The organism is Methylobacterium gossipiicola (genome assembly GCF_900113485.1).
Lineage (GTDB): Bacteria > Pseudomonadota > Alphaproteobacteria > Rhizobiales > Beijerinckiaceae > Methylobacterium > Methylobacterium gossipiicola.
Genome location: NZ_FOPM01000026.1, coordinates 1 through 49,485 on the forward strand (window position 1 = coordinate 1; position 49,485 = coordinate 49,485).

Below are 49,485 nucleotides of genomic sequence, written 5' to 3' on the forward strand. Positions count from 1 at the left end.
CCCGCCACCACGGACCCAGTTCCTCCGGGATCGCCCGCCATTTGGCGCCGTTCCGATGCCGCCACAGGATCGCCGAGAGCGTGCGTTGCAGGTCCTGCGGCGGCGTCTTGGCCTTGGGCCGGCACGCCTCGACCAGAGGCTCCAGTTCAGACCATTGCGCGTCGCTCAGCATCGTCCCTCCCGCAATCAGAGAGACGAAAACGCAAAACGCGCCAATCCGTTCAAGCGACGACAGGCCCTAGGCGAAGCATACACAGAGAACGACCTCGATTTAATACCCAGACTGAAACCATTGAGAGCGGACTACATAACAGATTCTTACTGCAGAGAGATGCACAAGCGCGACCTGTTTCAATGCAGAATAGTCAAGATAAGACCTTGCTATGCGCAGGCAATGGTTAGACTGGTAGCATGCGAAAATGGTCATCCTATCCCACCGCTCAATTATTAGGGTATGACATGATAATCGCATCAAGGATTTTAAAATTTCAAAACAGAGAATCTGAAATCGATGTACAAATCGATATCCATATGCCGCAACTCGATGAATCAGATTGGATCTGCCATTATGAAATTCATTGGCCCGACGGGAAACAGGCGAATTTCGCGAAGGGCTTCGACTCCGTCCAGGCACTACACTTAGGCATGCAGCGAATTTGCCTGGATTTATACATGAGCAAATACCATACAACCGGCAATCTCTATTGGGACAAGCCCGGAAGTGGCTACGGATTCCCCATCACGCCGAACGGTCGCAGCTTCCTGGTCGGCGATGACAAGATCTTCGAAGGCTGAAGACATTGCCTGATTGTCATCGGTTGGAGGCGCGCCCTCAATGCGCCTCCTCCCAATTCAAAGCCGCCCGCGCCTCCACCACCAGCGGCACCTTCAGGGTCAGCGCAGGCGCCGGCGCCTCGACCATGATCCGCGTGATGACCGGCAGAGCCTTGTCGACCTCGTCCTCCGGCGCCTCGAACACCAGTTCGTCGTGCACCTGCAGCAGCATCCGCACGTTGAGGCGTTCGGCCGCGAGGGCGTCCTCCATGCGGATCATCGCCCGGCGGATGATGTCGGCGGCCGAGCCCTGGATCGGGGCGTTGATGGCCTGACGCTCGACGGATGCCCGCTCGTTCGGGTTGTTGGAGCGGATCTGGGGATAGTGGCACACCCGCCCGAACAGGGTGGTGACGTAGCCGAGGTCGCGGCATAGGCGCTTGGTGGTGTCGATGTAGTCGCGGATGCCGGGGAAGCGCTCGAAATACTGCTTGATGAAGGCGGACGCTTCCTCGCGGCCGATGCCGAGGCGATCCGCCAAGCCGAAGGCCGAGATGCCGTAGATGATGCCGAAATTGATGGTCTTGGCGCGCCGCCGGAGATCGGGCGTCATCTCGGCGAGCGGCACGCCGAACATGGCGCTGGCGGTGGCCGCGTGGATGTCGATGCCGTCGGCGAAGGCTTGCCGCAGCTGCGGGATGTCGGCGATGTGGGCCAGCAACCGCAATTCGATCTGGCTGTAATCGGCCGAGATCAGGCGGTTGCCTTCCGCCGCCACGAAGGCGCGGCGGATGCGCCTTCCCTCCTCCGTGCGGATCGGGATGTTCTGCAGGTTCGGGTCCGACGAGGACAGGCGGCCCGTGGTGGTGGCAGCCAGCGAGAACGAGGTGTGGACGCGGTCGGTCTCGCGGTCGGCATGCTGCTGCAGCGAATCCGTGTAGGTAGATTTGAGCTTGGCGAGCTGGCGCCATTCGAGAATCTTCTTGGGTAGTTCGTGCCCGGCTTGAGCCAACTCTTCGAGCAGGGTGGCGGGCGTCGCCCACTGGCCCGAGGGGGTCTTCTTGGCGCCGGGCAGGCCCATCTTGCCGAACAGGATGTCGCCGATCTGCTTTGGCGACGACACCTGGAATTTTTCGCCCGCGTCTTCCTGAATCTCCTCTTCGAGACGCACGAGAACTTGCGAGAAATCTCCCGACAGGCGGCTCAGCATGTTGCGGTCGACGCGAATCCCCTGCGCCTCCATGCGGGCCACCACCGGCACCAGGGGGCGCTCCAGGGTCTCGTAGACGGTGACCCGTTTCTCCGCGACGAGGCGCGGCTTCATCATCCGCCACAGGCGCAAGGTGACGTCGGCATCCTCGGCCGCGTAGGCCGTGGCCCGGTCCAGGGGCACCCGGTCGAAGGTGATCTTGGCCTTGCCCGTGCCGGTCACCTCCGTGAAGGTGATGGGCTGGTGGCCGAGATGGCGCCGCGCGAGTTCGTCCATGCCGTGCCCGCCCTTGCCGGCATCGAGCACGTAGGAGATCAGCATGGTGTCGTCGAACGGCGCCACGTCGATGCCGTAGCGGGTGAGCACGGCCATGTCGTATTTGAGGTTCTGGCCGACCTTGAGCACGCCCGGATTTTCCAGAAGCGGCTTCAGGCGGGCGATGGCCACATCGAAGTCGATCTGGCCGGCGGCGGGCTCGAACACGTCGGTGGCCGCCTTGGCGTCGCCGAACAGGTCGTCCGCGCTCGCCTGGACGGGGGCGAGGTGACGTAAGGGAATGTAGGCCGCCCGCCCCGGCGCGACGCAGAGGGAGACGCCGACGAGGTTGGCGTTGATGGCGTCGAGGGCGTCGGTCTCCGTATCGACGGCGACGATGCCCGCCGCCTCGGCCTCGGCGATCCAGGCGTCGAGCTGGTCCACGAGGCCGATGGTTTCGTAGGCCGCCGTGTCGAACGGCTTGACGGATTCGGCGGCGCGGGCCGCCACGAGGTCGGCGGGGGTCGCCTCGGCGGAGCGGCGGGGTTTGGGCGCGGCATCGGGCAGGCCGAGATCCGCGAAGGGATCGACCTCGGCGGCGCCGCCCGGCGGCAGCGGCACGGGATCGCCCAGGGCCTCGGCCGCGAAGGGGGCGTCCTCGGCCTCGACCCGCTGCGGCAGCAGGGCCGGATCGGGCTGCACCGCCTCCGGATCGACGTGGAGCATCTGCGCGATGCGCCGCGTCAAGGTGTTGAACTCCATGGCCTTGAGGAAGCCGACGAGCTTCTGCGGATCGGGTTTGGGGAGCCTCAGATCGTCGAGGGGCACGGGCACGGGCACGTTCTCTTCGAGCGCCACGAGCTTTCGCGAGAGCCGGGCCTGATCGATGCTCGCGAGCAGGGTCTCGCGGCGCTTGGGCTGCTTGATCTCGCCCGCCCGCTCCAACAGCTGTTCGAGGCTGCCGTATTCCTTGATGAGGGCGGCGGCCGTCTTGAGGCCGATGCCCGGCACGCCCGGCACGTTGTCGGAGGTGTCGCCGATGAGGGCCAGGGCGTCGCCGATCTGCTCGGGCGCCAGCCCCTCCCACTTGGCGATGATGGCGTCGCGGTCGAGGTTGCGCTCGGGCCGGTGGCCGGCCTTGCCCTTCGAGCCCGATTCGAAATCGTAGAACCGCACCAGGGGGCCGACGAGCTGCATCAGGTCCTTGTCGGACGAGACGATGATGACACCCGCCCCCCGCGCCTCGGCCTGGCGCGAATAGGTGGCGATGAGGTCGTCGGCCTCGTAGCGGATGAGCTCGATGGGCTGGAGGCCGAAGGCGCGCACGGCGTCGCGCATGAGCGGCATCTGGCGCTTGAGGTCGTCGGGCGCGTCCGGCCGGTGGCCCTTGTAGTCGGGGAACAGTTCCTTGCGGAACGAGCCCTCGGACTTGTCGAACACGATGGCGAGATGCGTCGGCATCACGCCCGCCGCCCCCTCCTGCACGAACTGGGCGATCTTGGTGCAGAACAGCCGCACGGCCCCCGTGGGCAGACCGTCCGAGGGCCGGGTGTTGTACTTCTGATCCTGATTGATCGACTGAAAGTAGGCCCGGAAGATGAACGACGAGCCGTCGACCAGGATGATCTGATCGCCGGGGCCGACGGGGGCGGAAGCGGAGGTCGTCTCGGCGGTCATGCGGGCGATCAGGGGTGAACTGGCGGGTGGCCTCTGTCTAGTGCGAGCACAGGCTCAACGCTACGCCCCCACGGTATCGGCCATCCGCGCATCACGCGTCCCCAGGGGCTGCTCGGCCCCGACGGTGGTGTCGACTTCGGTCTGGTGCTCCATCTCGGCGTTGATCTCGGCGCCGATGAGCACGATGGTGGTGGAGATCCAGATCCAGGTCATGAAGCCGATGGCGGCGCCGAGGGAGCCGTAGGTCTCGTTGTACTTGCCGAAATTCGCGACGTACCACGAGAAGCCCAGCGAGGTGGCGAGCCAGGCGAGGCCCGCCAGCGCACTGCCCCAGGTGACCCAGCGCCAGCGCGGAGCGTCGCGGCTCGGGCCGTAGCGGTAGAGCACGGCAAGGCCGCCCAGCACCGCCAAGAGCAGGACGGGCCAGCGCAGGAGCGCGATGTACCAAGCCTCGGCGCTCAACCCCACGACGCCGATCACCGCCGGCACCACGACGATCCCGACCAGCGCCAGGATCACGAACAGCAGGGCGCCGGCCGTGAAGGCCAGGGAGCGCAGGTTCAACCAGACGAAATTGCGGCGCTCGCGCTCCTCGTAGACGACGTTGAGGGCGGAGAAGACCGCCTTCATCCCGCCATTGGCGCTCCAGAGGGAGAGGAGGAGGCCGGTGAAGAAGGCGAGGCCGAGGGTGGTGTCGCCCTTCTGGGTGATGCGCTTTACCTGATCGCCGACGATCTCGAGGGCGCCGGACGGCACGATGCCCTGCAGGCTCTGGAGGTGGTCGTTGATGGTCGCGACATCGGCGAACAGGCCGTAGCAGGAGACGAGGGCCGCCACCGCCGGGAAGATCGCGAGGAGCACGTAGAAGGTCACGCCCGCCGCCACCGAGACGATGTTGTTCTCGGAGACATCGTGGAACACCCGCAGGGCGATATCCTTCCAGCCCTGGGCGGGGATCTCGGACGGGGTACGGGCGCCGCGACCCCGCTCCGGTTCGTTTGCCGCCACCCGGCGCGCCGCGGTGCCGGTATGCGACGGCGACGGCTCACGGGTCGGGTTCTTCGCGGCGTCCCGCCGGGAGGCGGTCGTCACCGGCCGCCGGGGCAACGCGATGAGCCCGAGGAGCGCCGTTCCGAGGGCGACGGTCCAGAGCGCGGAATGTCTCGCTTCGGCTGAACCGTACGAAGTCAAACGCTCACGCGGTGATGTCATGGATCGCTTGTCCCGGCCGGTGAAACGTCGTCGCAAGAAAAGGCACAGATGTTCCGCGATCTCACGTCTTGGTTCGACAACGAAGCGTCGCGGCTGCGGGTTTCATGACCGATCACGGATTTGCGAGCCCACGCACGCCATGATTTAGTCCCGAGGTGCGGCCTCCGGCGGCGGATGCCGTGCGCCCCGGCACAAGCAGAGCGATGGGGGGCGGATTTTTGCGCCCGGCACGGACGTGGGGGGAGATCGCGGCTTGCCCTCGGCGACGGCAGGCGGCACGCCTCTCGTATCGGTGTCCGGCGTGGCCTGCGCCCACGGACGCCGTGCCCCCTCGATATTCCGACCCGGAGAATCCCCGCCCGTGCCGCACGCGACCGAGCTCATCGCCATCATCGCCCTGGGCCTCGTGCTTGCTTTCATCTGCGGAATGCTGGCGCAGCGCCTGCGCCTGCCGCCCCTGGTCGGCTATCTCCTGGCCGGTGTCCTCGTCGGCCCCTACACGCCCGGCTTCGTCGGCAACAGTCAACTCGCCGGCCAGCTCGCCGAGATCGGCGTGATCCTGCTGATGTTCGGCGTCGGCCTGCACTTCTCCCTCAAAGACCTCATGGCGGTCCGCACCATCGCGCTGCCGGGGGCCATCGTGCAGATCGGCGCCGCCACCGCCATGGGCGGCGGATTGGCCCTGGCCTGGGGCTGGGGGCTCGGGGCCGGCCTCGTCTTCGGCCTCGCCTTGTCGGTGGCGAGCACCGTGGTGCTCTTGCGCGCCCTCGAGGAACGCCGGCTCCTCGACAGCGACAAGGGCCGCATCGCGGTCGGCTGGCTCATCGTCGAGGATCTGGCCATGGTCCTCGCCCTGGTGCTGCTGCCGGCCCTGGCCCCGTCGCTCGGCGGGGTGGGGGACGGGGTGGCGCACCACGCGGGCGACGGCAACATCTGGCTCACCCTCGGCCTGACGCTGGCCAAGGTCGCGGTCTTCGCCGTGGTGATGCTGGTGGGCGGGCGCCGGGTGGTGCCGTGGCTCCTCGATCAGGCCGCGCGCACGGGCTCGCGCGAATTGTTCACCCTGGCGGTCCTGGCCCTGGCGCTGGGCATCGCCTTCGGCTCGGCGGAACTGTTCGGCGTCTCCTTCGCGCTCGGCGCCTTCTTCGCCGGCATGGTGCTCGCCGAATCCGACCTCAGCCATCAGGCGGCGGCCGATTCCCTGCCCCTGCAGGACGCCTTCGCGGTCTTGTTCTTCGTCTCCGTCGGCATGCTGTTCGATCCCGGCATCCTCGTGCGCGAGCCCCTGTCGGTTTTGGCTGTGCTGGGTGTGATCCTCGTCGGCAAGTCGGTGGCGGCGGTGGCCATCGTCCTGGCGTTCAAGCATCCCCTGGGCACGGCGCTCACCATCGCGGCGAGTCTGGCCCAGATCGGCGAGTTCTCCTTCATCCTCGTCAGCCTCGGCCTATCGCTCAAACTCCTGCCGACGGAGGGGCGCGATCTCATCCTCGGCGGCGCCATCCTCTCCATCACCCTCAATCCGCTGTTCTTCGCCCTGACCGATTGGGTCGGGCGCGCGGTGGCGGCCCGGCCGACATGGGCGGCCCGTTTCGAGCGGCGGGGGGCGGCCGACCTCGCGGCGCGGGTCGAGGCCCCCCCGAAGCGCGGCCATGCCATCGTGGTCGGCTACGGCCGCGTCGGCAGCACCATCGGCAAGGCGCTCGGCGCCTGGGATCTGCCCTACATCGTCGTCGACCGCGACCGCCGCCGGGTCCTCGACCTGCGGCGAGACGGCATCGAGGCGGTGTTCGGCGATGCCACGGCCCCCGGCATCCTGCACGCGGCCGATATCGAGGCGGCCCGGATCATCATCGTGGCGACGCCCGAGCCGCACACGGCCCGGCGTCTCGTGGAACTCGCCCGCGAGCTGAACCCCGGCATCGACACCCTGGTGCGCACCCACAACGACGCCGAGCGCCGTCATTTCGAGGAGCAGGGGGTCGGCCTCGTGCTCATGGCCGAGCGCGAACTCGCCTTCGGCATGACCCTCTACGCCCTGCGCAGCCTCGGTCTGAAGGAGGGCGAGGCCCGCATCTTCGTGGACAGCACCCGCGTCGAGAGCCGTTCGGCCCCCATCGAGGCCGGGATCGAGCAGGGCGTGCCGGAACTGCGTCCGCACAAGGAGGAGGCCGCCGAGGGGTGAGTCTGCCGCCGGTCGGTCGCGTCGAATTCAATGGAAGCGCGGGTCCGCTCTCTGCCTTGCAGGAGAGGGGACCCGCGCGTCCCGAAATCGCATTTTTTACAGTCGAAACCTACGGAGAGAGGCCACTTCGGCATCAAAGTCCCGGACCGCCCGCGAGCCCCGCAAGGGTGAACAGATCCACGGACAGCTTGGCGCCGACCACGAAGGCGTCGGGAATGGCCTTCGGCCGGAACGGGAACCGGGTCTGGTCGGGGTTGAGGATATACTGGAGGTTCGGCGTCACGCGGATCGCGGGCGTGACCTGGATGCCGTAGTTCAGCTCCATCATCACCTGCTGGGTCGGCACGTCGCCGCTGCCGAGGCCCTGGGCGGCGCGGGCGAGGCGGATGTTGGCGAGGCCGAGCGACGAGAACTTCTGGGTGTTGATGACGAAGCCGACGGTGTCGTAGGGCCGGCCCGCGAAGGTGCCGGTCTGCACGGCGCCAAGTTCGAGGAAGTAATCCTCGATCTGGCGACCCGAGGTGCCCTTCATGGCGACACCGAACACGCTCAGACCCTGCGGCGCCGTGGGGTCGGGCCGCCACACCATCTGGTCGAAACGGGCATAGACCCCTGAGCGGCCGAAGCGCGTCGCCGCCCCGGCGCCCGTGAAGAGTGCGGCGCGGCCCGTGGCGTCGAGGACGGGGTCGGCGTAATCCGAGCGGTCGACATAGCCGCCGATGCCGTAATTGCGCGGCAGCACGTCGTTGGTGAAGGTGGTGGAATAGCCGAGCTCGAACGGCATGATGGCACCCGTGGCGCCCTTCGTCGCGAAGTCGAGGCCGTTGTCGCCCGGCTGCTGGTGGCGGGGGTTCACCTCGTAGATTCCGGCATGGAAGAACACCCGGTCGGTGAGCCAGGCTTTCGCGTGCGCGCCCCAGCTCGACACCGGCCAGAAGGTGAAGTTCGAGGTCTTGAACACGAAGGTCGGGTTGCCGCAGGCGGAGTTCGACTGAAAATTGCAGTAGAGCGGCGAATTGAGGAAGGCGATGTTGGCGACCAGCCGCCCGACCTCGATGTCGACCCGATCGTCGAACAGCTTCTGCTGGTAGGACAGCAGCGTCAGGCGGGTGGTCTGCCCGCCGCCGAAGATCTCCTGCACGGAGGTGTTGTTGCCGATGCGGTCGTCGGCGAGGTTGCGGCCGTGGCGGTTCGTCACCGCCACGTGGAACGAGCCGCCCTGGAGCCCGGCGATGCGGTTCAAGTCGCCGTCGAGGCCGAAGAACAGCTGGCCGGCATAGGCCGAGCCCTGGCGGATGCCGCCCACCGGGTTGGCCGCCGCCTGGCCGGTGTAGTTCATGAGCAGGCTCAACCCGTTGCCGAGGTCGTAGACGCCCGCCGCCACGGTGGGGGGCGTCGCCGTCTGTCCGAGGGTGTCGGCGGCCTGGGCCGCGCTGTCGGCCCCACCGAACCCCGGGGCGGCGGGCCGGCGGACGGGCCGGCGGGCGACGCTCCGGCGCAGCACCGCGCGGCGCAGGGCCGGGCGCTGGACGGTGGCCGGCACGGCGATCCCGGCTGCCCTGGCGGGGTCCGGCGGCGTATCTTGCGCCTGCGCGGTGCCGAGCCCGAGCGCGAGCCCCGCCATGCCGATCCATCCAGCTTTCATGTCGTCCCCCCGGTGGTTGTCGATGGTGTTTCGCGTCCGGTCTTGGCGCCGGATGGGAGCCCCCTCCCCGCTCGGGGCCCCGGAGGCGGCGGATGGCTTCAGGCCGTCCGCGTCTTCTTCAAGAGCCCCACCGCCAGGGCGGTGACGAGGGTGCCGGCGATGAGCGCGATCACCGCGCCGGGCAGATTCGTCACGGCGTTGGGGATCGGCAGTACGAACAGGCCGCCATGGGGCACCTTGAGGGTCACGCCCTGGGTCAACGCGAGGGCGCCGGCGACGCTCGAGCCGGCCACCATGGCGGGGATCACCCGCAGCGGATCGGCGGCGGCGAAGGGAATCGCGCCTTCGGTGATGAAGGCCGCGCCCAGAACCGCCGCGGCACCACCGGCCTCGCGCTCCGGCGCCGTGAACCGGCGGGGAAACAGGCGGGTGGCCAACGCGATGCCGAGGGGCGGCGTCATTCCGCCGAGCATCACCGCCGCCATGGGGGCATCGACGCCGGACGATAGGAGGGCGGCGGCCGAGGCGTAGGCGGCCTTGTTGATGGGCCCACCCATATCGACGGCCATCATGCCGCCGAGCACGAGGCCGAGCACCAGGGCGCTCGCCCCCTGCATCCCCTTGAGCCAGCCCGTGAGCCCAGCCAGCACCGCCGCCACGGGGACGCCGACGACGTAGATCATCGCCAGACCCGTCACGAGGGTGGCCAGCAGCGGCAGGATCAGGACGGGTTTCAGCCCCTCCAGATTGCGGTGCAGGCGGATGTGTTTGTTCAAGAACCGCGCCGTGTAGCCCGCGATGAATCCCGCCGCGATGCCGCCGAGGAATCCGGCCTGGAGGTTGGTGGCGAGCATGCCGCCGATCATGCCGGGCGCGATGCCGGGCCGGTCGGCCACCGAATAGGCGATGTAACCGGCGAGCGCCGGAACGATGAGCAGGAACGCCGCCTTGGCTCCGATCTCGCCGAGGGCATAGGCCAGGGTCCCGGCGTTGCCGGGTGCCATGGCGTCGATGCCGCCGAGCGCGAAGGACAGGGCGATGAGCAGGCCGCCCGCCACCACGAAGGGCAGCATGAACGACACGCCGGTCATGAGATGCTTGTAGGCGCCGGCCTGTTTTTCCGCCGCCGCCGGGCGGGCGGGTTCGTCGGAGACGGCGGCGACACCGGCGGCCGGCTGAAGCTGGGCTTCGGCGAGGGCCGTGGCGAGCAGGCCCTTGCCGTCGCGGATCGCCGCCTTGGTGGTGGTGGCGTAGAGCCGTTTGCCGGCAAAGCGCGCCCGGTCGACCCCGGTATCGGCCGCGATGAGAACGATGTCGGCCGCCGCGATCTCGGCCTCCGTCAGGGCGTCGCGCGCGCCCACCGAGCCTTGGGTCTCGACCCGAATGTCGTAGCCGAGCGCCTTGCCGGCCGTCTGGATGCCCTCCGCCGCCATGAAGGTGTGGGCGATGCCCGTGGGGCAGGAGGTGATGGCGACGATCCGCTTGGGTGAGCCCGTCCCGGCCGCCGGGGCAGCGCCAGACAACGCCCGGTCGAGCACCGCCTGCACGTCGGTGAGCACGTCCTCGATGGCGACCTTGGCGCGCTTCAAAGTCGAGAAGCGCCCCTCGCCAAGATCGCCAGAGCCCACGAGGAGCACGGTCTCGGCCCCCGCGATGGCGGCCTCCGACAGGGGATGGCCGCCGGGGCGGACTTCGAACGCGATGGGCTGGTTGCGCCCGAGCGCCGCCTTGCGCAGGGCCTCCACCGCCAGGACCGCATGGGTGGAGAGGTCGCCCCCGCCCACCACCGCCAACAGTTGCGCCATGGTCGTGCCTCGTGTGTCGTCGGATGGGGGTTACGGGCGGGTGAGGCGAACGGCGCCGGCGAGGCGCTCCACCTCGGCGCGGGCGGGCAGGTTGGCCCCCGCCAGGGTGAGCTTGCCGGCCGCGAAGCCCAGCGCCAGACGAGCCGTGTCGTCGAGCCCGGCCCCTTCGTGCAGCGCGGCGACGAGGCCCGCCACCAGGGCGTCCCCCGCCCCCACCGTGCTGGCGACGGCGATGGCCGGCGGATGGGCGTGGATCGCGCCCGCGTCGGCCAGGAACAGCGCGCCCTCTTCCCCGAGGGACACCACCACCCGGGGGATGCCGCGCGCCCGAAGATCGCGGGCCGCCGCATGAACCTCGGGAAGCGACGGCAGCGGCCGGCCGGCCCACTCCTCGAGCTCGTGCCGGTTGGGCTTGACCACCTCCGGCAGGGCATCGGGCTCCGCCGCCAGGGCGGCCGCGAGGGCCGGACCGGAGGCGTCGAGGACCACGCGGGCGCCGCGCACCTTCAGGCGGCGGGTGAGGTCGACATAGGTGTCCGGGGCCAGCCCGCCCGGCAGGCTGCCGGCGAGGATTACGAGGCTCCCCGGCCCGGCGGCATCGAGGAGGCGCGCGCGTGCCGCCTCGAACACCCCCGCCGTCACGGTAAGGCCGGGCAGGTTCACATCGGTGGTGTCGCCCGAATGCTGGTCCAGGAGCTTCAGGTTGGTTCGGGTCTGGCCGGCGACGCGGATGAAGTGGTCGGCGATGCCCTTGGCCGCGAAAACCGCCGCGAACGGCGCGGCGTTGTCGGCGCCGAGAACCCCCGTGACGGTGACGGGCAGGCCCCAATCGGCGAGGCAGCCGGCGACGTTGACGCCCTTGCCGCCGGCATCGGAGCGCGAGGCCAGGGCCCGGTGGACCGCGCCGGGGGCGAGGTGCTCCAGGGTCACGGTCTGGTCGATGGCCGGGTTGAGGGTGAGGGTGACGAGGGGGGCGCTCACGATTGCGCTCCGTCGAGGGCGCGCACGCCCGCCGCATCCTCCTCGGCGCAGGCCCGCGCCGCCAGGGTGCGGAGGTCGGCCATGTTGGAGGCGCGCAGACGGGCCTTCACGGCGGGCAGGTCGCGCGGGGTCATGGAGAGTTCGTCGATGCCGAGGCCGGCGAGCAGACTCGCCCCGAACGGGTCCCCGGCGATGCCGCCGCAGACCCCGACGAAGCGGCCGTGCCGGGCCGCGCCCTCGCAGGTCATGCGGATGAGGCGCAGCACTGCCGGGTGGAGGCTGTCGGCCTCCGGCGCCAGTTCGGTGTTCTGCCGGTCGATGGCCAGCGCATATTGCGTCAGGTCGTTGGTGCCGATGGAGAAGAAGTCGCAATGGCGGGCGAGGGCATCGGCCTGGATCGCGGCGGCCGGCACCTCGATCATGATGCCGAGCGGCACCGGCGGCGCATCGATCTCGCCCCGGATACGCTCGCAGACGGCGCGCAAAGCCAGGACTTCCGGCACCGAGGTAATCATCGGCATCATGATGGAGAGCGGCGCGTCCTTGCCCGTGGGGGCACCGGCCGGCACGTGGTCCTTCGCCGCCCGGTAGAGGGCGCGCAGCTGCGGCTCCATGAGGTCGGGCCGGCGCAGGAGCAAACGGGCGCCGCGCACGCCGAGGAACGGGTTCTCCTCGCGGGGGAGATGCAGATGCGCCACCTGCTTGTCGCCGCCGATATCGAGGGTGCGGACGATCAGGGGGCGCCCGCCAAGGGCGGCAAGCATGGCCGAATAGGTGGCGTACTGGTCGCCCTCCGACGGGGTGTCGCCGCGCTCCAAGAACAGGAATTCCGTGCGCATGAGGCCGACCCCCTCGGCGCCGTGGTCGAGGGCCAGGGGCACCTGCTCGGGATTGTTGACGTTGGCGCCGATGGCGACGGCGTGGCCGTCGCGGGTCCGGGCGGGCAGCGCCCGCTCGCGGGCCTCGGCGGCCTGGGTTTCGGCCTGCGCCGCCTGCCACGCCCGGGCCGAGGCGAGGTCGGCTTCGGAGGGATCGAGGTAGAGCCGCCCCGTGGTGCCGTCGAGGATCGCGGTCGTATGGTTGGGGATCGCCAGGAGGCCGGCGCCGCCCGCGACCACGGCGGGGATGCCGAGGGTGCGGGCGAGGATCGCCGTGTGCGAGGTCGGGCCGCCCTGGGCCGTGGCGAGGCCGATGACGCGGGCGGGATCGAGGCCAGCGGTGTCCGACGGAGCGAGATCGGGCGCAACGAGGATGCAGGGCACGTCGGGCAGGTCGTGGCCGCTCTTCAGGGAGGGGTCGATCTGGGCGAGCACCCGGCGGCCGACATCGCGCAGGTCCGCCGCGCGGGCGGCGAGCACGGGATTGCCCAGCGCCGAGAGCCGCCCGGCCATCCGCTCCACGGCCCGGTTCCACGCGAAGGCGACGCCGTGGCCCTCGACCATGAGCTGGCAGGCAAGGGTGATGAGGTCGGTGTCGGCGATGAGGTCGCCCTGCGCCTTGAAGATCCCCGCATCGGCCTTGCCGAGGCGGCGCTCGGTGTCGTCGGCGAGCGCCTTCAACTGGCCGGCGGTGGCCCGCAACGCCGCGTGGAGGCGGTCGCCGCCGCTGGTGAGGGGTTCGGGCGCGTCGGGAACGGCGATCTCGGCCGAGGCCAGGACGTGGATCGGCCCGATGGCGATGCCGGGGCTGGCGCCGATGGCCGGGATCACCCGGGGGGCGTCGGCGGGGTTCCAGCCGGCGACGGGCGCCGTGGCCTTGGCCGCAGCCTCGGCCGCCGCTTTCGCCGCCGCCTTCTCGCCGGCGCTGAGCGACGTCACCGCCGCGCAGATCCGGGCAAGTGCCCCGGCCTCGTCGTCGCCCTCGGCCGAGATGGTGACGGCGTCGCCGCAGCGCAGGCCGAGTTGCAGCAGGGCGATGAGGTTCTTGGCATCCGCCACCTCGGCGCCGTGCCGCACCTGAATGCGGGCCGGACAGGCGCGGGCGACCTCGACCCAATGCGATGCCGGGCGGGCGTGGAGACCCGTGGGGTAATCCACCGTCCACTCGAAGCGCTGGCGCAGATCCGTAGCGGGCCCGGCGGCGCCGGGGGCGGCCGTGTCCTCCGTGAGCGCGGCGGCGATGTCCTCCGGCCGGTCGGTGGTGCGAAGGATCGCGAGGCGGGCCTCGTCCTGGATCAGCCGGGTGAGGCGGCGCAGGACCGTGATGTGGGTATCGGACTGGGCCGCGATGGCGACGACGAGATGCGCCGTCTGACCGTCGTGCCATGCGATGCCGGCGGGCACCTGCAGCACGGCGATGCCGCTCTCCCGCACCATGTGACGGTCGTCGACCATGCCGTGGGGGATCACCACGCCATGCCCTAGGAAGGTGTTCGCCACACCCTCGCGGCGCAGCATGCTGCCCTCGTAAGCCGGGTCGATGCAGCCGGCGGCGATGAGGAGTTGCGCAGCCTCCCGGATGGCGGCGGCCTTGTCGGCCGGTGCGGCGGCGGTGCGCACGAGGAGGCGCGGCGTCGGCTGGGGGCTCGGTGCGAGCATGGCGTGCTCCTCCCGTCATCGTTGTGTTACAAGTGTTGAAAACGTTTTCATAATTCATGTCAACGCGCTCCGGCGCAAAATCGTGAAATTTCTTGCCGAACCCGGCCTCGCCTGCCAGAACGAGCGGCATGAGAATGCAAACGTTTTCCTCCTCCAAGGGTTGGGTGACGCCATGACGGTGGGGATCCGGGATGTCGCCCGGGCGGCCGGGGTCTCGACCGCGACGGTGTCGCGGGCGCTCGGCAAGGGGCCTGTGAGCGAGGCTTTGCGGGCTCAGGTGGATGCCGCCGTGCGGGCGACGGGCTACCGCCCCAACCTGTCGGCCCGGCGCCTGCGCTCGCAGGCGACGCAGACCGTGGGCCTCATCGTCGCCGATATCCGCAACCCGTTCTTCACCGCCGTCAGCCGGGCGGTGGAGGATGCGGCCTACGATGCCGGGATGCGGGTCATCCTGTGCAACACCGACGAGGATTCCGCCCGCGAGGCGATGTATCTGCGCCTCATGGAGGAGGAGCGCGTCTCGGGCGTGATCTTCGCGCCGACCCGGGCCACGGCCGAGGCGCTGGGGCCGGGCGACCTACCCTTCCCCACGGTGTTCATCGACCGGGCCGGACCGCCGGGGCTGCACGACAGCGTCGTCCTCGACAATGCCGGGGCGAGCGCGGCCCTGGTCGATCACCTCGTGGCGAAGGGGTTTGCCCGCATTGGCGGTCTGTTCGGCTCGACGAGTTCGACGGCGCAGGAGCGCCGGGACGGCTACGCGGCGGCCATGGCCCGCCACGGGCTCGATGCGTGCGTCCGGTCCGTCCTGCCCCAGGCGGACGCGGCCGAGGCGGCGGCGTCCGCTTGGCTCGAAGAGCCCGGGCGGCCCGAGGCCCTGGTGCTCTCCAACGGCCAGATCCTCATGGGGGCGTTCCGGGCCGCGCGTCGACGGGGCCTGCGGATTCCGAACGACCTGGCGCTCGCCGGCTTCGACAACGAGCCGTGGACGGACCTCGTCGATCCCGGCCTCACGGTCATCGAACAGCCCGTGGCCGAGATCGGTGCCCAGGCCATGCGCCTGCTGTTCGAGCGCATCGCCACCCCCGATCAGCCCGTCCGCAAGGTAACCTTGAGCGGGCGGGCGATCCTGCGGGGCTCGACGGGGGCCGCCTGATCAGGCCCCGTTGGCGGGATCGCCATCTCGGCCCAGCCGACGCCATCGCGGCCGATGCGTGGGCCTGCGACCGTCAGGGGCGCTTGCGATCCGACTGCCCATCGGATGAGCCGCCGACGGGAACGGGATTGCGGCCGGGTTCGGCTTCCCCCGCCTTCCAGGCGGCATTGCGCTGCGCATCCGTCAGGCCGCCGGGGGTCAGGTCGGTGACGGCCGATTGATCGGCGGTGTGGCCGCCGCCGGCCACGGCCGGCGCCCCGGGGGTGCCGACATCGTCATCGGGTTTGCGGGTCGCGGCGTCCGTCGGATTGGCGTAGTCGGCCATGGTTCACGCCTCCTCATCGGTGCCGACGGGCGCGGTCGCCCGATCGATGGCCTCGGCGGCGGCGCCCTGGGGCGCGGAGACCTGAGCGGCGTCGCCGATGCGGCGGAGGTTCTCCGGCGGCGTCTCGGCTTCCGTGGCGTCGGTGGCGTCCGATCCCGGCGTGCCGGAGGCGATGCGGGCGGTCTCGGCCTGTCCCGAGGGATCGCCCTTGAGATCGCCCTGGGTGCGGGCGGGGATGCCGACGTCGCGGGCGCTGTCCTGGCCGAGGTCCTGACCGTTGCGGTCGGCGTAGGCGTCGAAATCCTTCAGCGAGGGGCGCTCGCGCGATGCGTCGGTCATGGATGTCCTCCTGGGTTGCGAGGACAACGGACCTCGGAGGCGCCGGTTGCTTCGTCCGCGTTCACGAAAGAACGCCTGCCCGAGAGCGGCGGCGCCCCTCGATGCTCAGGCCGGGCGGCCGAGGGCCTCGCGAGCCGTCCGCAGGACGGCGCGATCGGCCGCGATGGACAGCGCCGCCTCCGCCCGTTCGAGGGCGAGATCGGCATGATGCCGCGCCGCGCGGGCGAACTCCACGTCACCGATGTCGTGCAGGGCGGCGAGCGCCTTCTGCAGGCGCAAGCCCACCATCACCGAACCCGCCCCGTCGCGGGCGATGGGAGAGAACGCATCCTCAAACAACTCTTCCGTGGTGATGCCGGGAACCCGCAGGCGGCGGTACCGAGGCTCGTCGGGGGCCAGGGACCGGCGCTCGCTCCAGAGGGCGAGGACCCGGACCAGGGTTCCGATCACGTCAACGACGGTGCCCGGGTCGTTGATGGCGGTGGAGAGGCCGCGCGAGGCCACCTCCGCGAGGACGATGACGCCGAAGCGCGGATCGTCGTCGAAGCTGCGGCGGTCCCCGATGACGAAGGCTGCGGCGAGGCGCTTGCCGAGCGCTTCGTCCACCGGACCGTCGATCTCGGCGAGCAGGCGCCCCGTATGGACGAAACGCCCCGGCAGGGCGGCGACGTGGACGGTGAGATCGGCCTCGTCCGCGAGGGCCTGGAGGCCGGCGGCGTTGACATGCTGGATGTAGCCCGTACGCGGCGCCACGATCCGGATCGCGCCGGCGGGGGCCGGGCACCAGGGCAGACCGCCGAGATAGGGCGCGTCCGCCCGCCGCCGGATGGCGGCGCTCGCCGCCTTCTCGATGGCGTCGATGGTTTCGCCGACGCGGCCGAGATGCGACAGGGTGTCGATCCAGCGCACCAGGGTCCCCACCACCAGGGCGAGGACCAGGAGGGTGAGGCCGAACAGGATGACGCGGCCCTGCTCGCCGTAGATATGCGCCTTGAGGGCGATCAGGCCGACGACGCTGTAGACGAAGGCCCCGAGGAAACTGCCCACCGCCGTCTGGGCGCGGGTGTCCTCCATCAGCAGGGTCACGGCGCGGGGCGTCGCCGTGTTGGTGGCGCCGCCATAGGCCTGGACCATGGTGGCGACGGAGAAGGTCGCCACGGGCAGCATGCTGGTGGCGAGGAGCGACAGAATCTGATCGACGGCGCCCGCGCCGATGGAGCTTCCGAGATCGGGCGGGATCAGGGGGGCGAGGAAGGCGGAAGCAAGGGCCGCGCCCACGCCCCCGACGCTGAACAGGGCGACCCGGACCCATGGGCGACGGGCGCCGCGCCGAAGATGATAGAACGCCGTTGAGGCCAAGACATCACGCGGATTGGATCGAGGGGCGACGAGCCCGAACGCACGGTCACGAGCGGAGGGAGGCCGGACGCGCCGGCCTCCCTCCACGGTTTCAGATGCCCTCGAACAGGGCCGAGGAGATGTAGCGCTCGGCGAACGAGCAGGCGACGGTGACGATCCGCTTTCCCTTGAACTCGGGCCGGGCGGCAAGTTCGAGGGCGGCGGCGACGTTGCCGCCCGTCGAGATGCCGCCGGGAATACCCTCGAGCTTCGCGAGCAGGCGGGAGGTATCGAACGCGGTCTGGTTCGAGACGGTGATGACCTCGTCGATGATGGAGCGGTCGAGGTTGTCCGGGATGAACCCCGCGCCGATGCCCTGGATCTTGTGGGGGCCGGGCTGGCCGCCGGAGATGACGGGCGAATCCGTCGGCTCCACGGCCACCACCTTGAGGCCCGGCAAGCGGGGCTTCAGCACCGAACCGACGCCCGTGATGGTGCCGCCGGTGCCGACGCCCGCCACGAAGGCATCGAGCTGGCCCTGGGTGTCGTTCCAGATCTCCTCGGCCGTGGTCTTGCGGTGGATCTCGGGGTTGGCGGGATTCGAGAATTGCTGGGGCATGATGGCGCCCGGAATCTCGTTGATGAGTTCCTCGGCCTTGCTGATCGCCCCCTTCATGCCCTGCGGGCCGGGGGTCAGGGCGAGCTCGGCCCCGAGGAAGGCCAGCATCTTGCGGCGCTCCAGGGACATGGTCTCGGGCATGACCAGGATGAGGCGGTAGCCCCGCGCCGCCGCCACGAAGGCCAGGGCGATGCCGGTGTTGCCCGAGGTCGGCTCCACCAGGGTGCCGCCGGGCTTGAGCCGGCCGGACGCCTCGAGGGCGTCGATCATGTTGACGCCGATCCGGTCCTTCACGCTGGCGATGGGATTGAAGAACTCGAGCTTGAGCAGGATTTCGGCGTCGATGCCGCGCTCCTTCGTGAGGCGGTTCAGGCGCACCAGGGGCGTGTTGCCGATGGTTTCGGTGATGGACCCGAAGATGTGGCCGTGACCGGGCGTGCGGGTGGGGCTCTGCGTGGACTCGGCCATGGTGATCTCCTGTCGCGGACGTTGCGATACCGGAGCGGGAGATATCGCGTCGTTTGAGGCGGCGCAATCGCCAACAGTCTGGACGCAAAGGGAAATCTTCTCCCTTCACGGGGCATTTTCACAGGTCGAGAAGCTTTTTATGGCGAAAGCCGGATAGCGTGGAAGCTTCTTCCTCAAAGCCTGACTCAGGAAGCGGTTCCCGGGATGGCGCCGGCGTCCGCCCAAGCATCGAGGAAGCGCCGCGCCATCGCGGCGACGCCGAACTCGGCCTCAATGCGCGCCCGTGCGGCGAGGCCCGCCGCGCGCCGAACCGGCTCCGGCAGCGCCGCCAGCCCGTTCAATCCCTCAGCCAGCGCGGCGGGGTCGCGCGGGGGCACAAGGCGGCCGAGGGGACCGAGAATCGCGGCGGCATCGCCCACGTCGGTCGCCACCGGCACGAGGCCGGCGGCCATGCCCTCCGCCACGGAATTGGAAAACCCTTCGCCGAAGGCCGAGGACGATACGGCGATGTCGCCGGCGGCGTACAGGTGGGGAAGGTCGTCGCGCCGGCCGAGCGCCAGGGCGTTGGGCGGGAGATCGAGACCGAGGGTGCCCTCCCCGGCCAGGACGAAGCGCAGGCTCGGCAGGCGCGCGGCGGCGGCGAGCAGGCCGGCATGGTCCTTCATCGGATCGAGGCGCGCGGCGTGGACCGCCACCACCGCGTCGTCGGGCAGGCCGAGTTCCCGGCGCAGGGCCGCGCGCGCGGTCGGGTCGGGCCGGAAGCGATCCGTGTCGATGCCGTTGGGAATGATGACGAGGCGGCGCGGGCGGTAGCCCTCCACCCGGTGGAAATCCGCCCCCGCCCGGCTGTTCGAGACGACAAGGCCGGGCCAGCCCGACAGGCGGCGGCCGAGGGCGAGGAGCCGACCGTAGCGGGCGTGGTCGATGTCTGAATTGCGCAGACCCCAGGCGAGGAGCGTGCTCTTTGGGGCTCCGGCGAGGCGATGGGCGCCGGCCGCGAACAGGTCGCCGTGATAGAGCCAACCCTGGACCACCGCCGGGCGCAGGCGCCGGATCAGCCGGGCGAGGCGCAGAACGGCGAGGGCGGAGCCGGCGGCCCCGCGCGGCGCGATGCGGTGGACGGTGACGCCGAGCCGCTCCAGGGCGGCGGCGTTGGGCCCGTCCCCGGTGAGGCTCACCACGTGCTGCGGCAGGCCCCGCGCCCGCAGGGCGCCACACAGGGCGACCAGCATGGTCTCGGCGCCGCCCGTGCGCAGGCCGGAGATCACATGCAGGACGGGGCGCGTGGAATCAGAGGCCATCACGCCCGCCGGTGAGCCTTACCCGCGCAGGAGCGCGGCGCAGAGAACCACGAGGGTCGCGAAGGCGCCGCTCGCCGAGGCGATCACCAGGGCGCTGGAATGCGGCCCGGGAAGGTGGGTGTAGCGCGTTTCCTCGCGGGCGCCGCTGCGCAGCCCACGGCCCGTTGCCGTCAAGTCCAACCGCGTTCCCATGGGGTTCCCCGTGCCTGCCATGGAGGACAGCAGGCGCCGGGGGCGTTGAACGAGGCGTAAATCCGTCGGGCCGAGTCGGGATCGTCCTCAACGGCACCTTAAGACGGAAGGCCGAATCAGAGCGCGCGGTCGAAGCGCAACTCACCCTTCTGGCTCTTGATGACGAGCTGCGAGCCGACGATGTCCCACTGGCCCGCCGTGCGGAGCGCAATGAAGAAATCCTGCTCGCTGGCGCCGAGGCCCTTGTCGCAGGGCTTCTTCGTGAGGGCCAGGGGACCGACGGCGAGGTGCTGGTCCTTCAGGGGGAAGGCGGTCGCCGCGAAGGTGTTGCAGCCGCCGTAGCCACGGGCGCGGTACTGCTTGTCGATGATGAAGCTCGGACGGTCGGCCCCGGTGAACGACTTGCCGTTGAGGCTGACGGCGGTCCAGGTGGAGTCGAGGGGAAACATCTTTTCCTGCGCCTTGAGGCCCGGAACGTACTGCTTCTTCTCGGGCTTTTCGCGAGCGTCCTTACCGAAACCGGTGATGTTGCCGCCCATCTGGGCCCGCACCTCGCTCGCGGTCACGACGGCACTGGCTGCGATGACACCGGCCATTGCGGCGATCAGGATCGCTCTCATCCTCGGGCCCCTCCTTCGGGTTCAGGCGTCCATGCGGTCGACGGCCCCGCATGGCATCGATGGACGATGTTCGCCCGGCGCAACGGAGACGATCGGTGCGGAGCGAGCATGTGCTAGGGCCAATCCGATAAGATTCCAGCGCAAATATGGTCAAGGCCGGATAAACGCCGTTTCCGGGCTATCCCCGCCCCATCGCACCGACTTGTTTGAACGAAGCCGCCGATCCCCCGTTATCGGGGCGGGGCCTAAGGGCCGGAACAGATTTACGAGGCATCACGTGGCGGGATCGGACGAAGGCGGAGCGAGCGGCATGAGCCCCAACACCATGAGCCCCGCGCAATCCCGCGCCGCCCGTGCCCTCCTCGACTGGTCGCCGGGCGATCTCGCCGCCAAGGTCGGTTTGGGCGAGGGGGAGGTGACGGGCTTCGAATCGGGCGGAAGCGACCTCGCCTCGGGACAGGTCGAAGCCCTGCGCAGCGCCCTGATGCGGGCCGGCGCCGTGTTCGCCGAGGACGGCTCGAACGGTGTGCGCCTCAGCGCGCAGGGAGGCGACGAGGGCACCCGCCTCGGCGCCCTCACCACGGAGAACGACCGCTAGTGCTGTGACGCAATCACTTCGTTCCTGCGCCAGAGCACCAGGCTTTTGTTTTGGCATCACTTTTCCCAGACACGGCTGAAGCCTCCGTCTGGATCGATGCACTAGGAGGCGGGCTTCACCGTCCCGTCGCCAGGGCCTTGAGGTCGCGGGCGGGATCGGCGGCTTCGGCCGGGGTGAGGCCGCCTCCTTGCGCGAGGATGCGCCGGGCGGCCATGTGGTCGCCGGGCCGGTCCACGGTCTCGACGGCGCTGAGGCGGTCGTCGCGGAAGCGGAACACGCAAGCCCCCGCCGGGACGGGTCGCGCCACGCTTGCATCCCCCGGGGTCGAAAGCCCGGCGATCTGCAGCTTGTGCGGCCCCTGGTCGCTCCAGAACCACGGCACTGCGTCGAACACCGCCGGTCGTCCGGTAAGGCGGGCCGCGAGGCACCGGCCCTGATCGAGGGCGTTCTGGACGGATTCGATGCGGACCTGGGCGCCGTCGGCGAAGCGGCTCGGGGCACGGGCGCAATCGCCGATGGCCGAGATCGCCGGGTCGTCGGTGGCGAGGAACGTATCGACCCGGATGCCGCCGTCGACGGAAAGACCCGCCGCTTCGGCGAGTTCCTGATTCGGCACCACCCCGATGCCGACGAGGACGAGATCGGCCGCGACCCTGGTGCCGTCGCGCAGGCGCACGGCTTCGGCCTTGCCCTCCCCCTCGATGGCGACGACGCCCGCCCCGAACAGAAACTGGATTCCGGCCTCCCCGTGGGCGCGGGTGAAGAACGCGGCGGTCTCGGCCGAAACCGACCGCGCCATGGGACGCTCGGCCGCCTCGATCACCGTAACGGCGAGGCCGCGCGCGGCGCAGATGCCGGCGAATTCGAGCCCGATGAAGCCGGCGCCGACGATGGCGACGGAGCGCGCCGCGACCAGGGCGGCTTTAAGCCGGTCGGCATCGGCCCGGCCGCGCAGTTGGTACACGCCGGCCAACTCGGCCCCCGGCACCGGCAGCGCCCGGTTGCGCGCCCCCGTGGCGAGGACGAGGTGATCGTAGGCCAGGGCCTCACCGTTCGCGCAGAGGACGCGCCGGCCGGGCCGATCGATCCCCGTGACGCGCATACAGGCGCGATGCGCGATGCGGTATTCCGAGAAGTAGGCGGCCGGGCGCAGTTCGAGGCCGGCGGCGGTGATCTTGTCCGCCAGATAGGCCTTCGACAGGGGCGGACGCTGGTAGGGCAGATCCACCTCGTCGCCGAGGAGCGTGATGGGATCGGCGTAGCCGGCCTCGCGGAGCGATGCCGCGAGTTGGAGGCCGGCCTGACCGGCGCCCACGACGACGACGCCGGCGGTCACGCCTCGAACTCCGCCGTGACCGCCGAGACCCGCGGCACCGAGGCGATCTGGGGCAGCCAGCGCCCGCCATCCTTTACCACGTAGTCCCAGCACGCGGCGGCGGCGGGGCCGAGCACCTTGTCGGCCCGGCGGACGGCGTACCAGTCGCGCCGGATCGGCAGGCCCTGGACGTCGAGGAGGACGAGGCGCCCGCTCGCGAGTTCGGCCGCCACCGTGTGGGAGGAGATGAGGGCGATGCCCAGGCCCGCCATCACCGCCTGCTTGATGGTCTCGTTGGAGCCCGAATCGATCCCGAGGCGGGCGCGCTTGATCATGATGCCGTGCATGAACTCCTCGAACACCGTGCGGGTGCCCGAGCCCTCCTCGCGCACGAGGAACGATTCCTGAGCCAGATCCTCACGGCTGAGGCCGGTGCGACCGGCGAGGGCATGGTGCGGGGCTGCGACGACCACGATGGGGTGCACCCCGAAGGTCTCGGCCTCGATGGCGAAATCGCGCGGCGGCCGGCCCATGATGGCGAAATCGATCTCGTAGTTGCGCAGGGCCTCGACCATGTTGCCCCGGTTGCCCACGGAAAGGTTGATCTCCACGGCCGGGTGACGTTCGACGAAGCCCGAGATGATGCCGGGCGCGAAATATTTCGCCGTGGACACGACCCCCATGGCGACCCGGCCACCGGCCCCGCCCTTGAGCGTCTCGAGGCGGTCGGCGCAGGTTTCCAGGACGGTGTTGATGCTGTCGATGGCCCAGAGCATCTCTCGACCCGCATCCGTGGGCCGCAGGCCCGTGGGCGTGCGGTCGAACAGCAGCAGCCCCGCCTCCTCCTCCAATTGGCGGATGCGCGCGTAGAGGGCGGCCGAAGTGACATTGAGTTCCTGGGCGGCTCGGGTCATCGTGCCCAACCGGGCGACGGCCGCGACGGCCTGGAGCTGCTTCAGGGAAAGGTTGCGCATTCGGCGGTTTTAGTTTTTTTGGAACCGTCCGCAAGTTTTTTCAAATTGCTTGCCGCATCTGTGGAGAGGCGCCGCCCGGCGCACCGGTTTCGTGGCCGCGCGCGCACCGGCGCTCTGGTTGTTACCCTCCCTGTCGTGGCAAGGAAGCGGGAACACGAAGGGGCCGGCTGGTCCGCTTCGGCACAACGATTTTCGAGGGAAGGTGAGCCGATGTCGATGGAGTCTCTGGAAATCGGGTCTCGCCTCGATGCCTGCCTCGCCGCCGCCGTCGCGGCCGATGCGGGCCTGGCCGACGTCGCCAAGGTGGTCGCCGCCTGCGCCGCCGCCGCCATCGAGGTCAGCACCGTGATCGGGCGCGGGGCTCTGGCCGGCGACCTCGCGGCCCAGGGCGAGCAGAACAGCGACGGCGACGTCCAGAAATTCCTCGACGTGTTCGCCCACGAACGCTTCACCGAGGCCCTGCGCGGCGCCCCCGTGGCGGAGGTCGCCTCCGAGGAGGCCGAGGGCGTGATGCTCCTCAACGCCGGTGCGCCGCTCTCCGTCGCCATCGACCCCCTCGACGGCTCGTCGAACATCGGCGTCAACATGGCGGTGGGGTCGATCTTCGGCATCCGGCCGACGGCTTCGAGCCCTGAGAATCCGCTCGGCTCCTTCACGGGTCCCGGCACCCTCCAGCTCGCCGCCGGCTTCGTCACCTACGGCCCGGCGACCTCCTTGGTGCTCACCCTCGGCCAGGGAACGCAGACCTTCACCCTCGACCGGGCGGAGGGGGGATTCCGCCTCACCCACCCGCGCATGGAGGTGGTGGCCTCGGCCAAGGAATACGCCATCAACGCCTCCAACGCCCGCCACTGGGACCCGCCGGTGAAGGCCTATATCGAGGATTGCCTGCGCGGCGCCGAAGGCCCCCTCGACAAGGACTTCAACATGCGCTGGCTCGGCTCCCTCGTGTCGGACGCCCAGCGGGTGCTCCTGCGCGGCGGCGTGTTCCTGTATCCGGGCGACGGCCGCAAGGGCTACGCACAGGGGCGCCTGCGCCTCCTCTACGAGGCCGCCCCCATCGCCTTCCTGATGGAGCAGGCGGGGGCCGGCGCCATCGACGGCGAGCGCCGCATCCTCGACATCTGCGCCACCGGCATCCACGAGCGCGTACCGCTGATCTTCGGCTCGGCCGACGAGGTGGCGTGCGTGGCGAAGTACTATGGCGGCCGCAATCCCGCCGCCGGCCGCTCGCCCCTGTTCGGGCAGCGCGGCCTGATGCGCAGCTGAGGGGCCGGGCCGGTCGGTCGCCGAGCATGTCGTCGCGTCATCCCATCATCTCGGTCACCGGCTCGTCGGGGTCCGGCACCACCTCGGTGCGCAACACCTTCGAGCAGATCTTCCGCCGCGAGGACGTGAGCGCCGTCTATATCGAGGGCGACGCGTTCCACGCCCTCGACCGCATCGCCATGCGCAAAGCCATGGCGGCGGAGCCGACGCTCAGCCATTTCGCCCCCCGCGCGAACCTCCTGCCCGAGCTCGAAGAGGTGTTCCGCACCTACGGCGAATCGGGCACGGGACGGACCCGGCACTACGTCCACGACGCGGCGGCGGCCGAACTCCACGGCACGCCGCCCGGCACCTTCACACCCTGGGAGAACTTCCCGCCGGGTTCGGACCTCCTGTTCTACGAGGGCCTGCACGGCTGCGTCGTCGACGACAACGTCGATCTCGCCCGCTATGCCGACCTCAAGATCGGCGTCGTGCCGGTGATCAACCTCGAATGGATCCAGAAGCTGCACCGGGACCGCTCGACTCGGGGCTACTCGACGGAGGCCGTCACCGACGTGATCCTGCGGCGGATGCCCGACTACGTGCAGACGATCTGCCCGCAATTCACCTGGACGGACATCAACTTCCAGCGGGTGCCGACGGTGGACACATCGAACCCGTTCATCGCCCGGTGGATTCCCACCGCCGACGAATCCCTGGTGGTGATCCGGTTCAAGGACCCCAAGGGCATCGATTTCTCCTACCTCATCTCGATGATCCAGGGATCGTTCATGAGCCGGGCGAATTCCATCGTGATCCCCGGCGGCAAGCTCGACCTCGCCATGCAGCTCATCCTGACCCCGATCATCATGCAGCTCGTCGAGCGCAAGCGCCGCCTCGCCTGACGAGGCGCCCCGTGGCCCGGCCGGCCATGCGAAAGAGGAACCCGACCGTGACCAGCCCGATCATCTCGCCCTCGATCCTCTCGGCGGATTTCGCCCAGCTCGGCGCCGAGGTGCGCGCCGTCTCGGACGCCGGGGCCGACTGGATCCACCTCGATGTCATGGACGGGCATTTCGTGCCCAACATCACCTTCGGCCCCGCGGTGGTGAAGGCCCTGCGGCCCCACAGCACGAAGCCGTTCGACGTCCACCTCATGATCGCACCGGCCGATCCCTACCTCGCGGCCTTCGCCGAGGCCGGGGCCGACACCATCTCGGTCCATGTCGAGGCCGGCCCCCACATCCACCGCTCCCTCCAGACCATCCGGGATCTCGGCAAGCGCGCCGGCATCGCCCTTAACCCCGGCACGCCGGCGAGCGCGGTGGAGCCCCTTCTCGATCTGGTCGACCTCGTCCTGGTGATGACGGTGAACCCCGGCTTCGGCGGCCAGAGCTTCATCCCCTCGACCCTCGAGACCATCGCGCGCATCCGCGCCATGGCGGCGGGCCGTCCCCTCGACATCGAGGTCGATGGCGGCATCACGCCCGACACGGTCGCCCTCGCCGCACGGGCCGGCGCCAACGCGTTCGTGGCCGGCAACGCCGTGTTCAAGGGTGGCCCCGCAGGGTACGCCGACCGCATCGCGGCGATCCGGGCGGGTGCCGGGGGCGATGCCGCGTCATGCTGAAGGCGCTGATCTTCGACGTCGACGGGACCCTGGCCGAGACGGAGGACCTGCATCGGCAGGCCTTCAACCGCGCCTTCGCCGAGATGGGCCTGCCCTGGACCTGGGAGCCGTCCTTCTACGCCGAGTTGCTCACGGTGATGGGTGGTAAGGAGCGCCTCGCCCATTACGTCGAGACCCACCACGGCGCCGATCTGCCCGCCCTGCGCCCGCGCCTCGCCGAGATCCACGATCGCAAGACCCGGATCTACGGCGACCTCGTGGCGAGCGGACGCCTGGGCCTGCGCCCGGGCGTCGCCCGCCTCGTCGCCGAGGCCCGGGCGGCGGGCTTGCGCCTCGCCGTCGCCTCCACCACCAGCCGGCCCAACGTCGAGGCCCTGCTGCGCATCAATTTTCCGGATGGCGACACCCCGTTCGCCGTGATCGCGTGCGGCGACGAGGCTGCCCGCAAGAAGCCGGCGCCCGACGTGTTCGAACTCGCCCTCCTGCGCCTCGGCATCGCCGCCACCGAGGCCATCGCGTTCGAGGATTCGGAAGCCGGCATCCGCTCGGCCCTCGATGCGGGACTCCCCGTCATCGCCACCCGCAGTCAGTACACGGAGAGCCATCGCCTCGACGGGGCGTTCTCGGCCGTGTCGGACCTGGGGGAACCGGAGGCGCCGCACACCCTTCTGTCGGGTCAGCCCTGGCCCGGCGCCGTGGTGACCCTCGCGGGTCTCGAAGCCTGGCAGAACGCCCACGAGACCGCGGCCTGAACGGCCCGTCGTCCGCTCACTCGCGCTCGGGACGGGCCTGCAGGATCGCGGCGCGGATATAAGGGCGCTTGAGGAGCGGCCCGGCCCCGGAGCGGTGGAAGAAATCGTCGGCGCCCGGATGCCGGCGCACGGCCTTGCCGAGGTTGAGGCGATAGCCTTCCTTGAACACGTAAGGCGGGGCCATGGGATCGGCCATGAAGACCGCGACGGCGGCCTCCACCTCGGCATCGGCGATGAGGCCGAGATCGCACAGGGCCTGAACGGTCAGCTTTTCAGTCATGCCGCTGGCTTAAGCCGGAATGGCCGGCGACGGCAACGCATCCGCGTCGAAACAGTGGTGCCGGTTGCGGGACTTGAACTCGCGACCTACCGCTTACAAGGCGGTTGCTCTACCAGCTGAGCTAAACCGGCGTTGCGCGTTGCGCTACCAGCGCGCCCCTTCCCGCGCAAGCCCCCGCGCGGCCCATCCCGCAGCCCCGTGTTCAGCGTTCCGACAGGTTCGCGCGCTTAAGTCTTGGCTACGGTCGAGCTTCCCATACAAGTAATTCTTCCAGCAACAATCCAGAAACAAGCGAGCGAAATCAGCCGATTAAGGTAATATGAACATGTTTTTCAGTACGTATTAAATCGCCCCTCGATAGCACCGCCGTCGACAGGACGGCGGATGAGGTTCCGATTCGCGGAACCTTTGGCGACCACGCTGCGACAGCGGTGTTCGCATCCGCCCTCGGACGATGGGCGAAGATGACCAGATACGCGCGCGATTCGGGCCTTCAGGGCATCCCCGCGACGACGGCACCGCAGGACGAACCGGGGAAACGCACGGCGTCCCCTGCCCCAACCGCGGCCGTATGCGCGGAGAGGGCGGCGCGACCCCGGTCGGAACACGCGTCTCCCCCCCTCGACCGCGAATCGCGCCGACGGATCGGCCGCAACCTGCGCCTGCTCTACGCCGACATCCTGAACCAGCCGCTGCCGGACCGCTTCACCGCCCTCCTCGACAGCCTGTCGTCGTCATCCGATTCGCGGGAGGATTCATGACCTGCCCTCCGATCCAACCCACCGCGCCGGGCGGCGCCGATGCCGAGATGCGCGACCTGCTACTGGCGGCGATTCCCGCCCTGCGGGCCTTCGCCTACTCCCTCACCTACAATCTCGACCGTTCCGACGACCTCGTCCAGGACACCCTGGTGCGGGCCTGGACCAAGGCCGAGAGCTTCCAGCGCGGCACCAACCTCACGGCGTGGCTGTTCACGATCCTGCGCAACCTGTTCTATTCCGAGCAGCGCAAGCGCAAGCGTGAGGTCGAGGATGCCGAGGGCCTTCATGCGGGCCGGCTCACGAGTCTGCCCGAACAGGAGATCCGCGTAGAGATGCGCGAGTTCCAGGCGGCCCTCGACACGCTTCCCTTGAGCCAGCGCGAGGCCCTCGTCCTCGTGGGCGCCCAGAGCTTCACCTACGAGGAGGCGGCGGCCATCTGCGGCGTCGCCGTCGGCACCATGAAGAGCCGGGTGAGCCGGGCCCGGGGGCGCCTCATCGAGACCCTGGGCATGAGCGGAACCGACGACATCGGCGTCGATGCCTTCACCCGCGCCGCCGCGGGCTCGGGCCCGTGACCACGGGACACGGTCGGCCGCGTTTCCTCGACCGACCGTGTCCACGCATGGGGGAAATCCTCTAAGAGGGCGGCACGGCGAGCCTCCGGCTTCGCCCCGTCCGTGCGGTCCCGGCCACACCGGGGCGGTCACCCGAGGAGCCCCGCCATGCGCGCCCTGATCGACCTCGTCCGCGTCCTGCGGCCGCGTGACCGGCGCCGCCTCGCCCTCATCGCCCTCGGGCTCGCCTGCGCCGCCCTGTTCGAGGTGGTGGGCGTCGCCTCCGTGGTGCCGTTCCTGACCCTGGTGGGCGACCCCTCGGCCGCCGGCCGCATTCCCTACCTGGCGGCCATCCGCGACGGCCTCGGGCTGACCGACGACCGCACCTTCCTGATGGTGACGGGGGCCGCGGCGCTCTCCGCCATCCTCACCACCAGCGTGGTGAATGCCGGCCTCACCTTCGCCCAGCTCCGCTTCACCAACCTCACGGGCTACGGCCTCGCCCGGCGCCTGCTCGCCCGCTACATCGACCGCGACCGCCTGTTCTTCGCCCAGGCCAACAGCGCCGAACTCGCCAAGAACGTGCTCAGCGAGACCGACCGCCTCGTCGTCGGCGTCCTCACTCCCACCACGGTCATCGCCTCCCGCAGCGTCTCGGCGCTTGCCGTCGTCACCTTCCTGATCTTCTACGCGCCCCGCCTCGCCCTCATCCTCGGCGGCGGCTTCGGCGGCCTCTACGTGTTGCTCTACCTCGTGATGCGGGTGCGCCTCGCCCGCCTCGGCGCCCGCGCGGTGGCCGACAACGAGCGGCGCTACCGCGTGGTGCAGGAGACCTTCGGGGCGCTCACCGAACTCAAGCTCTACGGCCGGGCCGAAGCCTTCGCGGCCGGCTTCGACGCGCCCGCGCGGGCCTATGCCAAGGCCACGGCCGCGAGCCTGCTCACGGGTCAGCTGCCCCGCTTCGTCATCGAGTCCCTGGCCTTCGGCGGCGTCATCGTGGTGGTGCTGTTCGCCCTGTCGCAGGGCCTCGACACGGCCGGGCTGCTGCCGCTCCTCGGGCTGTTCGCCTTTGCCGGCTACCGCATGCTGCCGGCGTTCCAGAACATCTTCACGTCCCTCGCGCTCCTGCGTTTCTACCTCCCGGCCGTACGCGTGGTGGTGGAGGAACTCGCCGACGAGGGGGTGCCCCGGCCGCGCCCGACCACGCGCCTGCCGTTCGAAAGCGAAATTCGCCTGACGGGGGTCACCTTCGACTATGCGCCGGGGCGCCCGACCCTGCGGGACATCAGCCTGACGATTCCGGCCCACACCACGATCGGCCTCGTCGGCCGCACGGGTTCGGGCAAATCCACCCTCGTGGGCCTCATCCTCGGGCTTCTCACCCCGACGGCGGGCCGCATCACCGTGGACGGCGTGCCCCTCGACGTCGACACCCTGCCGGCTTGGCAGAACCGGGTCGGCTACGTGCCGCAGGACGTGTTCCTCATCGACGCCTCCGTGCGCGAGAACATCGCGCTCGGCATTCCGCCCGAGGCCGTGGACGAAGGGGCGGTGGAACGGGCGGCGCGGCTCGCCGGCTTCCACGCCGTGGCGCTCGGCCTCGAGGGCGGCTACGGGGCCGGTGTCGGGGAGCGCGGCACGCGCCTCAGCGGCGGCCAGCGCCAGCGCCTCGGCATCGCCCGCGCCCTGTACCACGACCCCGACGTGATCGTGTTCGACGAAGCCACCAGTGCCCTCGATGGCGAGACCGAGGCGGCGGTGATGGAGGCCCTCGCCTCCCTCAACGGCACCCGCACCATCATCCTCATCGCCCACCGCCTCACGAGCCTCACGGCGACGGACACGGTGCATGTGCTCGATGCGGGGCGGCTCGTGGCCTCCGGCCCCCTATCCACGGTGATGTCGGCCGCCGCCCGCGTGGAGACCGACGCCGAGGCGTGAGGGGCGGGCATCGACGGGAAAACCTCGAACCTGGCCCGGTCCCTGCGTGTATTCAGCGTGCATGGGGCTCGATCGGCCGTATACCGGAACGTCCTGTATCGGTTATCCTGTTCTCCCAGACAGGGTTTTCTGTCCGGGTCTCGGCCGTTTCGACACGGCTTCGGGAACAGCTTGCATGGTTTGGCATGGTCGACGCTCTCGCTCAGAAAACGCCCCCGCGGATCGATCCCCTGCTCCTCGACAATCAGCTCTGCTACGCCCTGTACGCGGCGGCCCATCGGATGACGAAATCCTATCGCCCGATGCTGGAGCGCCTCGGCGTCACCTACCCACAATACCTCGTGCTCCTCGTCCTGTGGGAGACGGACGGCGTCACCGTTTCGGAGATCGGCCGGCGCCTGCGCCTCGATTCCGGCACCCTGACGCCGGTCCTCAAACGCCTCGAAGCGGGGGGCTTCCTCGTGCGCAACCGGCGGCGGACGGACGAGCGCGAGGTCGAGATCGCCCTGACGCCCCACGGCCAAGGGCTCCGGAAAGAGGCGGTGGCCGTGCGGGAATCGGTGATGTGCCAGCTCAATATGTCCGAGCCCGAGGTCCAGGCGATGCGCGCCGACCTGAACGCGCTCATCGAGAACCTCAGTGCCAACGGCTGATCCGGTTTCGCCCGATCGGAGCGGAAACCGGATCACGAAGACCCACGGCGCGCGCGGACAACCGAACTCCGCCCTTCCGGAGGATTCGAACGGATTTCGGATGACACCTCGACCGCGTAAGGTGCCGATCGGTCGCAAGACATTAGCCGCATAAGCTTCGCGCCGGAGGCGAGCGACGTGTATGCCTCCCTGCCAGGACAGGCCGTCCAGCCCCGGGACTCTCCATGCCGCATTCGGATCGTCAGACGCCCTCTCCTGACTCCGCCCAGCCCTATGGGACGAGGCCGGCCCAACGCCCCCGGATGGCGCGGCGGCTCGGCGAACTGCCAGGGCTCGGGGGCGTTTCCCCCCGATGAATGCGACCCCAACCGAAACGGACCGCGATGCCCGACGTCAGATCGGCGCGCTGCCGTACCGACGCATGCGCGACGGGACCTACACGATCCTGCTCATCACCTCGCGGGAGAGCCGCCGCTGGGTGATTCCCAAAGGATGGCCGATGAAGGGGCGCAAGCCCTTCGAGGCCGCCGCGCGCGAAGCCTACGAGGAGGCCGGGCTCCTCGGCTCCATCGGCAAGCGCCCCCTCGGGTTCTACCTCTACGAAAAGCGCCTGAAGAGCCGCGATTCGGTGCTGTGCCAGGTGAAGGTCTACCCCCTCGAAGTGCGCAAGCAGCTCAAGACCTGGCCGGAGAAGGACGAGCGCGAGGATCGCTGGTTCTCCCCCGCCGAGGCCGCCGACGCCGTGGCCGAGCCGGGGCTGGCCGCCATCATCCGCGCCGCGTGCAAGCGCGACGCCGAGGTGTTGCGCTGAGGCGGGGCCGACACGAAACTTTGCCTTTCGGTGCAATTGAGGCGGCTCAGGTGATTGCCAAGCCCGCACCGATGGGCTAATCCCCCGCTCGTCCAGACGGCGACGCCGACACGGCGAACCAACCGGACGATACGCTGCTGTAGCTCAGTGGTAGAGCACTTCATTGGTAATGAAGAGGTCGACAGTTCAATCCTGTCCAGCAGCACCATCGCTCTCCGAACCTTCTAAAATCTAAGATGACGTTTTCGGCGCGGCGGTGACGGTCAGCGTTCGCGCTGGCGCCCGAAAATGGATCGCGCCTGAACCATCCCCTTCTCACACGTCATCAATCGAAACTTGCCCCGTCTGTGGCTTGGCGCTTCGCCTGCTGCCGGCCGAGCCAAAGGCTGTTGAACAGCCAGGCGAGGGACAGCGGCACCGCCGCCACGGCCACCGCCGTCGCGCCGAGACCGAGGGCGGCGATCCCGGTGAACGACCATGCGCCGATCTGGTCGCCCGTGCGATACACCACGGTGTCGAGGAAGGTCTTCGCCTTATAGCGGTCCTCGCGCGGCACCACCGTGAACAGCACCTCCCGGATCGGCCGGGCGATGGCGAAGTTGCCGGCCCGCCGCAGGACCTGGAACGCCACGATGGCCGTGATGGTGGGCGAGATCGCCAAAGCCGCGAAGCCCAGGATGCTCGCGGCCGGCAACAGGGCGAGGCTCGGGCCGACACCGATGCGCCGGACGATGCGGCCCGTGAGAAAGAACTGAACCCCCAGGGTCAACCCGTTCACGAGAAGATCGACGGTGGCGAAGAAGGCCGTCTGGGCGCCGCGATTCGGAAAACTCGCCTTGGCGATGCCGGCCTGCTCGAAATACAGGAACGTCGAGGTGACGGAGAACAGCAGCAGGAACAACCCGATGTTGAGGAGGTAGGGCGAGCGCAGGGTGCGGGTGATGCCGGCAAACGCACTGCCGCCGATGGCCTCCGACGCGGCGGCGGTGGGCCGCCGGTGCAGGGTGTCCGAGAGACGCGCAAGCCCGCGCATGCTGAACACCGCCACTTCCAGCAGCACGGCGGCGCCGACGAGGAGCGCCCAGGTCGGCACGTCGCGGGCGAGGATGGCGGTGGCGGCCGAGCCCGCGATGGCCCCGAGGGTGGCGCCCGCCGCGATGAAGCCGAACAAGCGCTTGCCCTGCTCCGTCGAGAACACATCCACGATGGTGGCCCAGAACACCGAGACCACGAACAGATTGAAGACCGAGAGCCAGACGAAGAAGGCCCGGCCGATCCAGACGTCGTTCTCCGGGCTCGCGAGGGCGAGACCGCCCGCGAACAGCAGGATGTTGGCGGCAAAGAACCGGTAGGTCAGAGGCACGAACCGGGCGCGCGGCAGGGTCTTCACCAGCCAGGCGAACGGCACGTTGAGGGCCAGCATCCCCACGAGGGTCGCGGTGAACAGCCAGGGCAGGTTCTCGAGACCGCCGGCCACGCCCATCTGATCGCGGATCGGGCGCAGGACGTAGTAGGCGGCGAGAAGCGAAAAGATGTAGGCCCAGGACCACGCGAGCGCCCGTCCCTCCCCGGGCCGGACATCGACGAGGCGCCCGAACCACGACCGGGGCCGGTCGGCGGCGGAACCCGGATCGACGGTCCCGCCGCTCTGGGTCAAGGCGCCACCCCGAGGCGAGCCTTGAGTTCCGGCGCCGTGAGATCGTGGCCGAAGCCCGGCGAGCCTATGGCGAAGCCGTCGGCTTTGGCCAGCGGACCGACCACCACGGGATCGAAGCCCGCATCGCTCACGAGTTTCGCCACGGTCGCGAGGGCCTGCGGATCGTCGCCCGCGAGGGGGATCGCCATGCGGCCGCCGTCGCGATGGGCGTTCTTAGCGAAGATCCTGTAGTTCGCCGCGTTGAAGCCGCGCACGATCCGGGCGCCGCGCAGGTACTTCGCCGAGACCACCGCGATGCCCTGATCCTTCACCTCTCCGTAGACCTCGCCGTCGCGGGCCTGGGTGGCGTTGCCGGCGTCAATGACGGTCTTGCCTTCGAGCGCCGTGCCGTAATCCCGCGCGATCTGCGGATAGGCCTTGTAGGGCACCGCGATGAGCACGACGTCGCCGAAGGCGATGGCCTCGGCGGCCGTGCCTGCGCGGGCCTTGGGGCCGAGGCTCTCGACCAGCCCCTTCAGTTCCTCGGGATGGCGGGAGGACAGCATGACCTCATGGCCGGCCTTCGCCCACAGGCCGCCGAGGGTGCCACCGATGTTGCCGGCCCCGATGATACCGATGCGGGCCGGCTGGGACGCGCCCTGCGCCCAGGCGGGCGGCCCAGCCAACAGGGCGAGACCCACGCCGAGGGCGAGGGCCGCACGGCGGGACGGCGCCTTCCGGCGGGTGGCGGAGCTAGAGCGCATCGACGAAGGCCTCCATTCGGGCACGCTGGACGGCGTCGGGCAGGCGGCCGCGCGCGGCGCCGAGATTGTCCTCGACGTAAGCCACCTTGGCCATGCCGGGGATCGGGCAGGTGACGGCCGGATGGGCGAGGACGTATTTCAGGAAGAATTGCGGCCAGCTGGCGCAGTCGAACTCGGCGGTCCAGGGTGGGAGATCGCGCCCCTGCACCGCCTTGAACAGGCGATCGCGCCCGAACGGCACGTTGACCATCACGGCGATCCCCCGTTCGGCGGCGAGGGGCAGGATGCGCTCGGCCGCGCGGCGATCATCGAGGGCGTAGTTCACCTGCACGAAATCCAGGGTCTCGCGGCGCATCAGGGCTTCGAGATCGGCGAACTGAGTGTCCCGCCACACGGTGACGCCGAGATAGCGGATGCGCTTCTGGCCCTTGAGGTCGCGCAGGGTCGCGAGGTTCGCGGTCGGATCGATGAGATTGTGCACGGCGACGAGGTCGATCACCGCCGTGTTCATGCGCTTGAAGGAGCGTTCGATCTCGGCGAGACCCGCCTCGCGTCCGGGCGTGCCGACCTTGCCGCACAGGAACACTTTTTCCCGCAGGCCCGGCTCGGCCAGGATCAAACCGAGGACGTCCTCGGCCGTGCCGTAGCTCGGGGCCGTGTCGATGACCGATCCGCCCAGAGCCTCGAAGCGCCGCACGGCCTCGCGCAGGGGCGCGATCTTGTCCGGTGTCGGCTCGACCTCGTAGCGGCGCGAGGTACCGATGCCGATGGCCGGCAGGGTCTCGCCGGAGGACGGGATCGGGCGGCGGATGAGCCCCTCCGGCTCGGCCCATGCGGGGGAGACGGCTCCGCCGAGGACTGGCAGCGCGAAGGGAAGCAGGCCGGCGCCGGCCAGGACGGCGCGTCGGGACGGATGCATCGGACCGGGCTCCTCACGCAGGTGGGTCCCCCTCACTTAGGGCACGCCGGCGCCGGGAGGAGGCCGGTCCGTCAGGTGAGCGCGCGCTGCAGGGCCGTGGCGAAGCCGGTGAATTCCACGGTGCGGCGCCGGTAGCATTGGAAAAACCGCACGCGCCCGGAAAGCAGCGCGGCCCTAGGTATCCCGAGTTCGAACCCGCCGCCAAGGGCCTGGGCCGTGCCGAGATGGGCGGCGATGTCCGGCCGGGCGAGGCGTGCCGCGATGCAGGCGCGCGGCCGCCCGGTGGCATCGTCCCACAGGGCGAAGGTGCAGAGCACGTCGCCGAGGCCCCGCGCGAAGCCCCAGCCCCGGCACGTGACGAGTCCGGACGCGGGCGACCGCGTGGCCTGCTCGATGGCCGGCGCCCGTTTCAGGCGCTTGATGAAGCGCCGACGGAAGGCCGCCGGCATCGTCCCGTCGAAGCGATAACGATCCGGTCCGTCGACGATTTCGAGGTGCGCGGGCCCCTCGTCCCGCCCCGAGGGGCCGTCGTCGAGGACGATTGCGTAGCGGCCCGGCTCCAGGCCGGTGAGGGCCGCGACGAGTCGGAAGGTTCCGTCGCCCGCCGCCCCGGGGGTGCCGCGGGCCAGCCATTCCGTGCCGTCCGCCCCCCGCAACCGGAGACTCGGCCCAGCATCGGTGGCGCCTTCGAGCCGGCCCGCGACGGCCCATAAATCCCCCGGCGCGGCCAGGAGCACGCCTCCGGCCTCCGAGAGATTCTGACGGATGTCGCGCAGGGCGGGACCGGCTCCGGCCGAATCGCCACGGATGAAGCGCGCGAGCGCCCCATCCGTGGTGCCAGGGGCGAAGACTCGGCCGAGGCCGAGGGCCACGAGGCCGCCCGCGCGGTCGGTCTGGACGAGATCGAGGGTGTGGGGACCGAAGTCGAGGCCGGCGACATCGACGGTCCCGATGAAGCCGGCCCGCGCCGCGTCGGGGTCGCCGAGGCTGGCGGCCACATCCGCCCGCTCGTCGGGATGCAGCGCCGCGTAGACCGTGCGCGACGGGCCGGTGAAGCGCAGATAGGTCCGCGACGGCGGCGGGGCGTCGAGACGGCGCAGCCATCCCTTCACGGAGAGGTGACGCAGGACGAGGTCGTGGCCGGTTGGATGCGCGATCTCCCGGTCGTCGAGGCGCAGGCCATCGCGGACGAAGGCCAGGGCCGGATGCGTGAGGGGGAGCACGATGGCGGGGGGGCTCGCCTCCGCCTCGGGCAGGGCGTCGAGGAGGGGCACGGCGGGCCGGGCGACCGCGCCCGTTGGTGTCGTGGAATTGGCACCGTCCCACTGGATGTCGCGCAGCACCCAAGAGTGGGCGTTCACCCGCAGGCCCATTTCCGTGAGGGACAGGTCGAAGGTGACGCGCACCCGGTCCGGGACCCGGTCATGTGGGCACGGATGGGCGGCGATGAGCCGTTCGTAGACGTCCCGTACCCCGTCGAGATGCGCCGCCACGGTGGGGAAGCGTTTCGCCCGCACCACCGCCCGCATCCGTTCGAGGCGCTCCGGATCGTGAAAGAGATCGAGGAGTCGCGCCCGCACGGTGCCGGGATCGTGGGGCGGAACCAGGAATCCGTCGACCCCGTCCGTCACCCGCTCGGCCAGCGCCCCCAGGGCGGTGACCACGGGCACGAGGCCGGCTTGCCACGCCTCCGTCAGGGCGATGACGTAGGTCTCGGGCCAGGTGGAGAGGTGGAGCGAGACGTCGCACCCCGCCAGCAGGGCGTGGATGGCGTGCGGTTCGTAAGGGCCCGAGAGGGTGACGCGGTCGGGTGGAAGCCCCCGCAGGCGCCCGGCATGGTGCGCGTCGATCCGGCCGAACACCTTGAAATGGATCGGATACTCCTCGCAGATCCGCATGAGTTCGATGATGTCGTCGCCGCCCTTGTGTCCGGCGAAGTTGCCGAGCACCGCGACGGTGAGCCGGGGCGCATCCTCCAGCGCCAATGGCGTCCGTCGCGCCACCAGGGGGGCGTCGAACGGGGCCAGCATCGGCAGGGTGACGATGCGGTCGGCCTCGATCTCCGGATAGAACGCCCGCAGGTAGGCGCCCGTCCCCGGCGTGCTGGCGACGAAGGCGTCGATGGCGCGCACCACGCGCGACACGAATCCGTCGCGCCGCGCCTTCGCCCCCGGCGGATAGTTGCTCGCGGCGACGAGGCAGGCGTCGCACTGGTCGCGCCCGCGCGCCACCACGTCGCAGAAACGCCCGGCATGGTCGAGGAGCAGCCAGCGCTCGCAGACGAGGTAGTGGTCGTGCAGATGATAGACCACCGGCACGCCGCAGGCCTTCGCCACGAGCGGCAGGCTGAGCGGCAGGTGGAGCAGGTGGTGGATGTGGACGAGGTCCACCCGGTGCTCGAACAGGATGCGCTCGAACACGCCCTCCACGTGGGGATCGGTGAGCTTCGGCAGGCCGATGGCGCCGCACTCCACGGTCTCGCTTACCCCCCGCCCTTCGAGGCGCAGGGACCAGCGCCCATCGTGCAGGAGGGGAAACAGGAACAGCACCTCGTAATCGGGTGCCAAGCCCGCCAGGGCCTCCTGATAGATCTCGACGCCGCCGCCGCCCCGATAGCCCGCGCGGTTGTGGCTGAGCATCAGAACCGTGCGGGCGGTGGCCCGTCGCCGGGGACGCGGCCGGCGCGACAGGGCCGAGGCCGCGTCGAGGATCGCCGCCACACGGTGGTCGTAGAGGTGCTCGGCCCGGGTTCGGGCACGGGCCGCCCGCGCCGCCGCGATCCGCGCCTCCGGCCGCTCCAGCATCGTGGCGATGACCGCCGCGCCCGCCGCGTCGTCGGCGCACAACGCGATCTCGGCCCCGGGCTCGTAATAGTCGCGGATCTCGGGCTCGGGCGAGATGACCACCTGAAACCCGCCGGCCAAGGCCGTCTCGAACAGCCGGGGCGGCGGCGTCGAGCCCTGGGCCTGGCTGGCGTCGGAGGCCGAGAACACCCGCGGCAGGGTGAGGACGACGCGGCTGCGGTTGGCCAGCCGAGCGAAATCCCGGTTGCCGCAGCGCCAATCGGTGACGAGCCCCGGATCGTCCAGGGCGGGCGGGCCGATATAGGGGTTCCACGGCAGGGCGAGCTTGACCTTCAGGTCCGGCGGCAGCGTCGCCAGGATCGCGTTCAAGCTCTCCACCCGGTTCGGCCAGGCGGTGCCGATGAACAGGAGGTCGTAGAGATAGTCCCGGTCGTCGCCGAGCACCGGCAGGTCCTGGAACAGGCTCGCGGCCGCCAGCGGCAGGTGCCGGGCGCGGCCGCCATAGGCCGGAACGCTGGCCCGGTCGTTGGTGAAGACGAGGTCGAACCCCGTCGAGCAGCGCACGTTGTCGGCGCGCTCGTAGGGGTCTTCCGTGGTCCAGAGAATGCTCAAGGGGGCCAGCGCCGCGAGGCGGCCGAGGATCGGCGCGTGCTTGCGGGCGCCCCCGAAGGCGATGAGCGTGTCGTGCCCCTCATCCACCAGGGCCTCGAGGGCATCGGCGTGCCCGGCGAGGCGGACCCGCGCCACCTTCGGGTGTCGCCTCAGGGCGTCCGCGATGGCCAACACGATGTAATGGTTGTGCGTGCCCGGCTCCGTGTCGAGGAGCAGGATCGAGAAACCCGCCATGATGTGTGCGGTCCCGTCAGCGCCCGGCCACGGCGAGACGCGGCCGCTCCGACACCCGTTCCATCGCGGCGGTACTGCGGCACAGGGCGAGGATGCGGGCGGCCCTTTGCGCGTAGGTGTGTTCGCGCAAGGCCCGGGCCTGGGCGCGGGCCGCGACGGCCTGGATCGCGGCCGGATCGTCGAGGGCCTGCTCGATGGCACGGGCGATGTCGGCGACCCCGTCCACGAGCAGGATTTCCCGGCCGGGCTCGAACAGGTCGCAGATCTCGAGACCCGTGGCGAAATAGAGCTGCGCCGAGCCGGCGAGCGCCACCTCGAAGGTGCGCGGCCCTGGGGTGGCCGGCGGCAGGGCGAAGCGGCGGTTGGCGATATCGAGGTCGCGACCGATGTTCAGGGTCAGGCGCGCCCCTGCGGCATGATCCGCCATCTCGGCCGGGCTGAGACGCCGGTTCGCCGCGCAGCGGATGTCGGACGGCCAGTCGGCGCCGAGGATCGCCACGGGATGGCGCGACAGCAGGGCATCGGCGCGGCGAATCAGGGCAACGCGGTTCGGATAGGCGACCCCGCAGAAGAACACCACGTGCTCCCGCTCCGCCACCGGCACGAGGGCGCGGAAGTGGCGAGTCCGCGAGGCGGCCAGCGGCAGGTGGTGGACGTTGCCGTGCCGGTAATGGTGCACGGCCCAGGAATCGTTGGAGAAGATAATGTCGGCGGTCAGTTCGGCCTTGAACGCATAGTCGAACTCGTAGGGATCGTCGGTCAGCCAGAGGGCGAGTTCGGCCCCGACCCCGTCCGCCGCGCGGCGTAGCCCCCGCAGATCGGACGCATCCGGCACGATGCTGCCGACGGCGACCACGAGATCGGGGCGAAACTGGCGGATCGCGCCGGGGGCGAGATCGAGGGGCACCGCCTTCACGGTGTCCGCACCCAGGATTTCGGTGAAACCCTCGGCGAGATTCGGACGGATCACCGCGTTGGTGTTCAACCCATCCTGAAACGTGCTCGTCACGAGCACTTTTTGCCGCCCGACACCTCGACCGCTGTGGAAATTCATTCCGTGGCTCGGACCCAATACCAAAATATGACCGTTTGACTTTACGAATCCCGGAACAATAAATCCGAGCTCTCAGATTGTCCATGTATCCCATACGGACCAGTATTTGGGATGATCCGGCAAAATAGAATATGACAATAAGAAAATGAGCCGGGATAAATCGGCAATTCCGGCGTCGGAGGTCAGAACCGCCGAAGCGTCGGCCTTCGACATCCGCGCGCTCCATCCGTTCCGTACCCATCTCACCGGCTCGATCCGCGTCACAGGCGCCGATCCCGAGACGGTTGCCGCCTTGCGTGAAACCGCCCTCTCGGTGGCGACGGGGGATGCTTCATCCAGCGAAACCGGGTTCGACGCCGTGGTGCTGATCGATCCGTCGGACGAGGCATTCGGCACGGCCTCGGCCGCCCTGAAGCCGGGCGGTCACCTCATCGTGGTGGTGGAGAACGGCCTGAACCTGTCCCGCGCCGTGCACGGAACGGGCGGACCGCTCGGCCTGTTCGCGGAGCGGGATGGCCGAGCGGGCGTGGGGCACCAACCGCCCACCCATCCAGGTCTACGGGACCGTCTCGCCGAACTCGGCCTGACGCGGCAGGACTGGTGGTTCCCGTTTCCGAGCCACCGCCTCGCCCTCAGCCTCGTCTCCGCGCGCGGGCTGGCAGCGGGCGAAGGGGAGTTCGATCCTGGCCTCCTCGCCGCCGACGCCGCGGCGTTCGCGCCTTCGGTTCCCGAGGCCGAGCGGCCGGCGCTGCGACGCGCCTGGGCGGGCGCAGCCCGGGCGGGCCTGTTGAGCGCGTTCGCCCCCGCCTTCGTGGTGGTGGCCTCGTCCGCGCCCCTGCCCCCCGACGACCGTCTCGCCCTGCATTTCGGCCATCGCCGCCGCGCGGCCTTCGACAAGGTCGTGAGCTTCGCGCCCTGCGGCGACGGGATCCGGGTGAGCCGCACCCCCCTCCATCCCGGCCTGCCGCGCACGGTGGAGGGCGTCACCAACCGGTTCCCGGATGAGACCTATATCCCCGGCGTGCCGTGGCAGGCGGCTTTGCGGACGCGGATGGCCGGGGACGGCTGGACCCTCGCGGACCTGATCGCCTGGGCCTCGATCTGGTGGGAGGCCGTGCGGACGCTTCACGCCGGCGGAGCCGAACTCACCCTCGCAACTCTCCTGCCCGGTGGCGCCGTCGATGCGATTCCCCGCAATCTCCTGTACCGGGACGGCGCGGCGGTCTTCATCGATGCCGAATGGGAGATCGAGTGCCTTACGGCCGGTCATCTCCTCGTGCGCGGCCTCGTCAACGCGCTCACCGATGTCGAGGTCTGCGGCGTTCCGGCCTCGGGCCTCGAGCTGTCCCTGCTGCCCCTTGTGCGGGCCACCGCCCAAGGCCTGGGCCTGCCCCTCGACGGTGAAACCCTCGACGCGATCCTCGCCCGCGAGGCCCGGTTCCAGACCCTCGTGAGCGGGCGCCCGACGCGCCGCGACCGCGCCTGGCTCGCCGCCACCCGGCTGCCGGTGCGAACCGCTCTCTCGGCCCCCTTCGCGGAGCGCGACCGCATCATCGCCCGCCTCGAGGGCGAAGTCGCGGCCCTGCGGGCTGAAGCGGAGAGGCGGGTCGCCGCCGTCACGGAAGAGCTGGACGAAGCCCGCCGCCGAACCGACCGGGTCATCCGCTACGCGGCGGAACTCGACCGGGAGCGCGGGCGCCTGACCGCCGCGCTCGACGGCGCACGGGCTCGCGTCGATGCCTTGGAGGCCGATCTTCATAGGCCGCCGGCCCGCAGGCGATACCGGATGCTGTCCGACATGGTCGGCACCGTGCTGCCCACCGGTCTACGCCGAACGCCCAAGCCGGACAGCGGCGCATGACGTTGCCCCCCGGCGCCCATCCGTATGCCGCCCTGCCCGACCGTGCATTCTGGTCGCGCGCCTTCGATGGCCGTGCTCCACGGGATCTCCTGGACCCGAAACACGGGCCGCTGATCCCGGCCGGCGCCCCCATCGTGTCGGTGGGGAGTTGCTTTGCCGGCAACCTCGTGCCGTTCCTCGAACGCGCCGGGCTGCCCTATCTCCGCACCGAGCCCCTGGCCGATTGGCTGAGGATCACGCCGGAGGCCCTGGGCTATGCGCGCTACAGCGCGGCCTACGGCAACGTCTACACCGCCCGGCAGCTGCTCCAACTCCTGCGCCGGGCCTGCGGCACCTTCACACCCGTCGAGGATCGCTGGTGCGAGGCTGACCGCGTGGTCGATCCGTTCCGGCCGGGCCTGCGCTACACCGCCCGCACGGAGCGGGAGTTCACGGCCCTCACCGCCCAGCACCTGCGGTTGACCCGCGAGGCTTTCGCCCGCGCGGGCGTCGTCATCGTCACCCTCGGGCTCAATGAGGCCTGGACCGCCCACGACGGCGCGGTGTTTCCCGCCTGCCCCGGCACCGTGGCGGGGCGGTTCGACCCCGCGCGGCACCGCTTCGTCGAATTCACCTGCGCGGAGGTGACGGCGGATCTCGCCGCCTTCGTCACGGAACTGCGCGCCCTCAACGCGGGGGTCCGCGTCATCCTCACGGTCTCGCCCGTCCCCCTCGTCGCCACGGTGGGCGGGCGCCATGTGCTGGAGGCGACCACCCACGCCAAGGCCGTGCTGCGGGTGGCGGCCGGAGACGTCGCCCGCACCCTGCCCGAGGTGATCTACTTTCCCGCCTACGAGATCGTCACCGGGCCGCAGGCCGCGGACGGATTCTTCGCCCCCGATCGCCGCAGCGTCAGCCCGCAGGGCGTCCGCGCGGTGATGCGGGTGTTCCTCGCCGCCTGCGGTCGCGATCTGCCGGAGGACACCGATGTGATCTCCCCCGCGTCGCTCTCCGAAGCCGCGCGCCTGTCCCACGCCATCACGCAAGCCGAATGCGAGGAGGAGATGGCCGAGCGCCCGGCCGCTGCGCTCCCTTTGCCATCCCACGAGACCGAAACCATGCCGCACGACGCCCCCGATCCCGACACCGCCGCGCGGATGGCCGCGCTCGCCGCCGAGCACGGCCCCCTCCCGGCGGATTTCGACGGCGCCACCTATATCGGCCTGCATCCGGACCTCGCGGCCCTGTTCACGAACGCCTGGCAAGGCGATCTCCACTACCTCGAACATGGCCGGCGCGAGGGCCGGATCTACCCCTCGAACGTGACGCGGGCCGAGACCAAGGTCGCGCAGGCCCGGCGGATCGCCCTCGTGCTGGACGGCCTCGACGGCGCTGGCAAATCCTCCATCGCGCGCCGTGTCGCCGATGCCATCGGCGGTCGCGTGCTCCACCCCTATGACGGCAACGGCCCGCTCCTTGTCTGGCTCGCGCGCACGGGCCAGCACGCGCTAGCCGATTCCATCGCCCATGCGGCCGTCGCCATGGCCATGGACGCGGTGCCAGACGGCGTCCCCATCGTGTTCGACCGCCACTGGTTCACCGCCTCGCAACTGTTGTCGTCGCTCTACCGCCCCGGCTGGGAGCCCCGGCCCTTCACCCTCCTGTGCTGGGCCGACCGCGAGACCACCGTGGCGCGCATGATCGCCCGGGGCGAGGACCGCGACGCCCTGGAGATGACGGAAGACCGGGTCGAGACCTACCGGCGGCTCGCCGCCGAACTCGACGTGCCCCTTCTCGACACCTCGCGCACCACCCCGGAGGAGGCGACAGAGCGCGTCCTCGCCCTCATGACCGCGCGCGGCATCCTGCCGTGGCGGGGCGCGGCGTGAGTCCGATCGTTCTCGCCGGCCACTCGCACCGCAAGGCGCTCGGCGTCGTGCGGGGCGACCGGACGCGAGCCCCCGACCTCCTCCCCCTGGAGCCGGCGGACCCGCGCTTCCTCGGCCTGTCGGGCGGGCCGAAACAGGCCGTCTATTGGGACCGCCTCTGCGCCCTCGCCCCGGGCCGGCGCATCGCCCTGGCCTGGGAAGGCAACCGCTACAACGATGCGTTCCTGCTCCAGGGCGAGCCGGCCTTCGATCTCTTCGTGGCCGAACTGCCGCATCTGCCGGTCCTCCCCGACCGGGTGATCGTGCCCGAACGCGCCGTGCGCGAACGCTTCGCCGAGACGGCTTCCGGCCTCGCCGCCTTCCTCGAACGGCTCAGCGCGCAGGAACCGGCCGGTCTCGTCCTCGTCGGCGCACCGCCGCCGAAAGCCGATACGGCGCGCCTCACCGCCCTCCTGGGCATCGGCGCCTACGACGCCAAGCTCGCCGCCGCGAACGGCCTCGATCCGGACCGCCTCACCCTCACGCCGGCCTCCGTGCGGCTGAAGCTCTGGCACGTCGAGCAAACCGTGCTGCGCTGTGTCGCCGAGCGCTTCGGATGCCCGGTCGTGCCCGCACCGGAAGCCTGCTTCGACGGGGCGGGCTGCCTCCATACGGACTACTGGGCCGAGGATGCCACCCACGCCAACGCCGCCTACGGCGCCCTGATGCGCGAGCGCCTCGCTAACCATTTCACGTGAAAATTCCGGGGAGAACGTCGCCCATGCGTCTCGTGATGACGCTGCTCATCCGCAACGAGATCGACATCATCGCGGATTGGCTGACCTACCACCTCGCCCAAGGCGTGGATTTCATCATCGTCACCGACAACGGCTCCACGGACGGGACCCTCGACGTGGTCGCGCGCTTCGTCCCCACGGGGCGGGTCTGCCTCCTCATCGAGGAGGATCAGGATTACCGGCAATATGCCTGGGTCACCCGCATGGCCGGCCTCGCCCGCGACCTGTTCAAGGCCGACTGGATCATCAACAGCGATGCCGACGAGTTCTGGCACGCCGAGGGCGGCAGCCTGAAGGCAGTGCTGGAGACGGCCGCCGCCGACGTGCTCATGGTTCGCCGCCGCAACATGATCCCACCGGAGGACGGTCGCCCGTTCCTGGCGGACGGCACCCTCGCGGTGCTGGAACCCGTGGCCGACCGCAGCCGCTCGAAGCTCATCCGCACGGTCAGCGCCAAGGCGGTCTGCCGGGGGCCGGGCTTCGTCGCCATCGGCCAGGGCAACCACGCAGCGACTTACGACCGCCCGGTGAGCCGGGCCGACGAACCGCGCCTCACCATCTACCATTACCCCGTGCGGAGCTACGCCCAGTTCGAGGCCAAGGTGATCCAGGGCGGCGCCGCCTACGCGCGCAACACCGAGTTCGACTCTGGCGTCGGCGGCCATTGGCGCCGCTGGTACGCCACTTGGCAAGCGGGCGGCCTCCGGGCCGAATACGACGCCATCGTGCTGAGCCCCAAGGAACGCGGGACGGCCCTGGCGGAGGGCATTCTCGGATACGACGACGCCATCGCGCGCCTCTTCCGCGCGCGGGGCGACGGCGTGCCCGCCGCCGAAGCCGACCGGATGGCGGATCTCATCGCCCTCGACGGGCCGCTCCCCGCCGACTTCGATGCGGCAGGGTATCTGCGCCTGCACCCCGACCTTGCGGCCCTGTTCAGTGCCCCCTGGCAGGGATGTCTGCACTACCTCGAACACGGCCGGCGTGAGGGCCGGATCTATCCCTCGAACCGGACGCGGTCCGAGGAGAAGGGGGCGCAAGCCGGGCGCATCGTGCTGGCCATCGATGGCCTCGACGGGTCGGGCAAATCGGCCGTCGCCCGCCACGTCGCGGCGGCCCTCGGCGCCACGGTGCTCGATCCGTTCGCGGGCCGGATCGGCGCCCTGATGGTGCATCTCGCCCGCCTCGGGCAATACGACCGTGCCGATGCCGTGGCGCATGATGCCGTCGCCCTCAGCCTGGCGGAGGCGCCGCCGGGGCCGGTGGTGCTCGACCGGCATTGGTTCACCGCCTCGCAGCTGCTCTCCAGCGCCTACCGGGCCGGCTGGGAGCCGCGCCCGTTCAGCGTGATGACCTGGGCCGACCGCCCCACCACCTTGGCCCGCCTCACGGCGCGGGGCGTCCCCGACGCCGAAGCACAAATGACGGACGACCGGATCGACACCTACCGGCGCCTCGCGGCGGAACTCGGGCTGCCCCTTCTCGACACCACTCACACCACGCCCGAAGAGGCGGCGGCTTGGGTGCTGGCCCGGATGGCAGAGGGGGCATCGGCCTGAGGAAGCGCCGTGCTCTGCCCGACACCCGCCGAAGGGCTTGCCCTTCGGAAACCCGGTCAGGCCGGCGTGAGATCGACGGGGCCTTGCGGGACACGTCGGTCCCAGCCGATGTGGCGGACGTAGCCGACGCGATCCAGGATCACCGCCCGGTAGCCCAGGGCGTGATAATGCTGCGAGATCTGGCCCTCGTGCTTGAGCGGGCTCGCGAGGATGCGGCGGAAGCTGCCGAGCGCCGTGTAATCCGAGAGGCGCCGCAGGCCCGGATTGAACGTGAACCCGCGTGCCACTTGCCCCGGTAGCCGAAGGCCAGCACCCCGAAATCCTCCGCCGCCGAGGTGAAGTGCAGCGGATGGCCGTTGGTGTCGTCCCAGGCCCGGAGCCAGACGCAGAGCGTCGAGGGATCGACGGCGAGAACGGCACGGCTGCGCTCGATGAAGCCGCCGCGATAGAACTCCCAGTCGTCTTCGAGGTGGAAGATGTAGGGCGTACGCACCTCGGCGTAGCCCGTCTCGATGGCGGCGATCTGCCCGCATGACCGGCCGAGCCGAATGAGGCGCGCCCCGTGCCGGCGGCAGATCTCGGCGGGATCGCCGGGGCCGTCCTCCACCACGACGATTTCGGCGACCCGCCGATCCGTATTCCAGGTCCGGAAACTCGCGAGCGTCCGCTCCAGCAGGTCGTGGCGCCCGCATGAGGTGAGCACCACGGTGACGTCGGCTGCCTCCCGCCCGCGCCGCCATCCGGCCGTCCACCCCATGCCCCGCTCCCCCCTCGCCATGGAAAAAGGGGCGGCCCGTCTCCGAGCCGCCCCCCGATCCTCGAACCCGTTCGGGTCAGAAGTTGTAGCGAACGCCGCCGCGCACGGCCTGGATCGTATCGGAGGAGGCGAGTTCCGCGTCGTAGCCGAGGAAGCCGGCGAGGCCGGGCGCCAGCTCCGTGCTGACCCCGAGACCGACGAGGGCCCGGTCGCGGTCGAGGCGGCGGCCGGACACCGCGAACGGAACCGTCGGCACCAGGGTGAAGGAAGCCCCGATGGTACGGCTGACGTCAGCGAAGTCGTGGACGTAGGCGGCCTTGACCCAGAACGAGACCGGGCGACCGTTGAACACCGTCGTCGCCGTCTCCAGGCGACCACCCACCAGGGTGCGGGCCGAGAGGAAGTCCTTGGCGGCGATGGTGAGGCTCAGGGGGCCGGCGGTGCCCTCGGTGACCCGGTCCTGATCGAAGGTGTTCACCTGGAACCCGACGAAGGGCGACAGCACCGTGGTGGGGGCGAGGGCGAAGCGGTAGCCGAGTTCGCCGGCGGAGATGAACTGATCGCCGCTGATTTTGCCCTGGGCGCCGCCGGCCTGGATCTGCGGTAGACCCAGCGAACGGTTCACCCGACCCTCGGTGTGGGCGTAGCCCACGGTGGCGTTGGCGTAGAGGGCGCCGTTGGTGAAGCCGCCGTAGAGACCGACCTGGGCGTTGTCCGTATGCGCCCGCTCGCCCGTCCGGTTGAGGCCGACATCGACGGAGCCGTAGCCCGCCGCGATGCCCAGCACCGTGCCGACCTGCGGGTGGAAGTCGATGCCGCCCGCCATGCCGGCGACGGTCTCGGAGCGACCGGCGGCGTTGGCGGTGGAATCCACGCTGCCGAACTGGCCGTAGCCCGTGGCCCAGACGCCGTAGCCGCGGCTGGTCTCGATGAACCGGGGCGCGGACGGAGCGGCGCGGTTCGGCATGTCGGCGGCGTAGACCGTCGGCGGCAGGGTGAAGCCCGTCGGACCGGATTCCGTGCTCGCCGCATAGGCCCGCGACAGGAGCTGGCTGCCGAAGGCGCGGCCCGAGCGGAGCTGCGGGTCGGCGAGCGACGCGTAGCTCTGGCCCGAGACCCGGTCGAGGGTCGCGGCAATGCCGGCGTTGCTCTGGTTGTCGATGGCGAGCAGCGCCTGCGGGTTGTTGGCGAGCGCCGCATCGAGGCCGCGCGCCACGTTGGCTTGGTTCGCCGTCTGCGCCACGAGGCCGAAGCTCTGCTGCGCCAGGGTCACGTAGGCGTTGTTGGCGTCGGTGGAGGCGACGGCCCGGATGAGGAACGGCAGGGAGCCGTTATCGGTCACGGTGGCGAAGCTGCCGCTCACGCCGCCGGCGGCGGAGAGGACGGTGTAGCGGGTGTTGGGCAGGTAGGTGCCAGCCGCCGCGAACAGGCTCGCGGTGCCGCCGAGGGTGGCGGTGCCGGTGGTGACGAGGCGGGCGGCCTGTCCATCGGGGGTGATGGCGCTCTGCAGCGTGCCGCTGGCCCCCTGCACGTAGTTGCCCGCAACCGTCAGGGTGCCGCCGGGTGCGGCGGCGGAGCCCGGCGCGACGATGCCGGCGTTGGTGAGGTTGCCGACCACACGGCCGGTGCCCGCGAGGGTGCCGGAGGCGCCGACGCTCGTGTTGGCGTTGAGGGTCGAGTTCACGGTGAGAACGCCGCCCGAAACGGTGGCGCCGCCCGAGACGGTCTGGGTCGAGCCCTGAGCCAGGGTCCAGGCGCCATCGGACTGCCGCAGAGTGGTGAAGCCGGTTACGTTGCTGGCGAGGGTGCCGGTGCCCGACAGGTTCAGGGCGTTGATGCCGAGCCCTTGCGCGGTGATGGCGCCGCCGATGGTCGAGCCGGTGCCGAGGTTCACCGTGTTGCGGCTCGCCGCGACATCCGCGAAGGCGATGTTGCCGGTGATGGTGCCCGTGTTGGTCAGGGTGTGGTTGCCCATGCCGTACTGGACATTGCCGGCGATGCGGCCCGCATTGGTCGTGGTGCTGTTGCGGCGGTTGGCCGTGGTGGCGTTCTGCGGGTCGGCATCGGTGAAGCGCACGTCGCCGTTGATGACGCCGCCGGCGTTGTTGGCGAGGGTGGCGTTGCCGGCACCGTAGACCACGATGGCCTGACCACCGGTCGGACCGGTGATCGTTCCGTCGTTGACGATGGTGTAGGCCTGCGCCCGGCCCTGGATGGCGCGGACCCCGGTGCCGGTGCCGCTGATCGTGGCGCCGGCCCGGTTGGTGACGGTGAGGGCCGCGACGTCGTCGTCGGAATCGATGGCCGCGACGGCCGCCGTGCCGGTCCCGTTGCGCGTCGCCGAGATGGTGCCGGCATTGGTGATCGCCATGGAGGCGATGTTTTCACCGGCATAGATGCCGCGCGAGATGCCGATGCCGTTCTCCGTCACCGCGATGGTGCCGTTGTTCGTCACCGCCACGTTGGCGAAATCCGCGCCCGTGGA

Annotated in this window: 41 protein-coding genes and 2 tRNA genes; 18 read left to right on the forward strand and 25 right to left on the reverse strand. The window is 70.2% G+C overall.

Going from position 1 to position 49,485, the window contains the following annotated elements:
- On the reverse strand, positions 1–172 hold a 172-nt coding region (locus tag BM249_RS17735), incomplete at its 3' end, for a transposase (RefSeq protein WP_143103793.1).
- A 287-nt stretch (positions 173–459) separates the two neighbouring features.
- Between BM249_RS17735 and BM249_RS17740 the strand changes: the two genes are divergently transcribed.
- Positions 460–795 carry a DUF6968 family protein gene (locus BM249_RS17740; RefSeq protein WP_425284850.1) on the forward strand — a complete coding sequence of 112 codons (336 nt, stop codon included), beginning with the start codon at positions 460–462 and terminating at the stop codon, positions 793–795.
- A gap of 37 nt (positions 796–832) precedes the next feature.
- On the opposite strand, the gene polA is transcribed toward BM249_RS17740, so the two are convergent.
- Entirely contained in the window at positions 833–3,916 is a 3,084-nt protein-coding gene (polA, locus tag BM249_RS17745; RefSeq protein WP_091974493.1) for a DNA polymerase I, read from the reverse strand.
- 60 nt (positions 3,917–3,976) lie between these two features.
- Positions 3,977–5,128, reverse strand: coding sequence for a YihY/virulence factor BrkB family protein (locus BM249_RS17750; RefSeq protein ID WP_091974495.1), 1,152 nt, complete (start codon positions 5,126–5,128; stop codon positions 3,977–3,979).
- Positions 5,129–5,489: 361 nt separating this feature from the next.
- Between BM249_RS17750 and BM249_RS17755 the strand changes: the two genes are divergently transcribed.
- Complete coding sequence (locus tag BM249_RS17755; RefSeq protein WP_091974496.1) at positions 5,490–7,310, forward strand: monovalent cation:proton antiporter-2 (CPA2) family protein; 1,821 nt, start codon at positions 5,490–5,492, stop codon at positions 7,308–7,310.
- A 133-nt stretch (positions 7,311–7,443) separates the two neighbouring features.
- On the opposite strand, the gene BM249_RS17760 is transcribed toward BM249_RS17755, so the two are convergent.
- From BM249_RS17760 to ptsP, 4 genes are all read right to left on the reverse strand, one after another.
- Positions 7,444–8,955 (reverse strand): carbohydrate porin, encoded by a 1,512-nt coding sequence (locus tag BM249_RS17760; protein ID WP_244528844.1) that lies wholly within the window; start codon positions 8,953–8,955, stop codon positions 7,444–7,446.
- A 98-nt stretch (positions 8,956–9,053) separates the two neighbouring features.
- Positions 9,054–10,760: a PTS fructose transporter subunit IIC gene (locus tag BM249_RS17765; RefSeq protein ID WP_091974498.1), complete on the reverse strand. Its 1,707-nt coding sequence runs from the start codon at positions 10,758–10,760 to the stop codon at positions 9,054–9,056.
- A gap of 30 nt (positions 10,761–10,790) precedes the next feature.
- Complete coding sequence (pfkB, locus tag BM249_RS22045) at positions 10,791–11,741, reverse strand: 1-phosphofructokinase (RefSeq protein WP_244528845.1); 951 nt, start codon at positions 11,739–11,741, stop codon at positions 10,791–10,793.
- Complete coding sequence (gene ptsP / locus BM249_RS22050) at positions 11,738–14,278, reverse strand: phosphoenolpyruvate--protein phosphotransferase (RefSeq protein WP_091974500.1); 2,541 nt, start codon at positions 14,276–14,278, stop codon at positions 11,738–11,740. Before ptsP ends, pfkB begins: the two co-directional genes overlap by 4 nt.
- Before the next feature lie 172 nt (positions 14,279–14,450).
- On the opposite strand from ptsP, the gene BM249_RS17775 reads away from it, so the two are divergent.
- Positions 14,451–15,434: a LacI family DNA-binding transcriptional regulator gene (locus BM249_RS17775; protein WP_091974551.1), complete on the forward strand. Its 984-nt coding sequence runs from the start codon at positions 14,451–14,453 to the stop codon at positions 15,432–15,434.
- Positions 15,435–15,507: 73 nt separating this feature from the next.
- Here BM249_RS17775 and BM249_RS17780 read toward each other — a convergent pair whose 3' ends face one another.
- From BM249_RS17780 to BM249_RS17805, 7 genes are all read right to left on the reverse strand, one after another.
- Positions 15,508–15,759 carry a hypothetical protein gene (locus BM249_RS17780; RefSeq protein ID WP_091974502.1) on the reverse strand — a complete coding sequence of 84 codons (252 nt, stop codon included), beginning with the start codon at positions 15,757–15,759 and terminating at the stop codon, positions 15,508–15,510.
- Positions 15,760–15,762: 3 nt separating this feature from the next.
- Positions 15,763–16,098 (reverse strand): hypothetical protein, encoded by a 336-nt coding sequence (locus BM249_RS17785; protein WP_091974504.1) that lies wholly within the window; start codon positions 16,096–16,098, stop codon positions 15,763–15,765.
- A 105-nt stretch (positions 16,099–16,203) separates the two neighbouring features.
- Entirely contained in the window at positions 16,204–17,457 is a 1,254-nt protein-coding gene (locus BM249_RS17790; protein WP_091974506.1) for a DUF2254 domain-containing protein, read from the reverse strand.
- A gap of 91 nt (positions 17,458–17,548) precedes the next feature.
- The gene (gene cysK, locus BM249_RS17795; RefSeq protein ID WP_091974508.1) at positions 17,549–18,523 is read right to left on the reverse strand and encodes a cysteine synthase A; all 975 of its coding nucleotides are present in this window, start codon (positions 18,521–18,523) and stop codon (positions 17,549–17,551) included.
- A gap of 185 nt (positions 18,524–18,708) precedes the next feature.
- A complete protein-coding gene (locus tag BM249_RS17800; protein WP_091974510.1) occupies positions 18,709–19,824 on the reverse strand; it encodes a glycosyltransferase in 1,116 nt (371 codons plus the stop codon).
- An 18-nt stretch (positions 19,825–19,842) separates the two neighbouring features.
- The gene (locus BM249_RS21770) at positions 19,843–20,004 is read right to left on the reverse strand and encodes a hypothetical protein (RefSeq protein ID WP_177232448.1); all 162 of its coding nucleotides are present in this window, start codon (positions 20,002–20,004) and stop codon (positions 19,843–19,845) included.
- Positions 20,005–20,132: 128 nt separating this feature from the next.
- The gene (locus BM249_RS17805; protein ID WP_091974512.1) at positions 20,133–20,636 is read right to left on the reverse strand and encodes an META domain-containing protein; all 504 of its coding nucleotides are present in this window, start codon (positions 20,634–20,636) and stop codon (positions 20,133–20,135) included.
- A gap of 325 nt (positions 20,637–20,961) precedes the next feature.
- On the opposite strand from BM249_RS17805, the gene BM249_RS17810 reads away from it, so the two are divergent.
- Positions 20,962–21,234: an XRE family transcriptional regulator gene (locus BM249_RS17810; protein WP_091974553.1), complete on the forward strand. Its 273-nt coding sequence runs from the start codon at positions 20,962–20,964 to the stop codon at positions 21,232–21,234.
- Between the two features lie 115 nt (positions 21,235–21,349).
- Here the strand turns inward: BM249_RS17810 and BM249_RS17815 are convergent, their stop codons facing one another.
- Both BM249_RS17815 and BM249_RS17820 read right to left on the reverse strand, forming a co-directional pair.
- Complete coding sequence (locus BM249_RS17815; RefSeq protein ID WP_091974514.1) at positions 21,350–22,570, reverse strand: NAD(P)/FAD-dependent oxidoreductase; 1,221 nt, start codon at positions 22,568–22,570, stop codon at positions 21,350–21,352.
- Positions 22,567–23,523: a LysR family transcriptional regulator gene (locus BM249_RS17820; protein WP_091974516.1), complete on the reverse strand. Its 957-nt coding sequence runs from the start codon at positions 23,521–23,523 to the stop codon at positions 22,567–22,569. Before BM249_RS17820 ends, BM249_RS17815 begins: the two co-directional genes overlap by 4 nt.
- Before the next feature lie 210 nt (positions 23,524–23,733).
- On the opposite strand from BM249_RS17820, the gene BM249_RS17825 reads away from it, so the two are divergent.
- From BM249_RS17825 to BM249_RS17840, 4 genes are read left to right on the forward strand one after another with little or no spacing between them, the layout of a single operon-like run.
- Positions 23,734–24,792 (forward strand): class 1 fructose-bisphosphatase, encoded by a 1,059-nt coding sequence (locus tag BM249_RS17825; protein WP_091974518.1) that lies wholly within the window; start codon positions 23,734–23,736, stop codon positions 24,790–24,792.
- 26 nt (positions 24,793–24,818) lie between these two features.
- Positions 24,819–25,679 (forward strand): phosphoribulokinase, encoded by an 861-nt coding sequence (locus BM249_RS17830; protein ID WP_091974520.1) that lies wholly within the window; start codon positions 24,819–24,821, stop codon positions 25,677–25,679.
- Positions 25,680–25,705: 26 nt separating this feature from the next.
- On the forward strand, positions 25,706–26,404 hold the full coding sequence (gene rpe, locus BM249_RS17835; protein WP_091974555.1) for a ribulose-phosphate 3-epimerase: 699 nt from the start codon (positions 25,706–25,708) through the stop codon (positions 26,402–26,404).
- Positions 26,398–27,156 (forward strand): HAD-IA family hydrolase, encoded by a 759-nt coding sequence (locus tag BM249_RS17840; protein WP_091974522.1) that lies wholly within the window; start codon positions 26,398–26,400, stop codon positions 27,154–27,156. Before rpe ends, BM249_RS17840 begins: the two co-directional genes overlap by 7 nt.
- A gap of 16 nt (positions 27,157–27,172) precedes the next feature.
- Here BM249_RS17840 and BM249_RS17845 read toward each other — a convergent pair whose 3' ends face one another.
- The gene (locus BM249_RS17845; RefSeq protein ID WP_091974523.1) at positions 27,173–27,436 is read right to left on the reverse strand and encodes a hypothetical protein; all 264 of its coding nucleotides are present in this window, start codon (positions 27,434–27,436) and stop codon (positions 27,173–27,175) included.
- Positions 27,437–27,491: 55 nt separating this feature from the next.
- A tRNA-Thr gene (locus tag BM249_RS17850) sits at positions 27,492–27,567 on the reverse strand.
- Between the two features lie 333 nt (positions 27,568–27,900).
- On the opposite strand from BM249_RS17850, the gene BM249_RS17855 reads away from it, so the two are divergent.
- The 6 genes from BM249_RS17855 (at position 27,901) to BM249_RS17880 (ending at position 32,364) form a co-directional block, all read left to right on the forward strand.
- A complete protein-coding gene (locus BM249_RS17855) occupies positions 27,901–28,197 on the forward strand; it encodes a NepR family anti-sigma factor (protein WP_091974524.1) in 297 nt (98 codons plus the stop codon).
- Entirely contained in the window at positions 28,194–28,772 is a 579-nt protein-coding gene (locus tag BM249_RS17860; RefSeq protein WP_091974525.1) for a sigma-70 family RNA polymerase sigma factor, read from the forward strand. Before BM249_RS17855 ends, BM249_RS17860 begins: the two co-directional genes overlap by 4 nt.
- 147 nt (positions 28,773–28,919) lie before the next feature.
- The gene (locus BM249_RS17865) at positions 28,920–30,692 is read left to right on the forward strand and encodes an ABC transporter ATP-binding protein (protein ID WP_091974526.1); all 1,773 of its coding nucleotides are present in this window, start codon (positions 28,920–28,922) and stop codon (positions 30,690–30,692) included.
- A 185-nt stretch (positions 30,693–30,877) separates the two neighbouring features.
- Positions 30,878–31,345, forward strand: coding sequence for a MarR family winged helix-turn-helix transcriptional regulator (locus BM249_RS17870; protein ID WP_091974527.1), 468 nt, complete (start codon positions 30,878–30,880; stop codon positions 31,343–31,345).
- Between the two features lie 352 nt (positions 31,346–31,697).
- Complete coding sequence (locus tag BM249_RS17875) at positions 31,698–32,156, forward strand: NUDIX hydrolase (RefSeq protein ID WP_091974528.1); 459 nt, start codon at positions 31,698–31,700, stop codon at positions 32,154–32,156.
- Positions 32,157–32,289: 133 nt separating this feature from the next.
- Positions 32,290–32,364: transfer RNA gene (locus BM249_RS17880), tRNA-Thr, on the forward strand.
- A 117-nt stretch (positions 32,365–32,481) separates the two neighbouring features.
- Here the strand turns inward: BM249_RS17880 and BM249_RS17885 are convergent.
- The 5 genes from BM249_RS17885 to BM249_RS17905 all read right to left on the reverse strand — a co-directional run bounded on the left by BM249_RS17885 (position 32,482) and on the right by BM249_RS17905 (position 40,134).
- Positions 32,482–33,813, reverse strand: a complete 1,332-nt coding sequence (locus BM249_RS17885; RefSeq protein ID WP_244528848.1) for an NTP/NDP exchange transporter — start codon at positions 33,811–33,813, stop codon at positions 32,482–32,484.
- Complete coding sequence (locus tag BM249_RS17890) at positions 33,810–34,556, reverse strand: NADPH-dependent F420 reductase (protein WP_091974529.1); 747 nt, start codon at positions 34,554–34,556, stop codon at positions 33,810–33,812. Before BM249_RS17890 ends, BM249_RS17885 begins: the two co-directional genes overlap by 4 nt.
- On the reverse strand, positions 34,546–35,475 hold the full coding sequence (locus BM249_RS17895; protein WP_091974530.1) for an aldo/keto reductase: 930 nt from the start codon (positions 35,473–35,475) through the stop codon (positions 34,546–34,548). Before BM249_RS17895 ends, BM249_RS17890 begins: the two co-directional genes overlap by 11 nt.
- Before the next feature lie 71 nt (positions 35,476–35,546).
- Positions 35,547–39,125: a glycosyltransferase family protein gene (locus BM249_RS17900; RefSeq protein ID WP_091974531.1), complete on the reverse strand. Its 3,579-nt coding sequence runs from the start codon at positions 39,123–39,125 to the stop codon at positions 35,547–35,549.
- Positions 39,126–39,141: 16 nt separating this feature from the next.
- Entirely contained in the window at positions 39,142–40,134 is a 993-nt protein-coding gene (locus tag BM249_RS17905; protein ID WP_244528849.1) for a CgeB family protein, read from the reverse strand.
- Positions 40,135–40,324: 190 nt separating this feature from the next.
- Here BM249_RS17905 and BM249_RS17910 point away from each other — a divergent pair, with 190 nt between their 5' ends.
- Genes BM249_RS17910 through BM249_RS17925 form a run of 4 tightly spaced genes read left to right on the forward strand, consistent with a single transcriptional unit; the run spans position 40,325 to position 46,243 of the window.
- Positions 40,325–42,040, forward strand: a complete 1,716-nt coding sequence (locus tag BM249_RS17910; protein ID WP_091974536.1) for a hypothetical protein — start codon at positions 40,325–40,327, stop codon at positions 42,038–42,040.
- Positions 42,037–43,908, forward strand: coding sequence for a GSCFA domain-containing protein (locus BM249_RS17915; protein WP_091974538.1), 1,872 nt, complete (start codon positions 42,037–42,039; stop codon positions 43,906–43,908). Before BM249_RS17910 ends, BM249_RS17915 begins: the two co-directional genes overlap by 4 nt.
- Complete coding sequence (locus BM249_RS17920) at positions 43,905–44,645, forward strand: hypothetical protein (protein WP_143103794.1); 741 nt, start codon at positions 43,905–43,907, stop codon at positions 44,643–44,645. Before BM249_RS17915 ends, BM249_RS17920 begins: the two co-directional genes overlap by 4 nt.
- 23 nt (positions 44,646–44,668) lie before the next feature.
- Positions 44,669–46,243, forward strand: a complete 1,575-nt coding sequence (locus BM249_RS17925; protein WP_091974542.1) for a glycosyltransferase family 2 protein — start codon at positions 44,669–44,671, stop codon at positions 46,241–46,243.
- A gap of 139 nt (positions 46,244–46,382) precedes the next feature.
- On the opposite strand, the gene BM249_RS17930 is transcribed toward BM249_RS17925, so the two are convergent.
- On the reverse strand, positions 46,383–47,000 hold the full coding sequence (locus BM249_RS17930; RefSeq protein WP_177232449.1) for a glycosyltransferase: 618 nt from the start codon (positions 46,998–47,000) through the stop codon (positions 46,383–46,385).
- Positions 47,001–47,076: 76 nt separating this feature from the next.
- The coding region (locus BM249_RS17935) for an autotransporter outer membrane beta-barrel domain-containing protein (RefSeq protein ID WP_091974547.1) at positions 47,077–49,485 on the reverse strand (2,409 nt) is incomplete at its 5' end.

What these genes read in the sequence shown, in the direction of transcription:
- BM249_RS17840 (WP_091974522.1), top strand. Translation starts at nt 26,398, where the DNA reads ATGCTGAAGGCGCTGATCTTCGACGTCGACGGGACCCTGGCCGAGACG.
- BM249_RS17890 (WP_091974529.1), bottom strand. Translation starts at nt 34,556, where the DNA reads ATGCGCTCTAGCTCCGCCACCCGCCGGAAGGCGCCGTCCCGCCGTGCG.
- BM249_RS17845 (WP_091974523.1), bottom strand. Translation starts at nt 27,436, where the DNA reads ATGACTGAAAAGCTGACCGTTCAGGCCCTGTGCGATCTCGGCCTCATC.
- BM249_RS17860 (WP_091974525.1), top strand. Translation starts at nt 28,194, where the DNA reads ATGACCTGCCCTCCGATCCAACCCACCGCGCCGGGCGGCGCCGATGCC.
- BM249_RS17875 (WP_091974528.1), top strand. Translation starts at nt 31,698, where the DNA reads ATGAATGCGACCCCAACCGAAACGGACCGCGATGCCCGACGTCAGATC.
- BM249_RS17785 (WP_091974504.1), bottom strand. Translation starts at nt 16,098, where the DNA reads ATGACCGACGCATCGCGCGAGCGCCCCTCGCTGAAGGATTTCGACGCC.
- BM249_RS17915 (WP_091974538.1), top strand. Translation starts at nt 42,037, where the DNA reads ATGACGTTGCCCCCCGGCGCCCATCCGTATGCCGCCCTGCCCGACCGT.
- BM249_RS17765 (WP_091974498.1), bottom strand. Translation starts at nt 10,760, where the DNA reads ATGGCGCAACTGTTGGCGGTGGTGGGCGGGGGCGACCTCTCCACCCAT.
- BM249_RS17810 (WP_091974553.1), top strand. Translation starts at nt 20,962, where the DNA reads ATGAGCCCCGCGCAATCCCGCGCCGCCCGTGCCCTCCTCGACTGGTCG.
- BM249_RS17805 (WP_091974512.1), bottom strand. Translation starts at nt 20,636, where the DNA reads ATGAGAGCGATCCTGATCGCCGCAATGGCCGGTGTCATCGCAGCCAGT.
- cysK (WP_091974508.1), bottom strand. Translation starts at nt 18,523, where the DNA reads ATGGCCGAGTCCACGCAGAGCCCCACCCGCACGCCCGGTCACGGCCAC.
- BM249_RS17830 (WP_091974520.1), top strand. Translation starts at nt 24,819, where the DNA reads ATGTCGTCGCGTCATCCCATCATCTCGGTCACCGGCTCGTCGGGGTCC.
- ptsP (WP_091974500.1), bottom strand. Translation starts at nt 14,278, where the DNA reads ATGCTCGCACCGAGCCCCCAGCCGACGCCGCGCCTCCTCGTGCGCACC.
- BM249_RS17855 (WP_091974524.1), top strand. Translation starts at nt 27,901, where the DNA reads ATGACCAGATACGCGCGCGATTCGGGCCTTCAGGGCATCCCCGCGACG.
- BM249_RS17825 (WP_091974518.1), top strand. Translation starts at nt 23,734, where the DNA reads ATGTCGATGGAGTCTCTGGAAATCGGGTCTCGCCTCGATGCCTGCCTC.
- BM249_RS17780 (WP_091974502.1), bottom strand. Translation starts at nt 15,759, where the DNA reads ATGGCCGACTACGCCAATCCGACGGACGCCGCGACCCGCAAACCCGAT.
- BM249_RS17775 (WP_091974551.1), top strand. Translation starts at nt 14,451, where the DNA reads ATGACGGTGGGGATCCGGGATGTCGCCCGGGCGGCCGGGGTCTCGACC.
- BM249_RS17910 (WP_091974536.1), top strand. Translation starts at nt 40,325, where the DNA reads ATGAGCCGGGATAAATCGGCAATTCCGGCGTCGGAGGTCAGAACCGCC.
- BM249_RS17800 (WP_091974510.1), bottom strand. Translation starts at nt 19,824, where the DNA reads ATGGCCTCTGATTCCACGCGCCCCGTCCTGCATGTGATCTCCGGCCTG.
- BM249_RS17870 (WP_091974527.1), top strand. Translation starts at nt 30,878, where the DNA reads ATGGTCGACGCTCTCGCTCAGAAAACGCCCCCGCGGATCGATCCCCTG.
- BM249_RS17750 (WP_091974495.1), bottom strand. Translation starts at nt 5,128, where the DNA reads ATGACATCACCGCGTGAGCGTTTGACTTCGTACGGTTCAGCCGAAGCG.
- BM249_RS17740 (WP_425284850.1), top strand. Translation starts at nt 460, where the DNA reads ATGATAATCGCATCAAGGATTTTAAAATTTCAAAACAGAGAATCTGAA.
- polA (WP_091974493.1), bottom strand. Translation starts at nt 3,916, where the DNA reads ATGACCGCCGAGACGACCTCCGCTTCCGCCCCCGTCGGCCCCGGCGAT.
- BM249_RS17820 (WP_091974516.1), bottom strand. Translation starts at nt 23,523, where the DNA reads ATGCGCAACCTTTCCCTGAAGCAGCTCCAGGCCGTCGCGGCCGTCGCC.
- BM249_RS17900 (WP_091974531.1), bottom strand. Translation starts at nt 39,125, where the DNA reads ATGGCGGGTTTCTCGATCCTGCTCCTCGACACGGAGCCGGGCACGCAC.
- BM249_RS17925 (WP_091974542.1), top strand. Translation starts at nt 44,669, where the DNA reads ATGCGTCTCGTGATGACGCTGCTCATCCGCAACGAGATCGACATCATC.
- BM249_RS17760 (WP_244528844.1), bottom strand. Translation starts at nt 8,955, where the DNA reads ATGAAAGCTGGATGGATCGGCATGGCGGGGCTCGCGCTCGGGCTCGGC.
- BM249_RS17895 (WP_091974530.1), bottom strand. Translation starts at nt 35,475, where the DNA reads ATGCATCCGTCCCGACGCGCCGTCCTGGCCGGCGCCGGCCTGCTTCCC.
- BM249_RS17930 (WP_177232449.1), bottom strand. Translation starts at nt 47,000, where the DNA reads ATGGGGTGGACGGCCGGATGGCGGCGCGGGCGGGAGGCAGCCGACGTC.
- rpe (WP_091974555.1), top strand. Translation starts at nt 25,706, where the DNA reads ATGCGAAAGAGGAACCCGACCGTGACCAGCCCGATCATCTCGCCCTCG.
- BM249_RS17865 (WP_091974526.1), top strand. Translation starts at nt 28,920, where the DNA reads ATGCGCGCCCTGATCGACCTCGTCCGCGTCCTGCGGCCGCGTGACCGG.